This is a genomic window from Pararhizobium sp. P1_E7, from assembly GCF_056405855.1.
The window spans coordinates 1-57,671 of the sequence record NZ_JBFUBH010000024.1; the positions used below are offsets into that span (position 1 = coordinate 1).

At 61.3% G+C, this 57,671-nt stretch carries 53 protein-coding genes and 1 tRNA gene; 41 read left to right on the top strand and 13 right to left on the bottom strand.

The genetic code is table 11. The features are described 5' to 3' along the window. The 5 genes from AC1D17_RS19255 to AC1D17_RS19275 form a co-directional block, all read left to right on the top strand. A partial coding sequence (locus AC1D17_RS19255; RefSeq protein WP_477566940.1) for a GNAT family N-acetyltransferase occupies positions 1–402 on the top strand: 402 nt, incomplete at its 5' end. A gap of 102 nt (positions 403–504) precedes the next feature. After that, complete coding sequence (locus AC1D17_RS19260) at positions 505–771, top strand: hypothetical protein (RefSeq protein WP_477566941.1); 267 nt, start codon at positions 505–507, stop codon at positions 769–771. Positions 772–996: 225 nt separating this feature from the next. Then, complete coding sequence (locus AC1D17_RS19265) at positions 997–2,244, top strand: efflux RND transporter periplasmic adaptor subunit (RefSeq protein ID WP_477566942.1); 1,248 nt, start codon at positions 997–999, stop codon at positions 2,242–2,244. Between the two features lie 10 nt (positions 2,245–2,254). Continuing rightward, positions 2,255–4,201 carry a MacB family efflux pump subunit gene (locus AC1D17_RS19270; protein ID WP_477566943.1) on the top strand — a complete coding sequence of 649 codons (1,947 nt, stop codon included), beginning with the start codon at positions 2,255–2,257 and terminating at the stop codon, positions 4,199–4,201. Between the two features lie 99 nt (positions 4,202–4,300). After that, the gene (locus AC1D17_RS19275; protein ID WP_477566944.1) at positions 4,301–4,768 is read left to right on the top strand and encodes a nucleoside deaminase; all 468 of its coding nucleotides are present in this window, start codon (positions 4,301–4,303) and stop codon (positions 4,766–4,768) included. 68 nt (positions 4,769–4,836) lie between these two features. Here AC1D17_RS19275 and AC1D17_RS19280 read toward each other — a convergent pair whose 3' ends face one another. Then, on the bottom strand, positions 4,837–7,101 hold the full coding sequence (locus AC1D17_RS19280) for a heavy metal translocating P-type ATPase (RefSeq protein WP_477566945.1): 2,265 nt from the start codon (positions 7,099–7,101) through the stop codon (positions 4,837–4,839). Between the two features lie 83 nt (positions 7,102–7,184). On the opposite strand from AC1D17_RS19280, the gene AC1D17_RS19285 reads away from it, so the two are divergent. Both AC1D17_RS19285 and coaBC read left to right on the top strand, forming a co-directional pair. After that, positions 7,185–7,607 (top strand): MerR family transcriptional regulator, encoded by a 423-nt coding sequence (locus tag AC1D17_RS19285; protein WP_477566946.1) that lies wholly within the window; start codon positions 7,185–7,187, stop codon positions 7,605–7,607. Between the two features lie 138 nt (positions 7,608–7,745). Next, a complete protein-coding gene (gene coaBC, locus AC1D17_RS19290; protein WP_477566947.1) occupies positions 7,746–8,951 on the top strand; it encodes a bifunctional phosphopantothenoylcysteine decarboxylase/phosphopantothenate--cysteine ligase CoaBC in 1,206 nt (401 codons plus the stop codon). On the opposite strand, the gene AC1D17_RS19295 is transcribed toward coaBC, so the two are convergent. Next, on the bottom strand, positions 8,937–9,764 hold the full coding sequence (locus AC1D17_RS19295; RefSeq protein WP_477566948.1) for a class II glutamine amidotransferase: 828 nt from the start codon (positions 9,762–9,764) through the stop codon (positions 8,937–8,939). The two genes, coaBC and AC1D17_RS19295, sit on opposite strands and share 15 nt — an antisense overlap. Before the next feature lie 274 nt (positions 9,765–10,038). Between AC1D17_RS19295 and AC1D17_RS19300 the strand changes: the two genes are divergently transcribed. The 12 genes from AC1D17_RS19300 to AC1D17_RS19355 all read left to right on the top strand — a co-directional run bounded on the left by AC1D17_RS19300 (position 10,039) and on the right by AC1D17_RS19355 (position 22,586). Then, positions 10,039–11,175: a Gfo/Idh/MocA family protein gene (locus AC1D17_RS19300; RefSeq protein ID WP_477566949.1), complete on the top strand. Its 1,137-nt coding sequence runs from the start codon at positions 10,039–10,041 to the stop codon at positions 11,173–11,175. 113 nt (positions 11,176–11,288) lie between these two features. Beyond that, positions 11,289–12,146 carry a MurR/RpiR family transcriptional regulator gene (locus AC1D17_RS19305; protein ID WP_477566950.1) on the top strand — a complete coding sequence of 286 codons (858 nt, stop codon included), beginning with the start codon at positions 11,289–11,291 and terminating at the stop codon, positions 12,144–12,146. Between the two features lie 107 nt (positions 12,147–12,253). Further along, a complete protein-coding gene (locus tag AC1D17_RS19310; RefSeq protein WP_477566951.1) occupies positions 12,254–14,185 on the top strand; it encodes a bifunctional 5-dehydro-2-deoxygluconokinase/5-dehydro-2-deoxyphosphogluconate aldolase in 1,932 nt (643 codons plus the stop codon). 212 nt (positions 14,186–14,397) lie between these two features. Then, complete coding sequence (gene iolD, locus AC1D17_RS19315) at positions 14,398–16,248, top strand: 3D-(3,5/4)-trihydroxycyclohexane-1,2-dione acylhydrolase (decyclizing) (protein WP_477566952.1); 1,851 nt, start codon at positions 14,398–14,400, stop codon at positions 16,246–16,248. 155 nt (positions 16,249–16,403) lie between these two features. Then, the gene (gene iolE, locus AC1D17_RS19320; RefSeq protein WP_477566953.1) at positions 16,404–17,321 is read left to right on the top strand and encodes a myo-inosose-2 dehydratase; all 918 of its coding nucleotides are present in this window, start codon (positions 16,404–16,406) and stop codon (positions 17,319–17,321) included. Positions 17,322–17,355: 34 nt separating this feature from the next. After that, on the top strand, positions 17,356–18,156 hold the full coding sequence (iolB, locus tag AC1D17_RS19325) for a 5-deoxy-glucuronate isomerase (RefSeq protein ID WP_477566954.1): 801 nt from the start codon (positions 17,356–17,358) through the stop codon (positions 18,154–18,156). A gap of 34 nt (positions 18,157–18,190) precedes the next feature. Continuing rightward, a complete protein-coding gene (locus tag AC1D17_RS19330; RefSeq protein ID WP_477566955.1) occupies positions 18,191–18,595 on the top strand; it encodes a GFA family protein in 405 nt (134 codons plus the stop codon). 14 nt (positions 18,596–18,609) lie between these two features. After that, positions 18,610–19,404, top strand: a complete 795-nt coding sequence (locus AC1D17_RS19335) for an AraC family transcriptional regulator (RefSeq protein ID WP_477566956.1) — start codon at positions 18,610–18,612, stop codon at positions 19,402–19,404. Positions 19,405–19,481: 77 nt separating this feature from the next. Continuing rightward, positions 19,482–20,093, top strand: coding sequence for a LysE family translocator (locus tag AC1D17_RS19340; protein ID WP_477566957.1), 612 nt, complete (start codon positions 19,482–19,484; stop codon positions 20,091–20,093). A gap of 164 nt (positions 20,094–20,257) precedes the next feature. Next, positions 20,258–20,932 carry an HAD family hydrolase gene (locus tag AC1D17_RS19345; protein WP_264220870.1) on the top strand — a complete coding sequence of 225 codons (675 nt, stop codon included), beginning with the start codon at positions 20,258–20,260 and terminating at the stop codon, positions 20,930–20,932. A gap of 112 nt (positions 20,933–21,044) precedes the next feature. Further along, complete coding sequence (locus tag AC1D17_RS19350) at positions 21,045–21,680, top strand: DUF1326 domain-containing protein (RefSeq protein ID WP_477566958.1); 636 nt, start codon at positions 21,045–21,047, stop codon at positions 21,678–21,680. Between the two features lie 42 nt (positions 21,681–21,722). After that, the gene (locus AC1D17_RS19355; protein ID WP_477566959.1) at positions 21,723–22,586 is read left to right on the top strand and encodes a DUF2182 domain-containing protein; all 864 of its coding nucleotides are present in this window, start codon (positions 21,723–21,725) and stop codon (positions 22,584–22,586) included. 25 nt (positions 22,587–22,611) lie between these two features. Here the strand turns inward: AC1D17_RS19355 and AC1D17_RS19360 are convergent, their stop codons facing one another. After that, entirely contained in the window at positions 22,612–24,195 is a 1,584-nt protein-coding gene (locus tag AC1D17_RS19360; protein WP_477566960.1) for a peptide chain release factor 3, read from the bottom strand. Between the two features lie 96 nt (positions 24,196–24,291). Between AC1D17_RS19360 and dut the strand changes: the two genes are divergently transcribed. Together dut and AC1D17_RS19370 are read left to right on the top strand one after the other, a co-directional pair. Further along, positions 24,292–24,762, top strand: coding sequence for a dUTP diphosphatase (dut, locus tag AC1D17_RS19365; protein ID WP_477566961.1), 471 nt, complete (start codon positions 24,292–24,294; stop codon positions 24,760–24,762). Then, on the top strand, positions 24,763–25,662 hold the full coding sequence (locus AC1D17_RS19370) for a GNAT family N-acetyltransferase (RefSeq protein ID WP_477566962.1): 900 nt from the start codon (positions 24,763–24,765) through the stop codon (positions 25,660–25,662). It begins immediately after the preceding gene. A gap of 3 nt (positions 25,663–25,665) precedes the next feature. Here the strand turns inward: AC1D17_RS19370 and AC1D17_RS19375 are convergent, their stop codons facing one another. Further along, positions 25,666–26,112 (bottom strand): Lrp/AsnC family transcriptional regulator, encoded by a 447-nt coding sequence (locus tag AC1D17_RS19375; protein WP_264220864.1) that lies wholly within the window; start codon positions 26,110–26,112, stop codon positions 25,666–25,668. A gap of 134 nt (positions 26,113–26,246) precedes the next feature. Between AC1D17_RS19375 and AC1D17_RS19380 the strand changes: the two genes are divergently transcribed. Then, the gene (locus AC1D17_RS19380; RefSeq protein ID WP_477566963.1) at positions 26,247–27,143 is read left to right on the top strand and encodes a DMT family transporter; all 897 of its coding nucleotides are present in this window, start codon (positions 26,247–26,249) and stop codon (positions 27,141–27,143) included. A 20-nt stretch (positions 27,144–27,163) separates the two neighbouring features. Beyond that, on the top strand, positions 27,164–27,469 hold the full coding sequence (locus AC1D17_RS19385) for an NIPSNAP family protein (protein WP_477566964.1): 306 nt from the start codon (positions 27,164–27,166) through the stop codon (positions 27,467–27,469). Between the two features lie 2 nt (positions 27,470–27,471). On the opposite strand, the gene AC1D17_RS19390 is transcribed toward AC1D17_RS19385, so the two are convergent. Beyond that, a complete protein-coding gene (locus AC1D17_RS19390) occupies positions 27,472–28,029 on the bottom strand; it encodes a cysteine hydrolase family protein (protein ID WP_477566965.1) in 558 nt (185 codons plus the stop codon). A 36-nt stretch (positions 28,030–28,065) separates the two neighbouring features. Then, positions 28,066–28,698 carry a LysE family translocator gene (locus AC1D17_RS19395; protein WP_477566966.1) on the bottom strand — a complete coding sequence of 211 codons (633 nt, stop codon included), beginning with the start codon at positions 28,696–28,698 and terminating at the stop codon, positions 28,066–28,068. Positions 28,699–28,854: 156 nt separating this feature from the next. Here AC1D17_RS19395 and AC1D17_RS19400 point away from each other — a divergent pair, with 156 nt between their 5' ends. Beyond that, on the top strand, positions 28,855–29,472 hold the full coding sequence (locus AC1D17_RS19400) for a LysE family translocator (protein ID WP_477566967.1): 618 nt from the start codon (positions 28,855–28,857) through the stop codon (positions 29,470–29,472). Between the two features lie 132 nt (positions 29,473–29,604). Next, complete coding sequence (gene cysK, locus AC1D17_RS19405) at positions 29,605–30,573, top strand: cysteine synthase A (protein ID WP_477566968.1); 969 nt, start codon at positions 29,605–29,607, stop codon at positions 30,571–30,573. 67 nt (positions 30,574–30,640) lie between these two features. On the opposite strand, the gene AC1D17_RS19410 is transcribed toward cysK, so the two are convergent. The 4 genes from AC1D17_RS19410 to AC1D17_RS19425 all read right to left on the bottom strand — a co-directional run bounded on the left by AC1D17_RS19410 (position 30,641) and on the right by AC1D17_RS19425 (position 35,017). Further along, positions 30,641–32,173 carry a YifB family Mg chelatase-like AAA ATPase gene (locus tag AC1D17_RS19410; RefSeq protein ID WP_477566969.1) on the bottom strand — a complete coding sequence of 511 codons (1,533 nt, stop codon included), beginning with the start codon at positions 32,171–32,173 and terminating at the stop codon, positions 30,641–30,643. Positions 32,174–32,424: 251 nt separating this feature from the next. Further along, positions 32,425–33,372, bottom strand: a complete 948-nt coding sequence (gene gshB, locus AC1D17_RS19415) for a glutathione synthase (RefSeq protein WP_477566970.1) — start codon at positions 33,370–33,372, stop codon at positions 32,425–32,427. A gap of 600 nt (positions 33,373–33,972) precedes the next feature. Beyond that, positions 33,973–34,743, bottom strand: coding sequence for an SDR family oxidoreductase (locus AC1D17_RS19420; RefSeq protein ID WP_477566971.1), 771 nt, complete (start codon positions 34,741–34,743; stop codon positions 33,973–33,975). Between the two features lie 112 nt (positions 34,744–34,855). Further along, complete coding sequence (locus AC1D17_RS19425; protein WP_477566972.1) at positions 34,856–35,017, bottom strand: hypothetical protein; 162 nt, start codon at positions 35,015–35,017, stop codon at positions 34,856–34,858. A 257-nt stretch (positions 35,018–35,274) separates the two neighbouring features. Between AC1D17_RS19425 and AC1D17_RS19430 the strand changes: the two genes are divergently transcribed. From AC1D17_RS19430 to AC1D17_RS19440, 3 genes are all read left to right on the top strand, one after another. After that, on the top strand, positions 35,275–36,918 hold the full coding sequence (locus AC1D17_RS19430; RefSeq protein ID WP_477566973.1) for a phosphoethanolamine transferase: 1,644 nt from the start codon (positions 35,275–35,277) through the stop codon (positions 36,916–36,918). 145 nt (positions 36,919–37,063) lie between these two features. Continuing rightward, positions 37,064–37,726, top strand: a complete 663-nt coding sequence (locus AC1D17_RS19435) for a response regulator transcription factor (RefSeq protein WP_477566990.1) — start codon at positions 37,064–37,066, stop codon at positions 37,724–37,726. A 26-nt stretch (positions 37,727–37,752) separates the two neighbouring features. After that, positions 37,753–39,087, top strand: a complete 1,335-nt coding sequence (locus AC1D17_RS19440) for a sensor histidine kinase (protein WP_477566974.1) — start codon at positions 37,753–37,755, stop codon at positions 39,085–39,087. A 193-nt stretch (positions 39,088–39,280) separates the two neighbouring features. Here AC1D17_RS19440 and AC1D17_RS19445 read toward each other — a convergent pair whose 3' ends face one another. Then, complete coding sequence (locus tag AC1D17_RS19445; RefSeq protein ID WP_477566975.1) at positions 39,281–39,940, bottom strand: glutathione S-transferase family protein; 660 nt, start codon at positions 39,938–39,940, stop codon at positions 39,281–39,283. A 92-nt stretch (positions 39,941–40,032) separates the two neighbouring features. Between AC1D17_RS19445 and AC1D17_RS19450 the strand changes: the two genes are divergently transcribed. Then, complete coding sequence (locus tag AC1D17_RS19450; RefSeq protein ID WP_477566976.1) at positions 40,033–40,533, top strand: winged helix-turn-helix transcriptional regulator; 501 nt, start codon at positions 40,033–40,035, stop codon at positions 40,531–40,533. Between the two features lie 191 nt (positions 40,534–40,724). Here the strand turns inward: AC1D17_RS19450 and ppk2 are convergent, their stop codons facing one another. After that, positions 40,725–41,621 (bottom strand): polyphosphate kinase 2, encoded by an 897-nt coding sequence (gene ppk2 / locus AC1D17_RS19455; protein ID WP_477566977.1) that lies wholly within the window; start codon positions 41,619–41,621, stop codon positions 40,725–40,727. Positions 41,622–41,869: 248 nt separating this feature from the next. Here ppk2 and AC1D17_RS19460 point away from each other — a divergent pair, with 248 nt between their 5' ends. The 12 genes from AC1D17_RS19460 to clpB all read left to right on the top strand — a co-directional run bounded on the left by AC1D17_RS19460 (position 41,870) and on the right by clpB (position 57,074). Continuing rightward, positions 41,870–42,709, top strand: a complete 840-nt coding sequence (locus tag AC1D17_RS19460; RefSeq protein ID WP_477566978.1) for an RHS repeat-associated core domain-containing protein — start codon at positions 41,870–41,872, stop codon at positions 42,707–42,709. 10 nt (positions 42,710–42,719) lie between these two features. Continuing rightward, complete coding sequence (locus AC1D17_RS19465) at positions 42,720–43,223, top strand: SMI1/KNR4 family protein (protein WP_477566979.1); 504 nt, start codon at positions 42,720–42,722, stop codon at positions 43,221–43,223. Positions 43,224–43,520: 297 nt separating this feature from the next. Then, positions 43,521–44,741 carry a hypothetical protein gene (locus tag AC1D17_RS19470; RefSeq protein WP_477566980.1) on the top strand — a complete coding sequence of 407 codons (1,221 nt, stop codon included), beginning with the start codon at positions 43,521–43,523 and terminating at the stop codon, positions 44,739–44,741. Positions 44,742–44,823: 82 nt separating this feature from the next. Further along, positions 44,824–44,914, top strand: a tRNA-Arg gene (locus AC1D17_RS19475). Between the two features lie 194 nt (positions 44,915–45,108). After that, positions 45,109–46,362: an aspartate kinase gene (locus AC1D17_RS19480; RefSeq protein ID WP_477566981.1), complete on the top strand. Its 1,254-nt coding sequence runs from the start codon at positions 45,109–45,111 to the stop codon at positions 46,360–46,362. An 89-nt stretch (positions 46,363–46,451) separates the two neighbouring features. Then, positions 46,452–48,719, top strand: coding sequence for a phosphoenolpyruvate--protein phosphotransferase (ptsP, locus tag AC1D17_RS19485; RefSeq protein ID WP_477566982.1), 2,268 nt, complete (start codon positions 46,452–46,454; stop codon positions 48,717–48,719). 198 nt (positions 48,720–48,917) lie between these two features. Further along, on the top strand, positions 48,918–49,331 hold the full coding sequence (locus tag AC1D17_RS19490) for an endonuclease domain-containing protein (RefSeq protein ID WP_477566983.1): 414 nt from the start codon (positions 48,918–48,920) through the stop codon (positions 49,329–49,331). Positions 49,332–49,406: 75 nt separating this feature from the next. Continuing rightward, positions 49,407–50,489, top strand: coding sequence for a peptide chain release factor 1 (gene prfA / locus AC1D17_RS19495; protein ID WP_477566984.1), 1,083 nt, complete (start codon positions 49,407–49,409; stop codon positions 50,487–50,489). Beyond that, positions 50,486–51,367 carry a peptide chain release factor N(5)-glutamine methyltransferase gene (prmC, locus tag AC1D17_RS19500; RefSeq protein ID WP_477566985.1) on the top strand — a complete coding sequence of 294 codons (882 nt, stop codon included), beginning with the start codon at positions 50,486–50,488 and terminating at the stop codon, positions 51,365–51,367. The genes prfA and prmC overlap by 4 nt, the downstream gene beginning before the upstream one ends. A 353-nt stretch (positions 51,368–51,720) precedes the next feature. Further along, a complete protein-coding gene (locus AC1D17_RS19505) occupies positions 51,721–52,590 on the top strand; it encodes a DUF4167 domain-containing protein (protein ID WP_477566986.1) in 870 nt (289 codons plus the stop codon). 326 nt (positions 52,591–52,916) lie between these two features. Next, positions 52,917–54,317 carry an MATE family efflux transporter gene (locus AC1D17_RS19510; RefSeq protein WP_477566987.1) on the top strand — a complete coding sequence of 467 codons (1,401 nt, stop codon included), beginning with the start codon at positions 52,917–52,919 and terminating at the stop codon, positions 54,315–54,317. A gap of 150 nt (positions 54,318–54,467) precedes the next feature. Beyond that, positions 54,468–57,074, top strand: coding sequence for an ATP-dependent chaperone ClpB (gene clpB / locus AC1D17_RS19515; RefSeq protein ID WP_477566988.1), 2,607 nt, complete (start codon positions 54,468–54,470; stop codon positions 57,072–57,074). Positions 57,075–57,329: 255 nt separating this feature from the next. On the opposite strand, the gene AC1D17_RS19520 is transcribed toward clpB, so the two are convergent. Then, on the bottom strand, positions 57,330–57,527 hold the full coding sequence (locus tag AC1D17_RS19520) for a hypothetical protein (RefSeq protein ID WP_477564757.1): 198 nt from the start codon (positions 57,525–57,527) through the stop codon (positions 57,330–57,332). Positions 57,528–57,671: the final 144 nt, after the last annotated feature.

Genomic DNA, 57,671 nt, shown 5'->3' on the forward strand with positions numbered 1-57,671 from the left:
CCCCATACCAGTCCGGAACAGGTCCGATCCTTTCTGGAGACGCCGTCAGACGGAGGACTTCAACTCGTCGCCGAAAGGGATGGCATCATTGTCGGTGCCGCCGGTCTCCATCGCCAGAGCGGACGGCGTCATCACGCAGCGGTGCTCGGGATGAGTGTCCACGATGCCTACCATCGGCAAGGTATCGGCAAGGCCCTTTTGCTCGATCTCATGGATGCCGCGGACAATTGGCTGAACATCATCCGCATCGAGCTCACGGTCTTTACCGATAATGCAGCGGCCATCGCGCTTTACGAGACGGCCGGCTTTGAAGCCGAGGGCGTTCACAGGGCCTACGCGTTTCGCGATGGAACGTTTGCGGATGTGCTCGCCATGGCCAGGATCAAAAAATCGGACGGTTGACGCCGAGTTCCATCGGGAACTGCCGGGTTGTTGCCAGTGTGAGATTGTCGTTCTCAAGGATGAGGCGGGCTTATCCAGGCAACAATCTAAGGAGAGACCACCATGCGCAAACTGATCATCGCTTCCATCGTTGCCGCCGGTGCGGCGCTTTCCTTTGCGGCTCCGTCTGAGGCTGGCGGTTATTATGGCGGCGGTTATAATGACGGCAGTTATAATGACGGCGGCTACGGCCAGGTCGATCACGACTATGGCCACAAGCGCCATTACTACAAGACGCGCTATTACGAGCCCAATTGCTGGATCAAGAAAATCCGCAAGTATGATTATTACGGCAATCTGGTCATCAAGCGCATCAGGATCTGCGACTGATCCGGCGTCGCCGGCAGAGCGGAAACGGACGAAACCGGCGGTTCGCTCCGCCGGTTTTTGTGCGCAGGTTCCATCCGACAACCGATCTTGCGGAAACACTACGAAACGAAAAACGGAAAACATTACAAAGATTTCATGCCGTTGGACTTCATTAGGGCGTAGTTTCAGGCCAGCTGTTGCTGTGAATGACGACCCCGAACCCGAAGTAATCGGAAAGATATGCGAATGGCGGATGCCACCCGGAAAATTGCGCCTGTGATTGAAGAGGACGAGCGGCCTGCCACCCAGCCAGCACCGGTGCGCAGCAGGCGGGCGCGCTCGCGCAGGCGCTGGCTGATTCTTGCGGTCCTTTTGGCCGTTGCGGCCGGCTGGTACGGATGGTCGGTTTACGGCAACCAGGGCACGGCAGAGACGGTCGTCACCGAGATGCCGGTGCGCGGCGATATCGAAAACAGCGTGACGGCGTCCGGTCTCTTGAGCCCGATCAAGGATGTCGATGTCGGTGCACAGGTTTCCGGACAGCTAAAGAGCCTGAAGGTCGAAATCGGCGACAGCGTCAAGGAAGGCCAACTGATCGCAGAGATCGACAGTGCTTCCATCGAAACGCAGATCGAGATTGCCGAAGCCGAGCTTGCCAATCTTGAGGCCCAGATGATCGACAAGAATGCGCAGGTCGTGCTGTCCGCTGCCAATCTTACGCGCCAGCGGGCGCTTGTCGCCGGCAATAGCGCCGCGCAGTCGGCACTCGACGAGGCTGTGGCGGCACTTGCCACGGCCGAAGCCAATGTCGATGCACTGAAAGCCCAGGTCCGCAAGCAGCAGGCGACGCTAAAGGATGCCCGCATCAGCCTTGGCTATACCAAGATCTATGCGCCGCTGACCGGCACGATCGTCAATACATCGGCCAAGGAAGGCCAGACGCTGAATGCCAACCAGACGGCGCCGACCATCGTGATGATCGGCGATCTTTCGACCATGACGGTCGAGGCCGAAGTGTCGGAGGCCGATGTCGGCAAGCTGAAAGTCGGGATGGACGCCTACTTCACCCTGCTTGGCCAGCCCGGCAAGCGCTATCCCGGCACCTTGCGCCAGATCAAGCCGACGCCGTCGACCGAAAACAATGTCGTGCTCTACTACGCCCTGTTCGACGTCCCCAATCCCGAGGGTACGCTGATGATGAACATGACGGCGCAGGTCTTTTTCGTGCGATCGTCGGCGGAAAACGTGCTGACCGTTCCGGTCGCCGCCGTTCACTCCGGCAACGACGGAAAATCGGGCGAAGTCACCGTCGTCACGGCGTCTGGCGCCCACGAAACCCGCAAGGTCGAGACCGGCATCCGCAACCGGGTGCGGATCGAGGTCACCAAGGGCCTGGATGAAAACGATGCCGTCGTCGTCGGCACGGGCTCCGGCGACAAGGCTGCATCGTCGAGCCGGGTTAATGCGCGGCGCGGCATGCCGCCGATGTTCTGAGGCGCAGCCCATGACCCCGCTCATCTCGCTCAAGGATATCCGCAAGACCTTCGTCAACGGCGACGTGGCCGTCGAGGTGCTGCGCGGCGTTTCGATGGATATCCAGCCGGGCGAATTCGTTGCCATCGTCGGCGCGTCCGGCTCGGGCAAGTCGACGCTGATGAACCTTCTCGGCTGTCTCGATACGCCGACAGGCGGTCAATATCTGCTCGAAGGCGAGGACGTCTCGGGCCTGAATGCCGACGAACTGGCCGCAAGACGCCGCCAGATGTTCGGCTTCGTATTCCAGAGTTACAATCTGGTGCCGACGGCAACCGCACAGGAAAATGTCGAGATCCCCGCCATCTATGCCGGCATGCCGTCGCGGGAGCGCGAAGAGCGGGCCAGCATGCTCCTGCGCTCGCTGCGTCTCGGCGACCGGCTCGATCACCTGCCGAACCAGCTTTCCGGCGGTCAGCAGCAGCGTGTGTCGATCGCCCGGGCGCTGATGAACGGCGGTCAGATCATTCTCGCCGACGAACCGACCGGCGCACTCGATAGCCAGAGCGGCAAGGAAGTGATGGCGACGCTGCGGCAGATGAACGACGATGGCCATACCGTCATCATCATCACCCACGCCCCGGAACTGGCCGAATCCGCCGACCGCGTCATCGAGATCAGCGATGGCCTGATCGTCGCCGACCGTATTCCCGGCAATATCAGGCGGATCGGCCGCGCCAAGCCGGCGCTGGCAGCGAGAAGCGTTGGCAAGGCTGCCATCGTTACCGACGTTGCCGAGGCGGTGCGCATGTCGTTCCGGGCGCTCAGGGCCAATCTGTTTCGGACCATCCTCACACTGCTCGGCATCGTCATCGGCGTCAGTTCCGTCGTTGCCATGCTTGCCATCGGCACAGGCGCGCAGGACTCAGTGTTGAGCCGCATCGCCGCTATGGGGTCCGATCTTCTGGTCGTGCGGCCCAATATGTCCAATTTTCGCGGCGGCGAAGGGGGCAGCATCGTCTCCTTGATCCCATCGGATGCCAATGCCATCCTGGAACTGCCGAATATCAGCTTCGCTGTGCCGGAAATGTCGAGCACGCTCACCGTGCGCGCCGGCAATCTCGATACGCAGACAACGGTCAATGGTACGGTGCCGCAGTTCCCGCAGGCGAAGTCATGGACGGTCGAGGAGGGCGCCTTCCTCGAAACGGCGGATATGGACGCCTATGCGGGCGTCGCGGTGCTGGGCAGGACGGTGGCAGATACGCTGTTTCCCGATGGCGCCGATCCGCTCGGCCAGTATATTCTCATCAAGAACATCCCCTTCCAGGTGATCGGCGTGATGTCGAAGAAGGGCGCCAGCGCCGGCGGCAACGATCAGGACGACACCGTGCTGGTGCCGCTGTCCACGGGAAACCTGCGCCTCTTCGGGGCAAGGAACGTCCGGTCCATCACCGTGCAGGTGAAGGATGCCAGTGCCATCAACGTGACGCAGGACCAGATCCAGGCCTTGCTTGACGAACGCCACAAACGCCAGGACACGCAGATCATCAATATGGCGGCGATCCGCGAAACCTTCACTGAAACGTCGAATATCCTGAAAGTCTTCCTCGGCTCGATCGCGGCCATCTCGCTGGTTGTCGGCGGTATCGGGGTGATGAACATCATGCTGGTCTCGGTCACCGAGCGTACCCGCGAGATCGGCATCCGCATGGCGACCGGCGCCCGTGGCCGCGATATCCTCACCCAGTTCATCGTCGAGGCGCTGGTCGTCTCCGCGCTCGGCGGCCTGATCGGCGTGGGTCTGGGCCTGAGCATCGGCGCCGTGGCGCAGGCCTTCGGCATTGCCGTCAGCTTCGCCCCCGGTCCTGTCATTCTCGCCTTTGGCAGCGCCTTTCTCACCGGGTTGGTCTTCGGCTATTTGCCCGCCTACAATGCCTCCCGCCTGCAGCCGGCCGTGGCACTGGCGTCAACCTGATAGCCGTTCATGGCGGCGTCCACTGCGACGATTGACGCCGCTCCGCTCATCGTCTCCAATGGTGCAAGCGAAACAGGACGAACCAACAGGAGAAAGCCTATGTCGGATGCAGATCGCTTCATGACGGAGGCCATCGCGCTTGCCCGCGAGAATGTCCGCAGAGGCGGACGCCCGTTCGGCGCCGTGCTGGTCATGGACGGCGAGGTCGTCGCCCACGGCGTCAACGGTGTGGTGGAAACGCACGACCCGACGTCCCATGCCGAACTGATCGCCGTGCGCGCGGCGGCCATCAAGCGCCATTCGCCGATCCTCAAGGGCGCCACCATGTATGCCAGCGGCCATCCGTGTCCGATGTGTCTTGCTGCCATGCGTCTTGCCGGCATCACCGACATTTACTACGCCTATTCAAACGAGGACGGTGCGCCTTTCGGGCTGACCTCCGCTCCGCTTTATGCGGACCTCCAAAAGCCTCTCGCCGAACAGCAGATGAATTTTGCCTATCGTCCAGTCCGGCCCAAGGGCGAAGAGGATATCTACGAACTCTGGAGGAAGATGCAGGAGGGTTAGGCGGCTGTATTTCACCTGCTGTCCGCGATTGCGGTTCCGGCGGCAGACAGGCCGCCGGAAATCAGATGTCAGATGCTGCGCACGGGTGCCAGAAGCCTCAGCGCATTGATCGTCACCAGCACGGTCGCGCCCGTATCGGCAAGGATCGCCGGCCACAGCCCGGTAATGCCGGCGATGGTGGTGATCAGGAACACAGCCTTCAGGCCCAGAGCGATGGTGATGTTCTGGCGGATATTGCCCATCGTGCGTTTCGACAGGTCGATCATTTCGGCGACATCGCCCACCCGGCCGTGAAGCACGGCGGCATCGGCCGTTTCAAGCGCCACATCGGTGCCGCCGCCCATGGCGATGCCGATATCGGCCGCTGCCAGCGCCGGTGCATCGTTGATCCCATCGCCGACCTTGGCAACGATAAGGCCTTGTTGCTTCAGTTCACCAACGATCCGCTGCTTGTCTTCGGGCATCAGTTCGGCGCGCACCTCGATCCCGAGCTCACTGCCGATCGCGGTTGCCGTGCGCTTGTTGTCGCCAGTCAGCATGACGATCTTTACGCCCTTATCCGTCAGTGCTTTCAGCCCGGATCTTGCATCGGTGCGCGGCTCGTCGCGCATGGCGATCGCACCGGCCAGCGTGTCACCGATGATCAGCACGGAGACGGTCTTGCCCTCGTCGTTGAGCGCGGTGATTTGCGCCGTCTGTCTAGCCGACAGCGCAACGCGATCACCGGCTGCCTGCGGCGAACCGAAGAAGACCGCCTTGCCGTCGACCGTCGCCGTTACGCCCTTGCCGCCCAGCGCCTTGGCGTCGGGTACGGCTGGAATGACGACCTTGCCGGCTGCGGCACGATCAAGGATCGCCTTGGCCAGCGGGTGGCTCGAGCCGGTTTCAAGAGCTGCGGCGAACGTCAGTACGTCGGCTTCGGAATGGCCGAAGGCGACGATATCCGTGACCTTGGGCTTGCCTTCGGTCAGCGTACCGGTCTTGTCCAGCGCGACGGCCGTGATTGAGCCCAGCGTCTCCAGCACTGCGCCGCCCTTCAACAGCAGGCCGCGCCGGGCACCGGCGGAAAGCGAGGCGGCAATGGCAGCCGGCGTCGAGATCACCAGGGCGCAGGGGCAGCCGATGAGCAGGATGGCGAGGCCCTTGTAGACCCATTCCCCCCAAACGCCGCCCAGAAACAGCGGCGGAATGATTGCCACCAGCGCGGCAACGACCACGACACCGGGCGTGTAGTAACGTGAAAAACGGTCGATGAAACGCTCGGTCGGCGCCTTGGATTCCTGGGCTTCTTCGACCAGCTTGACGACGCGGGCAATGGTGTTGTCGGCGGCGGTGGCCGTTACCCGGACGCGCAGCGCCGCGTCACCATTGATCGTGCCGGCAAAGACCTTGTCGTCGACGCTCTTGCGCACCGGCGTGCTTTCGCCGGTCACCGGCGCCTCGTCGATGGCGCTTTCGCCCGACAGGATCAGGCCATCCGCAGAGATACGGTCGCCGGGGCGAACGAGAATGGTCGCACCGACGGTAAGGCTTTCGGCCGGAACCGCGCGCGTCTGGCCGTTGACCTCCAGCAGCGCTTCCTTCGGCACGAGTGCTGTCAGCGACTGGATGCTCTGGCGGGCCTTGCCCGCCGCCACGCCTTCCAGGAGTTCGCCGACAAGGAACAGAAAGACCACTGCGGCGGCCTCTTCGCCGGCATTGATGATAACCGCGCCGACGGCAGCGATGGTCATCAGCATTTCGATCGAAAACGGTGTCCCTGCCATCGCCGCCATGACGGCGCGCCGGGCAATCGGGATAAGTCCGATCAGCATGGCGGCGATAAAGGCGTAAGGCGCGATCGACGGCACGAGGTGGCCGACGGCATAGGCAACGACCAGCGCGGCACCCGAAAGGATCGTCAGTCTGCCCTTTTTGCTTGCCCACCAGGGACCGGCGGTCGGGCGATGGTCATGCCCGTGCAAGCTTTCGGCCGCATCTCCGGCCGCGGGTTTCGAATGGTCGTGTCCCGCATGGTCACTATGGTCTGCGTGATCGTGGGGGGCATGGCTGTGATCGCCGTGATCATGGCCGCAGCATGCTTGCTTGGGCTCGGTAACCGGCGCGGTCTTGCCGGCGAGCTGCGAGACCGAAAAGCCAAGCCCCGTGACCTTCCTGGCGATAGCCGTGAGGTCGCTAACCGCTTCGTGGTTCACGGTCATGGTTCCCGCCGTCACCGAAACCGAAACGTCTGTGACGCCCGGCATGCGCCGGACTGCTGTGTCGATTTTGGCCGCGCAAGAGGCGCAATCCATGCCCTCTACCCGGTATCGCGTCTGTACCGCCTCTGCCATTGTCCGCTTCCTGTGTCGGTGCTTGTCAAACTCTGGCAACTTACCTACATCCTCTAGTGGCTAGAGGTGCAAGGGGAAAAATCATGAAAAAGATCACCATTGGCGAGGCCGCCCGAAAAAGCGGCGTCAAGGTGCCGACCATCCGCTATTACGAGGGCATCGGGCTGCTGCGGGAGCCGAGCCGCAGCGAGGGCAACCAGCGTTCCTATGAGCAGCCTGACCTCGACCGCCTCACCTTTATCCGCCATGCGCGCGAACTCGGCTTCGAGGTGGAGGCGATCCGCACGCTTCTCAGCCTGCAGGATAATCCACTCCAGCCTTGCGCGACCGCCGATGCGATTGCCAAGGCCCGGCTCATCGAGGTGGAGCAGCGGATACGCAGCCTGATGGCGTTGAAGGCCGAACTGGAAATGATGGTCGAGGGCTGCGGCCACGGTCGGGTCGATCAATGCCGGGTGATTGAGGTGCTTGCCGATCATGCCCAGTGCACGCATCATGGCCACTGATCCGTGCGTCATGTGGCCAGTCTCGATAGCTGGCGGTGGCCTTGCGGATAGCGGCGGGCTGATTGCCTCCCAACGGCCCGTCGAGTAGGGTCAGCCGAAAGGGCAGGGCGCAACGGCCCGCCGAAACCGGAATTCGCCATGACGCTTCAGGGAAAACGCATTCTTCTCATCATTTCCGGCGGCATCGCGGCCTATAAGAGCCTCGATCTGATCCGCCGGCTGCGCGAGCGCGGTGCGTCCGTGCGGCCGGTGATGACGGCGGGCGCGCAGGCTTTCGTGACGCCGCTTGCCGTCGGTGCGCTTTCGGCGGACAAGGTGTTCACCGAGCTGTTTTCCCGCGAGGACGAGCAGGATGTTGGCCACATCCGCCTTGCCCGCGATTGCGATCTGATCGTCGTCGCTCCTGCCACCGCCGACCTGATGGCGAAGATGGCGCACGGTCTGGCCGACGATCTGGCCTCGACCGTCCTTTTGGCCACGGACAAGCCGGTACTCGTCGCCCCGGCGATGAACCCGAAGATGTGGTCGCATCCCGCCACTCGCCGCAACCATGCGACGCTTCTGGCCGATGGCCTCCGCTTTATCGGTCCGGCCGCCGGCGAAATGGCCGAAAGCGGCGAAAAGGGCGAGGGCCGGATGGCCGAACCACTGCAGATCGCCGCTGCTGCCGAGGCGCTGCTCGATGCTGGCCCGAAACCTCTGGCAGGCAAGAAAGCGATCGTTACCTCCGGCCCAACGCATGAGCCGATCGATCCGGTGCGCTATATCGCCAATCGCTCATCCGGAAAGCAGGGCCACGCCATTGCCGCCGAACTCGCCCGGCTGGGGGCGGACGTGACGCTGGTCTCCGGTCCGGTCACGATCCCCGAACCGAAGGGGGTGAAGGTCGTTCATGTCGAGCGGGCCGAGGAAATGCGCGACGCCGTGATTGCGGCACTGCCGGCCGATATCGCCGTGATGGTCGCCGCCGTTGCCGACTGGCGCGTGGCTGCTGCTTCCGGAAACAAGATCAAGAAACAGCCCGGCGAAGCGCCGCCGCCGCTGCTGCTGACAGAAAACCCGGATATTCTGAAAACCATTGGCCACCACGCCAAACGACCGAAACTGGTCGTCGGCTTTGCCGCGGAAACGCAGAATGTCGCCGAAAACGGCCGCTCGAAGCTGGAACGCAAGGGGGCGGATTATATCGTCGCCAACGACGTCTCGCCCCATACCGGCATTATGGGTGGTGACCGCAACACCGTGAAGGTGATTGGCAAATCGGGCGACGAGGACTGGCCGGACATGGACAAGCAGGCCGTTGCCGAACGGCTTGGCCGGCTCATCGCCTCACATTTTTCCTGACGCTACCCGCCCCATCCGCGAAATGTCCGGGGTAGCACCCTGCGTCCCGAACAGGCGGACGTCGACGCCGTTTTCCCCGACGATGACAGCCGTGCCGTCGGGAATTTCCACCCAGGCATTGTCGTCGTCGTTGAGCGGTTCGGAGACCAGGCAATAGCCGCCGCTCGGCCCCATCGGCGCCGCATAGAGCGTCGGGGCTTTCCAGTCCGACGCATAGCGCACGGCATAGAGATCGTGGCCGTCGGAAAGTGCTGCGGTAAATCGCACCAGAACCTTGCGCTCCAGATGTTCGGCCAGGCGTTCGACGAAAGCCAGCGTTTCGGCGATAGCGCCAAGCGGATCCTGCTCGAGGCCGAATTGCAGCGCCAGCAGAAACAGAAGCTCGCTATCGGTCGAGCCGGTGCGGGCGGTGTACAGGTCGTTGTCGAGCATCGCCTCCATCGGCCGGCGCAGATGCTCGAAGTCGCCGATCTGGCCGTTGTGCATGAAGGACCAGCGGCCGTGCACGAAGGGGTGGCAATTGTCGCGCCGCGTGCCGCCGCCGGTCGCTGCCCGCACGTGGGCAAGAAACAGCGGTGAGCGGATCTGCCGGGCGATGCTCTTCAGATTGCAGTCCGACCAGGCAGGCAGGATGTCGCGGTAGCGGCCGGGCTCCGGATGGTCGCCATACCAGGCAATGCCGAAGCCATCGCCGTTTGTCGCTGTCTTGGCCCGGGTGGCGCAGTGAGATTGCTCGATCAGCGAATGGGCCGGCGACGATACCAGTTCTTCCAGATAAAGCGGCTCTCCGCGATAGGCTGCCCAGCGGCACATTCACACTACTCCAGATCGCGGGGATGGCCCGCCTTGATGGTTCGTTAACCATGATATGAACCGATCATCCGGCCGAACATGGTAAAAATGCGTTAACGAACAGGATCATTTCCACATCTTGCCGTTCAATCTACCGTTTTCTCCCCGTTGATATGTTTCCAAGGGAACCATGCAGCGGCGATATTCGAATAAACATTCCATCTTGACAGTGTTTGCTCGTATCATTTCATGATGTCTCATAAGCTGCGCAGCGCGGCGAGGGGAGTACGCAGGCATGAATGGCAAGCGCAGGATCGGCGTGGGTTTGATCGGAACGGGTTTCATGGGCAAGGCCCATGCACTCGGCTTTACGATCGCGGCACGGGTCTTCGACCAGCCGTTCGACCTCGACCTGGTCTCGGTTGCCGATGTCTCGCTGGACGGCGCGGAAAAGGCACGCCGCAATCTGGGCTTCCGCAAGGCGACGGCCGACTGGCGCGCGCTTCTGACCGATCCGGATATCGACATCATCGACATCACCACGCCCAATCTTCTCCACAAGGAGATGGCGCTCGCCGCCATCGCCCACGGCAAGCATGTCTATTGCGAGAAGCCGCTGGCCCCCACCGTTACCGATTGTGCAGAAATGGTCGCCGCCGCCGAGAAAGCCGGCGTGATGACCCAGGTCGGATTCAACTATCTGAAGAATCCGATGATTTTCCTTGCCAAGGACCTGATCGAAAGCGGTGAGATCGGCGAGATTCGCTCGGTGCGCGGCATCCATGCCGAGGATTTCATGATGGACGCATCTGCCCCCTGGGGCTGGCGGCTTGATCCGAAAAGCGGCGGAGGCGCGCTCGCAGATATCGGTAGCCATATTATTGCATCGCTGCGCCATCTGGTCGGGCCGATTGCCTCGGTCCTCGCTGAAACCATCATCCAGGTGCCGGAGCGTCCGGTGGCGCGCGGATCAAGCGAGATGCGCGCCGTTGAGGTGGACGATATCACCCGCGCCTTCGTGCGGTTCGAAGGCGGCGCGACCGGCAGCTTCGAGGCCAATTGGAGCGCCACCGGCCGCAAGATGCAGCATGATTTCGAAATCTACGGGTCGAAAGGCAGCATCGTCTTCACGCAGGAACGGATGAACGAACTCAAAGTCTGGTTTGCCGGCGACGGCATCCGCACCCGAGGTTACCGTACGATCTGGGCAGGCCCGGAGCATCCACCTTACGGTGCCTTCTGTGTCGCTCCCGGTCACCAGATTGGCTTCAACGATTTGAAAGCCATCGAAGCCAACGAGTTCCTGTCAGCGATCGCGACGGGCACCACGCCAGGCACCGATTTCCGCGAAGGGTTTGAAGTGCAGAAAGTCGTCTCTGCTAGCTACCAGTCCGCGAAAACCAATGAATGGGTGAGCATCGGCAAAGGCTAGCAATTCGTGAAGCGGTGGGAAAAATGGAACTGTAGAATGAATGTTCTATTCCTTGCCCCATTCCTCGCATAAGGTTTTGACGGCAGCGCAAACGCAGAAAGAGACCCGGATAGATGGCCGAAACGGAAAACAGCATCGCTATTCCGCAGGATTTTGACGGTCTCAAAGCGATGATTCTGGAGCGCAAGGCGCAATTGCCGAAGCGGTTGCGCCAGGTCGCCGCCTACGCCCTCGACAACCCCRACGAGATCGCCTTCGGCACAGCCGCCAGTATCGCCACGTCGGCCGATGTGCAGCCCTCGACGCTGGTCCGCTTCGCCCAGCATTTCGGCTTCGAGGGTTTTTCCAGTCTGCAGCAGATTTTTCGGGCAAGGTTGCGTGAGCGCACGCCGGGGTATGACGAGCGCCTGAAAGCACTGAGCGGCAATGATCACAGCAAGCTGGAAAGCGGCTCGATCTTCAACGGCTTCGTCGCCGCCGCGCATCGTTCGCTCGATAACATCGCCTCCTCCGTCGAGCCGGAAGCCTTCGAGCGGGCCGTCAATATCCTCGCCGGGGCCGAGACGATCTATCTGGTTGCCAAGCGCCGCTCCTATCCGATCTCCGGCTATATGGCCTATGCCTTCGGCAAGTTGAAGGTCAGATACCAGATGGTTGGTACGGCGGCCGGGATCGATGACGATATTCTGGCCATGGCAGGGTCGAAGGATGCTGCCTTCGCCGTCAGTTTCTCGCCCTATGCCTCGGAAAGCGTCAATCAGGCAAAAATGCTCGCCAATCAAAAGGTGCCGGTCGTCTCGCTGACGGACTCGGCCTTTTCGCCGCTGGCGGAATCGTCCAAGGTCTGGTTCGAGCTTGTCGAGGCCGATCATGCCGGGTTCCGTTCGCTCTCGGCCAGCATGGCCTTCGCCATGGCGCTGACGGTGGCGGTTGCCGAAAAGCGGCGGCGGAACGGCAAAGAACGAGAATAGAATGAAAATTCCATATTGACTAGATGTCGGAACCTATGTTTCATAAGGCGATCACCTACAGACATTAAAGATGTCGGCGCGACGCAGGCGCCCGCCGGGAGGAAGCAGTGAGTCAGACCAACAGGACGCAGGCAGACAAGCCGCTCGACCTCATCACCATCGGCCGTGCCTCGGTCGATCTTTACGGCCAGCAGATCGGCACGCGGCTGGAAGATGTCGCCAGTTTCGCCAAGTCCGTCGGCGGCTGCCCCACCAATATTTCCGTCGGAACCGCCCGCCTCGGCCTGAAGTCGGCGCTTCTCACCCGCGTCGGCAAGGAGCAGATGGGCCGCTTCATCCAGGAACAGCTGGAGCGTGAAGGCGTCGAGACCAGGGGCATCGTCACCGATCCGGAACGGCTGACGGCGCTTGCCATTCTGGCTGTCGAAAGCGATCATTCCTTCCCGCTTCTGTTTTACCGCGACAACTGCGCCGACAGCGCGCTTTGCGAAGACGACGTTTCGGAAGACTTCATCCGTTCCGCCCGGGCAATTCTTGTCACCGGGACGCATTTCGCCAAGCCGCATACCGATGCCGCCCAGCGCAAGGCGATCCGCATCGCCAAGGAAAGCGGCGCCAAGGTGGTCTTCGATATCGATTACCGCCCCAACCTCTGGGGCCTTGCCGGTCATGACGCCGGCGACAACCGTTATATCGCATCGGACAAAGTCTCTGCGCATCTGAAGACGGTGCTTGCCGATTGCGATCTGATCGTCGGCACCGAAGAGGAAGTGCTGATCGCATCCGGCGACAGCGATCTGCTGGCGGCACTCAAGACCATCCGCGCCAATTCCAAGGCGACGATCGTGCTCAAGCGCGGCCCGATGGGCTGCATCGTCTATGACGGCCCGATCTCCGGTGACCTGGAAGACGGCATCGTCGGCAAGGGTTTCCCGATCGAGGTCTACAATGTTCTCGGTGCCGGCGACGCGTTCATGTCCGGTTTCCTGCGCGGCTGGCTGAAGGGGGAGCCGCATGCGACATCCGCCACCTGGGCCAATGCCTGCGGTGCCTTTGCCGTTTCGCGCCTTCTCTGTGCGCCGGAAATCCCGACCTGGACCGAGCTGCAATTCTTCCTGGAGAATGGCAGCAAGGAAAAGGCGCTGCGCAAGGACGAGGCGATCAACCACGTGCACTGGGCAACCACCCGCCGCCGCGAAATCCCGCAACTGATGGCGCTTGCCATCGATCACCGCAGCCAGCTGGAAGATCTGGCCGGCGGCAATGCCGAGCTTCTGGCGCGCATCCCGGCATTCAAAGTCCTTGCCGTGAAGGCTGCCGAGCGCATTGCCAACGGCCGCCCCGGCTTCGGCATGCTGATCGACGACAAGTATGGCCGTGACGCGCTCTATGCGGTCAACAAGAACTTCTGGATCGGCAAGCCGATCGAGCTTCCCGGTTCGCGTCCGCTGCAATTCGAATTCAGCCAGGATCTCGGTAGCCGGCTGATCGAATGGCCAGTCGATCACTGCATCAAGGTCCTGAGTTTCTTTAATCCGGATGATCCCGCCGAGATGAAGACCGCCCAGATCGCCAAGTTGCGCTCGGCTTTCGAGGCTGCGCGAAAAGTCGGCCGCGAAATCCTGATCGAGATCATCGCCGGCAAGCATGGCACGCTCGATGACGACACGATCCCGCGTGCGCTGAGCGAACTCTACGATGCCGGCCTGAAGCCGGACTGGTGGAAGCTCGAGCCGCAGGCAAGCCGTGCCGCCTGGGCTGCGATCGATGCCGTCATCGAAAAACGCGACCCGCTCTGCCGCGGCGTCGTCCTGCTCGGGCTGGAAGCACCGTATGAAGCGCTGAAGGAAGGTTTTGCCGCGGCGCGGACATCGAAGACCGTCAAGGGTTTTGCCGTCGGCCGGACGATCTTTGCCGAAGCCAGCAAGGCCTGGCTTGCGGGCGAGATCAACGACGAACAGGCGATCGCCGACATGGCGGGCAAATTCGAGGCGCTGGTCAATCTCTGGCTTGGTCTGGCGGAAACAAAAGTGGCGTGAGCGGTCGGTGCGGCATTTGTGACTGCACCCCTCTGTCGGCGACGCCGACATCTCCCCCACAAGGGGGGAGATCATCGTGAGCCTCGCGATCGACAAGGGAAAAGAATAGTCTCCCCCCTTGTGGGGGAGATGTCACGAAGTGACAGAGGGGGGTAAACCTCCACATGTGCAGAATTCAATGCGAGGCGATGTCCTCGTTCGAGGAGGAAACAATGAGCCAGAAGACTGTTCGCCTGACCATGGCGCAGGCCGTCGCGCGGTTTCTCACCAGGCAGATGACCGTGATCGAGGGCGAGAAGACGCCGATCTTCGGCGGTGTCTTCGCCATTTTCGGCCATGGCAATGTCGCCGGTATCGGCGAGGCGCTGCATGGCATCAAGGATACGCTGCCGACCTATCGCGCCCAGAACGAGCAGGGCATGGCGAATGCGGCGATTGCCTTTGCCAAGGCAAGCTTCCGCCGCCGCTTCATGGCCTGCACCACCTCGATAGGCCCCGGCGCGCTCAACATGGTGACGTCGGCGGCCTTGGCGCACGTCAACCGCCTGCCGGTGCTGCTTCTGCCCGGCGATGTCTTTGCCAATCGCCGCCCGGATCCGGTTTTGCAGCAGATCGAGGATTTCGGCGACGGCACCATGACCGTCAACGACTGCTTCCGTCCCGTTTCGCGTTACTTCGACCGGATCACCCGTCCGGAACAGATCATCCCGGCGCTGCGCCGTGCCATGCAGGTGCTGACCGACCCCGCCGATTGCGGCCCGGTCACGCTGTCGCTTTGCCAGGATGTGCAGGCGGAAGCCTATGATTATCCGGAGAGCTTCTTCGACGAAAAGGTCTGGACGACCCGCCGCCTGCATCCGGATGCAGACGAACTTGCACATGCGATTACGGTACTGAAAGCTGCCCGGAAACCGGTGATCATTTCCGGCGGCGGCGTGCTTTATTCCGAGGCCAGCAAGACGCTCGCCGCCTTTGCTGAGAGACACGGCATCCCTGTCGTCGAAACCCAGGCCGGCAAATCATCGCTGCCGCACAGCCATCCGCTAAACATGGGCTCGGTCGGCGTCACCGGCACATCGGCGTCCAATCAGGTGGCCGAGGATGCCGATGTCGTTCTTGCCGTCGGCTCGCGAATGCAGGATTTCACCACCGGCTCCTGGGCGCTGTTCAAGAACGACGACCTGAAGATCATCGGCCTCAACACCCAGGCCTTCGACGCCGCCAAGCATGAGGCCCTGCCGCTGGTGTCCGACGCCCGCGTCGGTCTCGATGCCCTAAGCGCCGGCCTCGGCTCGCACAAGGTCGATGCCGCCTGGACGAACAAGGCGACCGACGGCAAGGCCGAATGGCTGAAGGCTGCCGGAAAAGCGACCGCCACCACCAACGCGGCTCTGCCGTCCGACGCCCAGGTCATCGGCGCCGTCCAGCGTGCCCGCAAAGAAAATACGACGCTGGTCTGCGCCGCCGGTGGTCTGCCTGGCGAATTGCACAAGCTGTGGCAGGCGGATGCGCCCGGCAGCTATCACATGGAATACGGCTTCTCGACCATGGGCTACGAAGTGGCCGGCGGTCTTGGCGTCAAGCTTGCCAAGCCCGAGAGCGACGTCATCGTCATGGTCGGCGACGGCAGCTACATGATGCTCAATTCCGAGATTGCCTCGTCGATCATGCTCGGCGCCAAGATCACCATCGTGCTACTCGACAATGCCGGTTACGGCTGCATCAACCGGCTGCAGATGGCAACCGGCGGCGCCAACTTCAACAACCTCTTGCGCGATACCTATCACGTCACGCTGCCGGCCATCGACTTCGCCGGACATGCCGCCGCGATGGGGGCGATCACCCGCAAGGTCGCCTCGATCAACGAATTGGAAATCGCACTGAAGGAAACCGCCGGCGAGAACCGCACCACCGTCATCGTCATCGATACCGACCCGCTGATCACCACCGACGAGGGTGGTCACTGGTGGGATGTGGCGGTGCCGGAAGTCTCCGAGCGCTCGAAGGTCGTTGAGGCCCGCAAGGGCTATGAAAAAGCGCTCGCCGCCCAGCGTATCGGCTAGGATAAGCAATCACAAACTCCGTCATCCTCGGGCTTGACCCGAGGATCCAACCGTGAGGCGTCGCCGGGAGCCATGGATCCTCGGGTCAAGCCCGAGGATGACGGGAATACAGGATGACAGGGAGGGCCGATTGCCTTCCTCCAAGGAGAATTTTCATGAAAGCCAAACTCGGCATGTCGCCCATCGCTTGGTGGAACGACGACCTTCCCGAACTCAGCGACGACGTGTCGCTCGAAGAATGCCTGCGCCAGTCGCGCAGTGCGGGCTTCACCGGCATGGAGCAAGGCCGCCGCTTTCCCAACAATCCGAGTGAAATGCTGCCGATCCTGCGCACGGCCGACGTGACGCTCTGCGGCGGCTGGTTCTCCGGCACGCTGGTCAATGAGGAACTCTCGGCCAACAAGGACCGCATCGCGCCGATGATCGAACTGTTCAAGGCCGTCAATGCGCCCTGCATCGTCTATGGTGAAGTCGGCCGGTCTATCCAGGGCGACCGCTCCAAGCCGCTCGCCACCAAGCCGCGCCTTGGCGATGACGAGATGAAGGCCTATGCGCGCCGCGTCACAGAATTCGGCGAATGGTGCGCCGATCAGGGCATGCCGCTCTCCTACCATCATCACATGGCGGCCGTCGTGGAAACCGAAGCGGAACTCGACGCATTCATGAAGAATTCGGGCGAAGGCATTCCGCTGCTGCTGGACGCCGGCCATTTGGCTTTCGCCGGCGGTGATGTGCTGCGCGCCATCGACAACCACCATGCCCGCATCAACCATGTGCACGTAAAGGATATCCGCCAAGTCGTCATCGACGGCCTGGATCGCAGCAAGCAATCCTTCCTCGACGCCGTGGCGCTCGGGGCCTTTACCGTACCGGGCGACGGCTCGCTCGATTTCGGCGCCATCGTCAAGCGTTTCGCCGACTATGGCTATGAAGGTTGGTTCGTGGTCGAGGCCGAGCAGGATCCGCGCAAGTCGCCGCCGCAGAAAATGGCGGAGATAGGGTATGCCGAACTGATGCGTGTCATGACCGCTGCAGGCTATACTGTGGAAACGGAAGGCTTCCCCAAGGGGTGATCCCAGCCAGATGAAAATCAATAGGAGCCACACCATGCCAAACCTTCTCGTCAAACCAAAAGGCACTTCCGGCCTCGTCCATGACATCACGCCTCAGTCAGCCGGCTGGACCTATGTCGGTTTCGGCCTCAATCGCCTGTCGGCAGGCGAGAAGACGGCAGGCGAAAGTGCTGACCGCGAAACCTGCCTCGTGCTTGTCTCGGGCAAGGCGAAGATTTCCGTCGATGGCGAGGATTTCGGCGAGCTGGGTGAACGCATGACGCCGTTCGAGGGGCAGCCCTATGCGGTTTACGTGCCGAAAGGCAGCCGCTGGGAAGCCACGGCGACGACGGCGCTTGATCTTGCCGTCTGCTCCGCTCCGGGCGGTGAGGGCTACAAGGCGCAGGTGATCGCACCCGGCCGCCATCCGCAGATGACCCGCGGCAAGAATACCAATACGCGCTACGTCACCAACATCATGCCGGAAGACGACAATGCGGCGCATTCGCTGCTGGTCGTCGAAGTCATTACGCCGGGCGGCCACACCTCGTCCTATCCGCCGCACAAGCATGACGAGGACAATCTGCCAGCCGAAAGCTTTCTTGAGGAAACTTATTATCACCGCCTCAACCCATCACAGGGTTTCGCCATGCAGCGCGTCTATACCGACGACCGCTCGCTGGACGAGACGATGGCGGTGGAGGATGGTGATGTGACGCTGGTGCCGAAGGGCTATCATCCGGTCGCGGCAATCCATGGCTACGATCTCTATTACCTCAATGTCATGGCCGGCTCGTCGCGGGTCTGGAAATTCAACAACGCCAAGGAACATGCGTGGCTGTTTACCGGCGTCTGATACGCTAGGTTCGTCCTGTACAGGAGGAGCGGACATGCACATTGATGGATACTGCCATTGCGGCGCGATCCGGTATGAGGCGGAGATCGATCCCGACAAGGTCGGTATTTGCCACTGCACCGATTGCCAGCACATGACAGGTTCGGTTTATCGGGTCACGGTGTCCGTTCCGAAAGCCGATTTCCGCATCACGGCGGGTGAGCCGAAAACCTATACGAAGACCGGCGACAACGGCCGGACGCGTTTCCAGATGTTCTGTGGTGATTGCGGCTCGCCGATCTATACGACCGGGACCGATGAGGACGCCGAAGAGATCGGTATCCGTTGGGGCAATATCCGCCAGCGCCGCGCGCTTGCGCCGAGCCACCAGATCTGGTGTTCGTCGGCGGTAAACTGGTTTGGCGAGCGCGATGCGCTGCCGGGCCGGGAACGGGACTGAGGAGCGTTTGACGGATGAAGACCGGCCAGTTCCGGATGCGGCAATGCGCAATCGAGGGTGTCGAGGCCGTTGAGGCGGACACGGCGCACAGTTTCGGCCGCCATACCCATGACCAGTTCGGCATCGGCGTGATCATCCGTGGGGCGCAGAAATCCGCAAGCGGCCGCGGTCCGGTCGAGGCCGGTCCCGGCGACATGATCACGGTCAATCCCGGCGAAGTGCACGACGGCCATCCGATTGGCGGGGAGGGGCGCTCCTGGCGGATGCTCTATTTCGATCCAGGCCTGATTGCGCGCGCGGTTCTGGACATCGGCGAAGGCAGGCCGGACGACTTTGTGTTCTCACAGCCGGTGATGAGTGACAGCCATGCTGCCCGACGTCTCCTGGCGGTCTACACGGCGATGACGCAGATGCGCGAAACGCTGGCGCCGGAAACCGGCTTCCTGCAGCTGGTGGCATCGCTGATGGACCGCCCAAAGGCCTTCCGTTTCGTGCCAGCGTCCATCACCCGGGCGAAAACCCTGCTGGATGACGATCCGGCCGCCGCCACGACCCTGGCCGACCTTGCCGCCGCAAGCGGGCTCAGCCGCTTTCAGGTGGTGCGCGCCTTCTCGGAGGCGACCGGCATGACACCGCATGCCTATCTGATCCAGCGCCGCATCGGCGCCGTTCGCCGGATGATCGCCAAGGGGGCGCCGCTCGCCGACGCCGCTTTTGCCAGCGGGTTTGCCGATCAGAGCCACATGACCCGGGCTTTCGTTCGCGCCTACGGCATCACGCCGGGCGCCTACGCGCGCGCTCATAACTGAAGCGCTGCAATTTCGTTCAAGACCGAAGGGCCGGTGATCCGCTTTTCTCCGGTTTTCCCTGTCGAACGGAGTGCGTCGTGACCCTCGAATATCTGCTGACATCCATTGTCGTCATCCTTCTGCCCGGCACCGGCGTGCTCTATACGCTGGCAACGGGCCTCAATTCCGGCGGCCGGGCCAGCGTTCTCGCCGCATTCGGCTGCACGCTTGGCATCCTTCCGCATATCGTTGCCAGTGTTGCCGGGCTGGCGGCCCTTTTGCACACCAGCGCCATGGCTTTTCAAGTGATCAAATATCTCGGCGCCGCCTATCTGCTCTACATGGCCTGGAGCGTGCTGCGCGACGCCGGCAGTCTGCAGGTTGCACAAGAAGCCCGACCCATGCGGGCAGGCAAGATTATCGGCACGGCCATCCTGCTCAACAGCCTCAACCCGAAGCTGTCGCTGTTCTTCCTGGCTTTCCTGCCGCAATTCGTGCCGGATGGCACGCCGTCGCCGACCCTGTCCATGCTATGGCTCGCCGCGGTTTTCATGGTGCTGACTTTCATCGTCTTCGTGTTCTATGGCGTCTTTGCCGCAGCGGCGCGGCGCTACGTCATCTCACGGCCGGGCGTGACCACATGGCTGCGGCGCGGCTTTGCCGGCGCCTTCGGGCTGATGGGGCTGCGGCTGGCGCTGTCGGCACGGTGAGGCCGGCATGGCGTAGCCGGACAGGAAAGCGCATCCGCGACACGGCAAGGGCGATATCTGTTTGATCTCAGGGGAAAATCCCCCTATTCGAACGGGGTATTCCGCGCGGTCGAAAGACATGCGGATCGCCAGACCTTCACCAGACCTTCAAAGGAGCCTGCCTCGTGTCTTCAGCGTCCTCGCCGGTATTCGGCAAGAAATACTCCGCCTTCCTGTTCGATATGGACGGAACGCTCCTGAGTTCCATCGAGGCCGCCGAACGGGTGTGGGGAAAATGGGCTGAAAGCCACGGCCTCGATGTCGCGACCTTCCTGCCGACCATGCATGGCAAGCGCGGCGTCGATACGATCCGCCAGCTCGGCCTGCCGGGCGTCGATCCTGAAGCGGAATCGGCACTGATCTGCCAGGGCGAGATCGAGGATGTCGACGGCGTGAAGCCGCTGCCGGGCGCCATCGAATTCCTGAAAAGCCTGCCGCCGGAGCGCTGGGCGATCGTCACGTCGTCGCCGCGCGAGCTGGCCAAGGTCCGCATCGCCGCTGCCGGCCTGCCGGAACCGAAATTCATCGTCATCGCCGAGGACGTCTCGCGCGGCAAGCCGAGCCCGGAATGCTACCTGCTCGGCGCCAAGCGGGTCGGCTTCGATGCCAAGGATTGCCTCGTCTTCGAAGACGTTGCGGCTGGCGTGATCGCCGGGGAATCGGCAGGCTCGGACGTGATGGTCATTACCGCCACCCACACCCATCCGTTTGAAACATCGCATCCGACGATCCCGGGCTATATCGGCATCGAAGTCTCGGTCGATGAAAACGGCGATCTCACGCTGACGGATCGCCGCTGATCAACCGTGCCGAAACGGCGGGGCCGCTGGACAAGCCAGAGGTGCAGGTATTTAATTAGCGCTACATGAAATTCCGGCGACAGACGCATTCCACCGTTCAATGGAGGATGAAATGAACAGCGTCAGATGGAAGCTTCAGGGGCGTGAATTCATACATTGCAACTGCGCCTATGGGTGTCCCTGCCAATTCAATGCACTTCCCACCCAGGGCAAATGCCACGCGATCGGCGTCATCGAGGTCGAGGACGGTTTTCACGGTGAGACGCGGCTCGACGGGTTGCGCATCGGCATGATCGTGTCATGGCCGGGCCCCATCCATGAAGGCCATGGCCAGTGCGTTCCGATCGTCGACGAACGGGCAACGCCAGCACAGCGCGATGCCTTGCTGCGCATTATGAGCGGACTGGACACCGAGCCGGGCGCGACCTTCTTCGCCGTGTTCGCCACCACATTCGATACGGTGCATGAGCCGGTCTTCACACGGATCGATTTCGATTGGGATATGGACGGGCGCACGGCCAAGATCGACATTCCCGGCTGGATCGAAGCGCGCGGCGAACCGATCCGCAATCCCGTTACCGGCGAAGAACACCGAGCTCGCATCAACCTGCCGCATGGGTTCGAGTATGATGTGTGCGAGGCCGGACGTGGATGGGCAGAGACCAAAGGGCCGATTGCTCTCTCCACCAAGGATTCGCACGCCCATTTTGCCCGCCTGCACATGACCGGGACCGGTGTCGTCCACTAGCGGCCCCGACACTTTTCGGCATCATGTTCAAGGATCGAGGCTATGGCCGGCATCACGCTCGACACCCTGCTCAGGCGGGACCGGATCATCATAACCGTTAGCCTGGCAGTCATCACCCTGCTTGCCTGGCTCTATCTATTGTCGCTGGGCGGCATGACGGCAGCCGGCAAACAGCCGATGGAAGGCATGGACGGCATGTCTGCGATGAACATGCCCGGAATGGACATGCCCGGGCCGGAAATGCCAGGCATGACCGAGGCCGTGCTTTCCCCGCACGCGTGGAGCCCCGGCGAGGCATTTCTCGTTTTTACGATGTGGTCGGTGATGATGGTCGGCATGATGCTTCCGTCGGCCGCGCCGATGATCCTGCTCTACGCGCGGGTCGGCCGGCACGCCGCAAGCCAGGGCGCACCGTTTGCGGCCACCGGTATCTTTGGCAGCGGCTATGTCGCAGCCTGGCTGCTGTTTTCGCTGACGGCAACCTTCGGGCAATGGCTGCTCGAACGCACCCTGTTGCTGACACCGATGCTGGAAAGTGTAAACAACCTGTTCAGCGGGTTGCTGCTCCTGTTTGCCGGCGTCTATCAGTGGACGCCGCTCAAGCAGGCTTGCCTCAGCAAATGCCGCGCACCGCTTGCCTTTATCCAGAGCGAGGGCGGATTTCGCCGCGATCCCTGGGGCGCTTTCAGGATGGGGCTGCGCCACGGCCTGTATTGCATCGGTTGCTGCTGGCCGCTGATGGCGCTTCTGTTCGTCGGCGGGATCATGAACATTCTTTGGATCGCCGCGCTCGCGATCTTCGTCCTTGCCGAGAAAGTCATGCCCGGCGGGCAACGGCTCTCGCAAGCCGCCGGCGTCATCCTCGTTGCGGCGGGCGTGTGGCTGGCCGTCCGCGGCCTTGTCTGATGGAAGGGGACGAAGGCAGTAAATATCACGCCGCCTTGGCGACGTGATACTCCTTGATGGCGATCATCTTGATAGCCGGATACCGTTCGGCTTCATAACGCAGCGAGAACGAGTCCTGCGCCAAAAACACCGGGTCGCCGTCGAGATCGCGGGCGATGTCGCCGCGCCGTGCCGTGATGAACTTATCGAGGTCCGCCGGCAGGTCGGCTGAAATCCAGCGGCAAACGGAAAAGCGGGCGACATCGAACGAAACCGGAAGGCCGTATTCCGATTGCAGCCGTTCCTTCAGAACGTCGAGCTGCAGTGCGCCGACGACACCGACGATGGCGGGCGAGCCGTCTTCGGGCGAGAACAGCTGCACGACGCCTTCTTCGGCCATCTGCTGCAGGGCTTCCTTCAGCTTCTTCGCCTTCATGGCATCTTCCAGGCGCACGCGGCGCAGGATTTCCGGCGAGAAGTTCGGCACGCCCTGGAACACCAGCTGTTCACCTTCGGTCAGCGTGTCGCCGATCCTGAGCGTGCCATGGTTGGGGATACCGACCACGTCGCCTGCATAGGCCGTATCGGCCAGCTGACGCTGCGAGGCAAAGAAGAACTGCGGCGCCGTCAACCCAAGCTGCTTGCCGGTGCGCGCCAGCCGCGCCTTCATGCCGCGCTCCAGCTTGCCGGAGCAGACGCGGGCAAAGGCGATGCGGTCGCGATGGTTCGGGTCCATGTTGGCCTGGATCTTGAAGACGAAGGCCGTCATCTTGTCGTCGGTCGCCTGCACGGTGCGGATATCGGCCACCTGGTCGCGCGGCGGCGGCGCGATGTCGCCGAGCGCGTTGATCAGGTCGCGCACGCCGAAATTCCTGAGCGCCGAACCGAAGAAGACGGGCGTCAGATGGCCTTCGAGGAAAGCCTTCCTGTCGAAAGGCTTGCAGGCCTCGATGGCGAGCGAGGTTTCGTCGATAAAGGCGTCGCGCTCGTTTTCAGGCAAACGGTGTGCCGCCATTTCGGGGCCGTTGACCTTGGTGAGGATTTCCTGCGTATCGGCGCCGCGCACGGTGTTGTCGGCGAGGTGATAGGAACCGCAGAACGTCTTTGACCGGCCGATCGGCCAGGTCACCGGCGCACAATCGAGCGCCAGCTTTTCCTCGACCTCATCGAGGATTTCGAATGGGTCGCGGCTTTCGCGGTCCATCTTGTTGATGAAGGTGATGATCGGAATGTCGCGCATGCGGCAGACTTCGAACAGCTTCAGCGTCCGCGGCTCGATACCCTTGGCGGCATCGATGACCATGACGGCCGCATCGACGGCGGTCAGCGTGCGATAGGTATCGTCGGCGAAGTCTTCGTGACCGGGCGTGTCGAGAATGTTGAAGACATTGCCGTGGTATTCGAAGGTCATCACCGAGGTGACGACGGAGATGCCGCGTTCGCGCTCGATCTTCATCCAGTCGGAGCGCGTCTGGATACGGTCCTTTTTCGCCTTGACTTCACCGGCGAGCTGGATGGCGCCGCCGAACAGCAGCAGCTTTTCCGTCAGCGTCGTTTTACCGGCGTCCGGGTGTGCGATAATAGCAAAGGTGCGGCGGCGGGAAACCGCCTCGGCGATACTTTCGGCCATGATGTGAATCCTGTGAATTGCCGCGTATGTAGCGGAGCCGTGGATAACTTGCAATTCGCATTGACTGCGCCGCGGCCGGAATTGCTAAGGAGGAGCATGACCCAACAATCGCAGACACTCCCAAACCTCAGCCTCGTTCGCCTGCCAAACGGCGAAGGCATCGATTTGCCGTCCTATGAGACCGCAGGTGCGGCCGGTATGGACCTTCGCGCCGCCGTCGAGGCGGACCGACCATTGTTCCTTGGCCCGGGCAAGCGGGCGCTGGTGCCGACCGGGTTCATCTTCGAGGTTCCCGTGGGTTACGAAGCGCAGATCCGCCCGCGTTCCGGCCTTGCCTTCAAGCACGGCATCACCTGCCTCAATACGCCCGGCACGATCGACAGCGACTATCGCGGCGAAGTGAAAGTCTTGCTGATCAACCTCGGCGACGAGGATTTCGTCATCGAGCGCGGCATGCGCATCGCCCAGATGGTGATCGCCCCGGTCACGCAGGTTTCCATCCGCGAATCCTTAGATGCCAGCGAAACGGCACGCGGTGCCGGCGGCTTCGGTTCCACCGGCGTTTAAGTGGCCGCCGCTGCCGACAGCCACGGGCTGACATTCCGTCAGAATTATTTTGGCGATCCGGCAGCCTGGGCGGCGCTGGTGGCGTTGCTTGAGGATACCTTCGGTATCGATGTCGGCATTCAGGATCGCTTCGGCGGGCCGGATCCGACGAGCATGCCGTTTGGCTATTTCGATGAAAACGGCGTTTGCGCCGCCAATTTCAGCGCCTTCTCCATGCCGATGATGATCGATGGCCGCTTGGTAAGGGCGGCCGGTTTCCAGTCGGGCGCGGTGCGCCCGCAATGGCGGGGCCGTGGGCTTTATCGGGATCTGATGAACCGCGCGTTCGGCTGGTGTGACGAACAGGGATTTGACCTCGGTATTCTCCTGACGGACAAGCCGGCAATGTATGAGCCCTATGGTTTTAAGATCCTGCCGCAGCAGCGGTTCCTCGGGCCTCCACCGCCGGTGGAAACGACGCATGCCGGAGCAGCGCACGTATTGTCGGTGGAAAATGCGGCTGACATCGCTCTGATCCGGCAGATTTTGCGTGAGAGAACGCCTGTTTCCTCTGTTTTCGCGGTCGCAGCGCAGGCGGAAATGTTCTTGCTCAACAGTTTCTTTGATCCTGACATCGAGCTCGCCTATCTCGATCGGTTCGAGGCGGTGGTTGCGTGGAAGAGCGACGAAGCATCCTTTCAGCTTCTCGATATTGCCGGCAAATCGATCCCGCCGCTCGCCGCCATTCTCCCTGTACTCGATCAACGCCCTGATCGCGTCGAGGTTTGCTTTCCGCCGGATAAATTGGGCTGGCAGGGCACCCCTGAATCATTTGAGTCCGATATCTGCCTGATGGTTCAGGGAGACGCTGCCTCTCGTTTGTCCGGTCCCGTGATGCTGTCGCCACTGGCCGAGTTCTGACGCTTATTTTCCACTATCAAGTGGCGGCAGCCGGCGCTTCACCGGCGACGATTTGACGATCGACGTATTGGTCTGGGATCGTTCGGCAATGCGGTCGAGGATCGCGTCCAGCTGCTCCATGTCGCGGACCAGAAGCTTGGCGATGAAACAGTCGTCACCCGTCACCTTGTCGCATTCGACGAATTCCGGGGTCTCCTGGATCATCTTTTCGACGATATGCAGCATCCCGGGCATCGGGCGAACGCGCACGATCGCCTGCAGCGCATAGCCCAGTGCGACCGGATTGATCGAAACGGTAAAGCCGGTGATCACGCCACGATCCTCCAGCCGCCGCAGCCGGTCGGCCGTGCTGGGCGAGGACAGGCCCGCCTCCTGCGCCAGTTCCTTCAGCGAGATACGCGCGTTGAGGGAGAGGATGTCGAGCAGGCGCCGGTCGAGATCGTCAAGCATCGGAAACTCCTGTAAGGCGAAATTGAGAGTACGCCTCTTATGATAAGGCATTATGCGGGAAACGCCTTCTGAAATCCATATATTCCGCCGCCGCCGCATCATAATCTTCCGCTTCGTTCAACGGAGTGGATGCGATGGAAAAGGATATCAGAACCGGCAGTATCGAAATGACTGCGGCGATGCTGATTTCGGGCACGATCGGCTGGTTCGTGCTGATGTCCGGCCAGCCGGTGATCGATGTGGTGCTCTGGCGCTGCCTGTTCGGCGCGCTGACGCTGCTGGCGATCTGCGCCATGCTCGGCCATTTCCGTACCAGCATCCTGACATGGCGCCTGTTCGGACTTGCCGTCCTCGGTGGTGTCGCCATCGTCGTCAATTGGCTGCTTTTGTTCGGCGCCTATTCGCGTTCGTCGATCTCGATCGCCACCATGGTCTACAACACCCAGCCCTTCATGCTTCTGGCAATCGGCGGCCTGGTTTTCAGGGAAAAGATCACCGCCACAAAGCTCGGCTGGCTCGCGGTTGCGTTTGCCGGCATGGTGGCGATCGTCCAGGCAAAGCCTTCCGGCGGTTTTGCAGGCAGCGACTACCTGACGGGGATTGCCATGGCTTTGGCAGCTGCGTTCTTTTACGCACTGGCCGCGCTGGTGGCCAAGCGGCTGAAGGGAACCCCGCCGCATCTGATCGCGCTCATCCAGGTCATAGCCGGCCTCATCATGCTTACACCGTTTGCCGCAACCTCCGGCCTGCCGAACGAGCCGTATCAATGGGCGCTGCTGGTTGCGATGGGCGTGATCCACACGGGGCTGATGTACATTCTGCTCTACAGTGCGATCCAGAAGCTGCCCACCCATCTGACCGGCGCGCTCTCCTTCATCTATCCGGTTGCCGCACTTGCCGTTGACCGCATCGCCTTCGGGCATCAGCTGCAGCCTGTGCAGCTTCTCGGTTCGGCTGCGATCCTGATTGCGGCTGCCGGCATGACATTCGGCTGGACATGGCCCCGCCTTGTGCGGCATCAGGCGGGCTGAGTTCGTCCATGGAGGCTTAAATGATCACCTGTTATCTTCGCTATACGATCGATCCCTACAAGCTTGCCGAATTCGAGGAATACGCCAAGCTCTGGATTCCGCTGGTCAACCGCCTGGGCGGCACGCATCACGGCTACTTCATGCCGCATGAGGGGACGAACAATATCGCGCTTGCCCTCTTCAGCTTTCCAAGCCTGGCGGCCTATGAAGAGTACCGCGTGAAAATGGCTGAGGATGCCGAATGCCTCGCCGCCTTTGCGCTTGCTGAGAAGACCCGCTGCATTGTGAGCTACGAGCGCAGCTTCATGCGGCCGGTCTTCGAATAAATTCAGAACGTGATTTCGTCCGACCGGCGCAGTTCGATCGCGTGTCCACCGGCATTGAAACCRCCAAGCACGCGATTGTGGTGGGCGATGATCTGCGGAAAGGTCAGCTCGCCCATGTCGCCGGTGGTGTGTCCGTCGGACAAAAGGGTGACATCGTAGCCCAAGGAGACCGCGCGGCGCGCCGTGGTATCGACGCAGAATTGCGTTTGACAGCCGCCAATGACCAGATGAGTGATCGACAGTTTCGCAAGTTCTTCCTCAAGGTTGGTCTGAAAGAAGCTGTCGCAGCTCGACTTATGGATGACCGTCTCGCCAAGAACCGGCGCGATCTCGTGGCGCAGGCCCCAGCCATGGGAAGAGCGCGCCAGCGGATCGCCGGGGCCGCCGTCGTGCTGCACGAAAATGACTGGAACATGCGCGGCACGGGCGCGGGCCTGGATCGACTGCAGGCGGCCGGCAGTCTCGGTGAGTGCGGCATCGATGGCCGGTTGGCGTTCCGGCGTGCCTTCGCCGTCGAGGACGGCGTTCTGGACGTCGATGATAAGAAGTGCTGTGGTCATGGTATGCTCTGTTGTGGTTTCGAAGAAGAAAGGGCCTCAGCGCCGGCTTTCCATGGCCATGCGCAGGGCAAGCGCGCCGAGCACGCCGCCCATCAGCCAGCGTTGCGTGGAAAGCCAGGCCGGACGGCCCGCGAGGAAGGTGGCGATGGAGCCGGCCGTCAGCACGATAAGCGCATTGACGGAGACACTGGTGACAACCTGGATCGTCCCGAAAATGAGCGACTGCGCAAAGACATGGCCCAGTGCCGGGTCGATGAACTGCGGCAGCAGTGACAGATAGAGCACGGCGATCTTCGGATTGAGCACGCTGGTGGCAAAGCCCATCAGGAAGAGGCGCTTGGGCGCATCCTTTGGCAGATTGCGGACTTCGAAGGCCGATCGCCCACCGGGACGCACCGCCTGCCAGGCGAGGTAGAGAAGGTATGCGGCGCCGGCGATCCGCAGGGCATCATAGGCATAAGGCACGGCAAACAAGAGGGCCGTGATGCCGAAGGCCGCCGACAGCATGTAGACGAGAAAGCCGAGCGCAACGCCGATCAGCGAGATCAATCCCGCCAGCGGCCCCTGACAGAGCGAGCGGGAAATCAGGTAGATCATGTTCGGACCGGGCGTCAGCACCATGCCGAGCGCAACAAGGGCGAAGGCTGCAAGGCTTGCTGTTTCGGGCATGAACGGCATCTCCGTTTAGGGGCGCGCGAGGCGGCAGTTTCGATATGTGCTGCGGCACTGCATTAGCGGCAACATCCTTTTCGATCAATGCCGCACAAATTGCCAGCCTTGGGAAAACCGGCTAGAGACTGCCTTCGCACGTCTACGGAGCCGATGATGAGCCTCGCCACGCTTTTTGCCTACTGCACCGCTCTTTTCATCGCTGCTGCGATCCCCGGACCCGGTATGACGGCGATCGTGGCGCGTGCGCTTGGTTCCGGCTTCCGCGAGACCTTCTTCATGGGGCTTGGCCTTGCGCTTGGCGATATCGTCTACCTGACGGGGGTAATCCTGGGGCTCGCTTTTATCGCCCAGACGTTCACCACGACTTTCATGGTCATCAAGATTTCGGGCGCACTGTACCTCGTTTACATCGCCTACAAGCTGTGGACAGCCGGGCTGTTGCCGCAGAACATCCAGGCCAAGAAAAGCACCAGCTTGGGCATGTCTTTCCTGTCCGGCCTACTGGTGACCTTTGGCAACCCGAAGACCATGTTGTTCTACGTGGCGCTGGTGCCGACGCTGATCGATGTGCACATGATCGGGCTCGACGAATATGCCGTGCTCGTTGTCGCCACTTTTGCGGTGCTGATGGCGGTGCTCGTGCCCTATATCCTGCTGGCTTCACGTGCCCGGCTGCTTCTCAAGCAGCCGCGGGCGTTGAAGTCGTTGAACAGGATCGCGGCCGGTATTATTGGAACGACCGCCGCCTATATCGCCACCCGTGCCGTCTGAAAAAATCGTTCTGTAACAGGCGGTTCCGCAACAGTTTTTTCCAGCCGAGACAGGGCGCTGGAGAATGACACTCTGGCAAGCCGATGGCTTTGCCCCTATTCTCCCTGCAACTGATGAAAAAGGGAGAGCACCATGTCAGAACAGCGTAAGCCCGGCCGCGGCCGCGTCTATTCCTCGATCACCGAGACCATCGGCGATACGCCGATCGTGCGCCTCGACAAACTGGCCAAGGAAAAGGGCGTCAAGGCTAACCTTCTGGCGAAGCTCGAATTCTTCAATCCGATCGCCTCCGTCAAGGACCGCATCGGCGTCGCGATGATCGAAACGCTGGAAGCCCAGGGCAAGATCGCTCCCGGCAGGACAACCCTGATCGAGCCGACATCGGGCAACACCGGCATTGCGCTCGCCTTTGCCGCCGCCGCCAAGGGTTACAAGCTCATCCTCACCATGCCGGAAACCATGTCGGTCGAGCGCCGCAAGATGCTGGYGCTGCTCGGTGCCGAACTGGTCCTGACGGAGGGCCCGAAGGGCATGAAGGGCGCGATTGCCAAGGCGGAGGAACTCGCCGCCACGCTGCCCGACGCCATCATCCCGCAGCAGTTCGAAAATCCGGCCAACCCGGAAATCCACCGCAAGACGACGGCCGAGGAAATCTGGAACGATACCGACGGCAGCGTCGATATCCTCGTTTCCGGCATCGGTACCGGCGGCACGATCACCGGCGCCGGCCAGGTGCTGAAGGGCAGGAAGCCCTCGATCAAGGTCATTGCCGTCGAGCCGGCCGAATCCCCCGTGCTCTCCGGCGGCGCTCCCGGCCCGCACAAGATTCAAGGGATCGGTGCCGGCTTTGCGCCTGCCATCCTCGATACGACGATCTACGACGAGGTCGTCACCGTTTCGAGCGCCGAGGCGATCGAGACCGCCCGTCACGTGGCACGCCTCGAAGGCGTACCGGTCGGCATCTCCTCGGGGGCGGCGCTGACGGCTGCCATCAAGGTCGGCCAGCGTCCGGAAAACGAAGGCAAGACCATCGTCGTGATCATCCCGTCCTTTGCCGAACGCTATCTGTCGACGGCCCTGTTCGAGGGGCTGGGCGGCTGATTGCCGTTGCGGGCCTGTTGAACTTTGAACGGCCGCCTCCGAAAGGGGCGGCCTTGTCAGTTCATACCTATGCGGCAGCCGTCAGCCGCTCGCCCGCGATCCGGTAGGAAATCGCTTCGGCCAGATGGATGCGCCCGACAGTCGCCTTCTCATCGAGATCGGCGAGCGTGCGCGCAACCTTCAGCACCCGGTGATAGCCGCGCGCCGAAAACTTCATCTTTTCCGCCGCATCGCGCAGCAATTGCAGTCCTCCAGCATCCGGCTCGGCCATCTTCTCGATCATCGACGTGGAGCAGCGGGCATTGGAGGAGATGTGCGGCATGCCGAAGGCGATGAAGCGGTCCACCTGGATTTCGCGGGCGCGTGCCACCCGGCGGGCGACAGCGGCGCTCGGCTCGGCCGGGGCCGGGCGGATCAGGTCGGCGGCGGTGACCGAAGGGACATCGATGCGGATGTCGATCCGGTCCATCAGCGGGCCAGAAATGCGGCCCTGATAATCGGAGACGCAGCGCGGACCGCGCACACAGCTATGGCCGGGCTCTCCCGCCATGCCACAACGGCAGGGGTTCATGGCGGCAACCAGCTGGATCGCCGCCGGATAGCTGACACGGTGGTTGGCGCGGGCAATGATGCATTCGGCTGTCTCCAGCGGTTGGCGCAGCGCATCGAGCACCTGCGGCGTGAATTCCGGAAACTCGTCGAGGAACAGCACGCCATTATGCGCCAGAGAGGCCTCGCCCGGCTTGGCGCGCAGGCCCCCGCCGATCATCGCCGCCATGGTGGCGGAATGGTGTGGCGTGCGAAACGGCCGCCGGTCCGACAGCTTGCCGCCCGCCAGCTGTCCGGCGATCGAGTGGATCATCGAGACTTCGAGCAGTTCGGGTGGTGACAGCGGCGGCAGGATCGAAGGCAGGCGGGCGGCCAGCATCGACTTGCCGGAGCCGGGAGGGCCGACCATCAGCAGATTGTGGTTGCCGGCTGCCGCCACTTCCAGCGCCCGCTTGGCGCTTTCCTGGCCCTTGATATCGGCAAGATCCGGCATGTTGGCGGGGCTGGCGCGCACGGCCGGTTCGGGCCGGGACAGCACCTGCGTGCCGCGAAAATGATTGGCAAGCGCAATCAGGCTGCGCGGCGCCAGAATGTCGATCTGTGAGCCCGCCCAGGCGGCCTCGGCGCCGCTATCGGAGGGGCAGATCAGGCCCTTGCCGAGCCCGTTGGCCCCAATGGCGGCCGGAAGCGCGCCGGAAACGGCGGCGATCGTTCCATCGAGATTGAGTTCGCCGATCACCACATAGCCATCCAGCGCATCACCGGGAATGGCGCCAAGTGCGGCCATGAGGCCGAGCGCAATCGGGAGGTCGAAATGCGAGCCTTCCTTGGGAAGGTCGGCCGGGGCAAGATTGACGGTGACCTTTTTGGCGGGAAGCGACAGGCCGGATGCATGCAACGCCGCCTGGACCCGCTCGCGGCTTTCGGCCACAGCCTTGTCGGGAAGGCCGACGATATGCATGCCGACCTTGMCCGGTGCAACCATCACCTGAACATCGACAGGCAGCCCTTCTATACCCTGGAATGCAACCGTACTGACACGCGCGACCATGACTGTCCCTCTTGCCGCGAGACAGGTCGATAGCCCGCCATCACAACTTCTTGGTTGTGGTGGAAAATCTTGCATGAATAACGGAATAAAACAAGAACAATTATCGAACGGATACGATAGTCACAATCGGAAAGGTTGCGGGTGGCTGCAATTTGCGAACGGACTGGAACAACGGTGAACATCAGTAAGGTGAAAACGGTTGTAGCCGGTGCGCCGGGGCGTGTGACCGCCCCGGTCTACTCAAGCCGTCATCAGGCGCGCTTGCGTTCGATCGCGTCCCAGAGCAGGGCGGCGACGTCGGCGCCGCCGAATTTCTTCACTTCGCGGATGCCGGTCGGAGAGGTGACGTTGATCTCGGTCATCACGTCGCCGATCACGTCAATGCCGACGAAGAGGAAACCGCGTTCCTTCAGCGCCGGGCCGATGCGGGCGCAGATTTCGCGTTCGCGCGCCGTCAGTTCCGTCGGCATCGGTGTGCCGCCGGCATGCATGTTGGAGCGGGCGTCGTGTTCGGCAGGTACCCGGTTGATCGCGCCGACGGGCTCGCCATCGACCAGGAGAATGCGCTTGTCGCCCTTGCGCACCGCCGGCAGATATTCCTGCGCGATAAACGGTTCGCGGAACATCTGGCCGAACATTTCCAAGAGCGACGACAGGTTGCGGTCGTCGCGGGTCGAATGGAAAACGCCGGCGCCGCCATTGCCGTAAAGCGGCTTCAGGATGATGTCGCCCATCTCGGCGCGGAAGCTGGCGATCTCGGCCGGGTCGCGGGTGATCAGCGTCTTCGGCATCAGGTCGGGAAATTCGGTGACGAAGATCTTTTCCGGCGAGTTTCGCACCCAGGCAGGATCATTGACGACGAGCGTTTTCGGGTGGATGCGCTCGAGCAGATGTGTCGAGGTGATATAGGCCATGTCGAAGGGCGGGTCCTGGCGGAGAAGCACGACATCCATGGTCGAAAGATCAATGCGTTCGGCATCGCCCAGCGTGTAGTGGTCGCCCTTGACGTCGCGCAGGGTCATCGGCTGGACAGTGGCGATCACCTTGCCGTCGCGCAGCGAAAGCTGGTGCGGCGTATAGTGGAAGAGCTTGTAGCCGCGCGCCTGCGCCTCAAGGCTCATGGCGAAGGTGCTATCGCCAGCGATATTGATCCCAGAGACATGATCCATCTGGATCGCGACGTTCTTGATGTTCGCCATGCGTCGATTCCTGTTGAAAAGCCCAGCCACATGTAGTTGGCAGCGGAGGCTTAGACAAGGTGGGCAGGCCTACTCCAAGCGCTCAAGTACACGGTTGATGCGATTGCCTTCCCCGCTTGCCGGCGCGACAAAACGTTCACGCGGCGCGTTGCGCCCGTGGCATACGGTCTGCGGTGATCTTTTTGCGCCGGGGCGCGGGCAGGATCGGCCGGGGCACATCGTGTGCCGAAGYGTTTGGTAGTAAATGACACGCGATGTGCCCCGTCTCGGTGGTTTTTACCTGCAACTGCGGTCTCTCTGCGCGGATGATCGGCGCCTTTTCCAGGGTGGCGCTRCCGGAATTWCCGGGGCGCCACGAAAGGCCTGTCTTTCGGCAGGCCAGTCGCCGGTCCTCATGTGTGCCTCACAGGCACGCCCCGCCATTTTGCAGRCGAGAGGGAAACCATTTTCTGCAGGCCCCAACGGCCGCGCCTGCGTTTCAAACACAGACCGAAGGCACCGGCCCCGCCTCGCCGGCAACGCTTTCCGGTGTATCCGATGGCAGGACGGGATGAGTGTGGCACGGTTTTGAGGGGCGGGGATTTGCGGGCATGATTTTTTTCAGGTCCGGTTGATCGAGACGCCGCCGTCGACCARCATGGCGGTGCCGGTGGTGAAGCTCGACGCATCCGATGCGAGGTAAAGCACGGAGCGGGCAATCTCCTCCGGCCTGGCTATCCGCTTCAGTGCATGCAGGCCTTCGACGAAGGCAAGGACCTCCGGTCCAGCGCCCGGCGCATTGGTGACGCTGGCCGGCGTATCAGTGCCGCCGGGCAGGATGGCGTTGACCCGGATACCCCCGGGGCCGAGTTCGGCAGCGAGGGCTTGGGTGAAGCCGATCAAACCCGCCTTGGCGGCGGCATAGGCACTCATGCCCGGCATGCCGGCAGTGTGCCCAACGAAGCTGGAGGTGAAGATCAGCGAGCCGCCGCCGCGTTCAGCCATGGCAGGCACCTGATACTTGGCGCCGAAGAAGGCGCTGGTGAGATTGGTTTCAATCGTCTCCCGCCAGCCGGCTGTCGAAAGACCGGCGATCGGGGCCATTTCCCCGGTGGTGCCGGCATTGTTGAAGGCGATGTCGAGGCCGCCGAATTTTTCCGTCGCAGCTTTAACAAGAGACCGGGCGTGGGTCTCGTCGCGGACGTCGCCTTCGATGGCGAAGGCCCTGCCGCCTTCGGCCTCGATTTCGGCGACCAATTCGTCAAGGGCGGTTCGGCGGCGGCTTGAAACGATCAGGTTTGCACCTTCCCGGGCGAACAGTTTTGCCGTTGCCCGGCCGATGCCGGAACTGGCGCCGGTGATGATAGCGGTCTTGTTGGAAAGGGTGTCCATGATCGAAGCTCCTCTTTGTGTTGCGGGAGGTTCAATCGCAGCAAGGGCAGGGCGCCGCCACCCGTTTCCTGCACGCAAGACAGTCACCGGTAGGGAGTGACGGGACTTGGTATCAGAGCTTCATCTGGTCTATCCGCAGCGCCGTTGCAGATGATTGCCGGTGCATCAGCGTCGAGGACTGGGAGCTGGAGATCTGGATCAACGGGATCATCACGACCATCAGGATGAGGGCGGCGATATAAAGCAATCCAACAGGAATCCGGCGCGCTTTCAAACAGTATTCTCCAATGTAGCCCGGACTGTGGGGAACAAAGCTGACAAGTGGCTGAACGCGCCGGAAAACCGCCTTAGGCTGGCATGCGGGCATTGACCTCCGTTCCACGTTCAGGTTCCTGTCAGAAAACCGGACCAGACATCCGGGATGGAGGCGGCTGCGGGCGCTGCTGCAACGGCTTGCGGCTCGCAATCCGGGTCTGCGCGTTTATGGCCTGTGGCCGTCTCCATCGACCGATATTCCGCAGGAGACCACCGGTGTCACTCGATGCCTTTTCCACGATCGCCGCGCGCCTGAAGCGTCCCGTCATCGGCAGCGCCTGGCTGAGCGTGATCGTGGCATTTTACCTCGTTTTCGTGACCAACCGGACATTCTGGAGCAAGGCCATCGACTATCTCGGCGCGCCGAGTTTCGCGCTGGTTCTGCTTGGTATCGGCCTTTTTGCCCTGTTTTCGGCAATCTGCGTTGCCGTTTCGGTGAAATATCTCACCAAGCCGTTGTTCATTCTCTTGATAATGTGCGCTGCCGCGACTTCCCGGTTCATGGATTACTTCGGCACGATCATCGACGTCGACATGATCCGCAATGCCGCCGAGACGACCGGCTCCGAGGCCGGGCATCTCCTGACTTCAGGCTTCCTCACACATATGGCCGTGTTTGGCGTTGTACCGTCCTTGCTGATTGCGCTGGTGCGCATCGAGCACCGGCCGTTTCCCCAGAAGTTCAAGTGGAATACCGCGCTGGTTCTGTCGTGCCTTGCGGTTTTCATTTCGGTGGGCGTTGCCAATGTTCGCACCCTTGCGGCGACAACCCGCGGCCATCGCGATCTCATGGCAACGCTGAACCCCGTCGCGCCGATCGTCAACGCGGTGCGCTATGCCATGGCCAGCGGGGCTGAGAAGGACCTTGTTGTCCAGCCACTCGGAACGGATGCGCATGTCGCCGCGCCGACGGTATCCGGTAAGCCGCGTGTTACAATCATCGTTGCGGGGGAGACGGCGCGGGCGGAAAATTTCTCGCTGAATGGCTATGGCCGCGACACCAACCCGCAGCTTGCCGCCCGCGATGTCGACTATTTCACCGACACATCGAGCTGCGGTACGGCCACCGCGGTTTCGCTGCCGTGCATGTTCTCGGTCTATACCCGCAGCAGCTACACGCATGAGAAGGGCCTGGCGACCGAGAATGTCCTCGATGTGATGAGCCATGCCGGCATCAAGTCGGAGTGGTGGGACAACAATACCGGCAGCAAGGGGATTGCCAGCCGCATCGGCTACACCTCGTTTTCGGATATCAACGATCCCCGTTTCTGCATCAACCACGAATGCCAGGACGACATCCACCTCGACCGGCTGGGTGCGTGGCTCGATGCCGTCAAGGGCGACAGCGTGCTGGTGCTGCATCAGATCGGCAGTCATGGGCCGGCCTATTTCCTGCGTTATCCCGATGCCTTCCGGCGCTTCACGCCGGACTGCCGGACGCCCGACCTGGGCAACTGTTCGCGCGAGGAGATTGTCAACGCCTATGACAACACCGTGCTGTACACCGACTATATGCTGTCGGCGGTGATCGACATGCTGAAGGCCCGCGAGGACAGGATGGCGGGGTCGATGATCTACATGTCCGATCATGGCGAATCTCTGGGCGAGCACGGGCTGTACCTGCACGGCGCCCCCTATTTCATCGCGCCGTCGCAGCAGACCCATATTCCCTTCCTGCTCTGGCTGGGCAGCGAGGCCAAGGCCGGCATCGACCAGGCCTGTCTTGCCGGCAAGACAGGCGAGCCGAAATCGCACGATAACCTGTTTCATACGGTGCTCGGCATGATGAACGTCTCCACCAAGGTTTACGATCCGGCGCTCGACGTCCTGTCGGACTGCCGGACCCGCGCAGCTTCCTGAAGCCGCCGGGCGGAGCCCTGAATTCTACGCCTGCTGCCCGTTGCCGGCAGCGGGCCCGTTGCCGTGCCATCAAAGCCGTTTGACGGCGCAGTCCAAAGAGGGAATAAGAATGCCGGTAGAGCTGACCGATAAAAGGACCAGCGGCTTGCGCGTTCTGCTCGTCGAGGACAATGACATTCTGGGAGAGGCCGTTCGCGATCACATCGCGGCCGCCGATCATGCCGTCGACTGGATGCAGACGCTCGACGATGCGCGGATGTCGCTGCGCACCGTCTCCTACGGTCTGATCCTGCTTGATCTTCGCCTGCCTGATGGCAGYGGCATCAGCCTTCTGAAGGAATTGCGGGCAGGCGGCAACGCGACGCCGGTGATCATTCTCACCGCTCATGACCAGATTTCAGACCGGATCGAGGGATTGAACAGTGGCGCMGACGACTATCTCGTCAAGCCGTTCGACCTCGGCGAACTCTCGGCGCGCATGCTCGCCGTCATCCGCCGCTATGGCGGCAATATTTCACCGGTGATCCGTTTCGGCGAGCTGAAGATCAGCCCGGTCGACCGGCGGGTGTTTGCCGGTGAAACGGAAGTCGGCCTTTCGGGCCGTGAATGGGCGGTTCTCGACACGCTGCTTTCGCGGCCTGGCGCGATCATTTCCAAGGCGCAGATCGAGGAGGCGCTGTATGCGTTCGGTTCGGAGATCGAGAGCAATACCGTCGAGGTCTATGTGAGCCGGTTGCGCAAGAAGCTCGGGCGGGATCACGTCGTCACCGTGCGCGGCGTCGGCTACAAGATCGGGGCCCAGGCGTGAGGCGGGCAAAGCCTGCAGGGCAAAGCATGACGCGGCGGCTGATCCTCTGGCTGACGGGGGCAGCGACGGCCTTCTGGCTGATCGCCGCCGGCCTTGGCGTTTCCGTCATGCACGATGAGTTCGGCGAAATCTTCGACGGCTCGCTGCAGGAAACGGCCGAGCGTCTCGTGCCTCTGGTCGCCGTCGATCTTAATCAGCGGACAGGCGCTTCTGCCTATCCTCATCAGCTGCGCGAGGGGGTAGATGTCGGCGACGAGGAATATCTCGTCTATCAGGTGCGCAATGCCAAAGGCGAGATCCTGTTCCGGTCCCACGACGCGCCGGAGGTGCCTTTCGATGCACCGCTGAAACGCGGGTACTGGACGGACAACACCTACCGCTTTTTCACGGCCGCGACGCAGCACAACACGATTTTTGTGCAGGTGGCCGATGCCCTGGCAAACCGGGCGGAGGCGCTGACAGAAGGCGGCATGGCGCTGTTCCTGCCTGTGCTCGTGCTGATCCCCGTCAGCGTGCTTCTGATACGGCTGATCGTGCGCCGGACGCTTACGCCGGTCGATGACCTGCGCCGGGCGATCGAGGAAAAGGACGGCGGCAACATGGCGCCGGTGCCATCCCGCATGCTGCCGCGTGAGCTCTTGCCGATCGCCCGCTCGGTCAACCATCTGCTGACGCGGCTGCAATCGGCTTTCGATGCGGAGCGCGAATTCACCGCCAACAGCGCCCACGAACTGCGCACCCCGATTGCCGGCGCGCTGGCGCAGACGCAGATGCTGATTGCCGAACTGGATGGCCCGGGGAAGCGGCGGGCGCAGCAGATCGAAACCTCGCTGATCAATCTTGGCCACACGGCGGAAAAACTGCTGCAGCTGGCACGGGCCGAAGCCGGGATCGGTGCCGGCTCTGGAAATGCCGATCTCGCCCGTGTTCTGGAATTGGTGGTGGCCGATTTTGAGCGGAGCGATCCGGTATCCCGGCGGCTGCGCTTTCACCGGGAAGCGGGCGCGAGCCTGAACGGCAGCTATAACGAAGACGCGTTTGCGATCGTTCTGCGCAACCTGATCGAGAATGCCCTGTTGCATGGCAGCAGACAGGAGCCGGTGAATGTCCGGCTGGAAACGGGCGGCGTGGTGCGCATCGTCAACGGCGCGGCGGCTCTTTCCCCGGATGAACTGGCGGCGATCCGCAAGCGCTTCGGGCGGGGTGCGACGGCGTCCCCGGGCTCCGGGCTCGGCCTGTCGATCGCCGAGCGGCTGTTGCAGCAGATGAATGCCGGATTCGAGGTCTTGTCCCCGGCGACGGGGCGCCACGACGGGTTCGAGGTGGTGCTGCGGTTCGGCCAGGTGGATGCAGCCGGGTGAAGGGTGAGGCGCGATTTTTCTTGCCCGACGGGGAGAAAAGGGAGCCGTCGCTACAGGCCTCTCATCCGTCCTGTCGGGCACCTGCTCCCCGACTGCGGGGAGAAGGGACGAGCGGCAAACTCTGGCGTTCCCTCACCCCGCGTGCGGGGAGAGGGTGAGGGGCCGGGCGTAGCGAGGGACAACCCGCGAACTCTCAATCCCTGTCCGGTGCTCCCAGCGGAAAGAATGAGCGGTACGGGCGGCCTTCGTCGACGGCGCGGGCGAAGGACGGGCGGGCGAGAAGGCGGGCGCGGTAGGCGCGGACATTGGGGAAGGTTTCTGCGATCGGGTGCACCCAGTCGGCATAGAACAATGACGGGCAGGCCGCGCAATCGGCAAGGCTGAACGTGTCGCCGGCGGCCCATTCGGTCTTAGCCACCACGCCGTCGAGCCAGGCATAGGCATCGTCCAGCATCGCTTTCGCCTCGGTGACGCCATAGGGATCGCGATCAGCTTCCGGGCGGATCTGGTTGAACACCACCTTCTGCATCGGCGTCATGACATAATTGTCGAAGAAGCGGTCCATCATCCGGGTGCGCAGCGCAGCCTGCGGATCGTCAGGGATCAGGCGGACGCTGCCGGGGTAGTTCAGCATCAGATATTCGATGATGATGGTTGCCTCCATCACCGCGGTTTCGCCGTCCTTCAGCACCGGCATGCGTTTCATCGGCCAGAGCGCGCACCACTCCGTGACGATCTCCGGCGTGTCTTGTCCGAGCATGCGCAGTTCGAACGGCGTGCCGTTTTCGTAGATCGCGACGAGCACCTTCTGGCAGTAGGACGAAAACGGGTGGGCGAAGAGTTGCGGTTTCATCATATCCTCCAAAAACTGATTTCGATCTGCAACTGGTTGCGTTGTAAAGTAACCGATCCTATATTGCAAGCGGTTTTGAAGAGGGACGTGCCGTGGATACTGTGCAGCGATCGGGATGCCCGATCAATCTTACACTGGAAATGCTCGGCGATCGCTGGAGCCTGATCATCATCCGCGACCTGATGTTCGGCAACCGGCGGCATTTTCGCGAGCTGTTGACGCAGTCGGAAGAGGGGATCGCCTCGAATATCCTGGCCGACCGGCTGCGGCGGCTGACCGAAAGCGGGCTGCTTTCCCGCCGTGACGATCCGAGCCACAAGCAGAAGGGCATCTACAGCCTGACCGAACCGTCAATCCAGCTGGTGCCGCTTCTGGCGCAGATGGGGGCGTGGGGCAGGCGGCATACACAGGCATCCGAGGAACTGTCGATCCGGGCCGAACTTTTGGAAGAAGGCGGGCCTGCGATGTGGGCGGCGTTCATGGGGGAATTGCGGGCGTTGCATCTGGGTGCGCCGGTGCCGGAGCGCTCGGTGTTTGCGGAACTGCAGGCGGCGTATCTGGCGGTGGTGGCGAAGAACTCGACAGCCGAATGATCTGGCGGCCGAATGACGATCCAGACGCCACATTGTCCTAACCGCCCCTCACCCTAACCCCGCTTGCGGGGAGAGGGGACTGCCTCGGAGTTTGCCGCTTATTCCTTCTCCCCGTGGCAACGGGGAGAAGGTGCCCGATAGGGCGGATGAGGGCCTTTAGGCCCTGCAGTTTTGCCGGAAGCTCGCTGTGATCAATACACTTCCGGCACGTACATTTCCGGCGGGACCGGGTGACGCGTGTAGTCGTCGTTGCGAACGCGCTCGGGCAGGACGAGTTCGGGTTTGGGTACATCCTCGTAGGGGATCTGGGCCAAGAGGTGGGCGATGCAGTTCAGCCGCGCCTTCTTCTTGTCGACCGCCTGCACGACCCACCACGGGGCTTCCGCGATATGGGTCCGGGCAAGCATCTCTTCCTTGGCCTTGGTGTAATCCTCCCAGTGAACGCGGCTTTCCATGTCCATCGGCGACAGCTTCCACTGCTTCAGCGGATCGTGGATGCGCATCTGGAAGCGGAATTCCTGTTCCTCGTCGGTGATCGAGAACCAGTATTTGACCAGGATGATGCCGGAGCGCACCAGCATGCGTTCGAATTCCGGCACGGTGCGGAAGAATTCGTCGAGCTCTTCCGGCGAGCAGAAGCCCATGACGCGCTCGACGCCGGCGCGGTTGTACCAGGAGCGGTCGAACAGCACCATTTCGCCTGCCGTCGGCAGATGCGGCACGTAGCGCTGGAAATACCATTGATTGCGCTCGCGCTCGGTCGGTGCGGGAAGCGCGACCGTGCGGCAGACACGCGGATTGAGCCTTTGGGTGACGCGCTTGATGGCACCGCCCTTGCCGGCACTGTCGCGGCCTTCGAACAGAACGACCACCTTGAGCTTCTTGTGCTGCACCCAGTCCTGCAGCCGCACCAGCTCATGCTGCAGCCGGAACAGCTCGCGGAAATAGGTCTTGCGTTCGAGCGTTGGTTCGGCCGACATGCCTTCGGCTACCAGCTCGTCGAGCCGGTCCTCCTCCATCTGCATTTCCAGCTCTTCGTCAAAGCTGTCGGCAATTTCCGCCTTGATGCGGTCGAGCTGGTCAATCATTGGTCACATCCCCGTTGGTCGAGCGCACAGGAGCAGGGTTTGATGACAGGTATGTGACGGGGCGGTGGGGCGCTGCCTATAGCCGGGAATTGCGAGATTTCACGGTGAACGCAATTCGGAATCCAGCTTGGAAATGCCGCATAAAACCCATGGAAGCCGTCTCCGTACATTGACTGCAACCCAAGATGAACTTATGGTTGAAATTCCGGTCGGCGCAATGGCGGTCTGCTTCAAGTGGGGGCTTGTTCATGAAATGCTTTTCCGGGTTTTCGACCCGCATTCTCAGTCTGCTGCTCATTTGCAACATGCTGTCTGTGTCCTTTGGCTCGGCGGCCAATGCCCGGTTCATCCAGCCCGACACCATGGACCCAACGGTACAGGGCGTGGGCACCAACCGGTATGCCTATTCCGGCAATGATCCGGTCAATAAGAGTGATCCGAACGGTCATCAGATGGGGCATAATGGCGGCCCGCCTCTCGATCCTACAGACCGAGACGGGGACAATATCCCTGACTTTTTGGACTCACACCTCGGCATAAATGATCAAGACATACAAATTCATGAGGCCAGTCCGAACTTAGGCGACCCCGGCATTGGAGGGTTGGCAGCTACCGCGGCTGGAGCGGCCATAATGGGCCATCCTCTCGGTCCTATTCGCGGATATCTAAATGACCTAGAGCAAAAAAGTGGAATTGCGATCGGTTCCGAGCAGCGGCAATATCTGGCCCAGGATCTTCGAGATAATACGACGGTTAAAGGGAGTGTGACTGGCAAAGAACTGCTGACCCGCAGGAATGCATGGGATCAAAAGCTCCCCGCCCTGAGAGTCGAGTGGGAGCGACGAACAGGGAGAAAATGGCCAACGTACACTGAAGAAGATATTAGAAGCGGACGTGGGCGGATACATGCCAGAATTGGTTCTCCCTATGAAGCCCACCAGATCCGTCAACTCAGCGACGGTGGTAAGAATACATGGTGGAATATGACACCTCTTTCAGCACTTGATCATCAAGGGGGAGTTCATAGAGCAGGCAGCTCATTGAATGCACTGCGCGATTTTTTCAGTGGGCTTTTCGGCGGAAAATGAGGGAATCCAAATGGAAGACCAGATAGATGATGATGTGCTGCAATGGTATCGCCAGTTTACACGTGAACCATCAGAAGCCCGCGATCACACGACGCCGAACCTTTTCTATCCCGTTGAGGAAAATAGTATAATGGAGTTTGAGAAGGAATTCGGGAACATAATTCCGAATTCTTACAAAAATTTCTTGAAATCGGTTGGGGAAGGCCGGTTAACGGAGGACATGAATGGCGGTCAAAGCCAAGGTTATGAAAATTCATTTCAAGATCCTGCGGAAATGGCGGATTTAATTGGTAAAAAAACTGTCGAATGGGACATTTATCCCGACTTTATCGCCGACAACGAGGTTCCATTCTTTTATATCGGAAACCATTCTGTATTTGTTTTTAGAAAAAATGAAGGAAGCAAAGTATATTTTCCATATCTGGATGATGTTTATGCAGAGAGTTTTGGGGAATTTATTAAGAAGCTTATGGAGAATATCAATTTTTATAATGAAATTCATATTGTCGAATAGTCTGATTGTCCTCCATCTGCATTTCCAGCTCTTCGTCAAAGCTGTCGGCATTTTCCGCCTTGATGCGGTCGAGCTGGTCGATCATTGGTCACATCCCCGTTGGTCGAGCGCACAGGAGCAGGGTTTGATGACAGGTATGTGACGAGTATGTGACGGGCGGACGAAAGAGGTGCCGATCGTAGGCGGGGGTTGTCGGCCGTGCGGCTGGACGATTGACTGCGGCTTTGCGCCGATCGGCGCGACAGCTCCTCGCGTTTCAGCGGCATCCGAACTATTGTGGGGAGAGGGGCCACACAAATGCACAACGAATACATCAACCTAGCGAAGATCAAAAAATTTCTAAGATCAGGAGACCAGATACCGCATCATCTAATGCTTGCAGCCTTGAATGAAGTTACGGGCACGCTGTTCACTGATAGAGAAAGAGCAACTGCCGAAAGCCTGTCCCAAGATGCCGGAAAGTACTTAGAAAATTGGGCGCTCCTAGACTTCATCAGCGCGAAACTCAGCGACGAGGAGGTCGCCGAAATCATTGCTATACGGAAAACCCTTATCTCGAGGCTTTCTGTGCTTCTTCCATCTATCGTGGCTTTGTTCAATATTAATGATTTGGTAGACATCGCCTCAGCCATTCAACAAATATATACCTGCTGCGGCGACTACCCTGTGATCGAGAAGTCGCAATACTCGGCGCAGCAGCGGAAAAAAATTGTCGGAGAAATCAGTTCACTCATCAGCCTTGCAGAGCAGTTGGACGAGGCACTGGATCGAGCGAGCCGTCATGTCGACATCGAGTTTGCGCATCACAAAGATGCAGTAATGAGAATGAGAACGACATCGCAACCTCTGCGCGACGTCGACCAATTTCGTTCTGAGCTGGGAATGCTGCGGTTCGCTGCACAACTGACGCTTTATCGTGATGAGGCTGGTGAACGCTCTTTCTATGTAGGTGACAACAGGGCGCGTACTCACATTGTAGAATACGCGTACCGAATGACGCTACAGTTCGGTGCTCCTAATTTGAAGACTACGCCTGGATCAGACTTTTCAAGTCTCTGCAGTTTAATGTTTGAGCTTGCAACAGGCGCTGCCGATGAGAGCCTAGCGGGCGCTATCAACAAGTTCGCGCGAAGTGAACTGAGACGTGAAATAGATCAAGAAGAAGAAGATAACCGCCACGAAAATAGCGATGAATACATGGCCGAATACGAGGCGGATAATTTCGCAAGCGTCAAGCAAGGGATTCAAAAACTTGAGGCCGAAGAGGCGTTCTGGCTACGGATGCTCGCTGATCGAGTATGGGACGAGAAATCGGAAAACCAAATATTGCTTCGAATTTGGGATGTCCATGCGGAGAAAGAAAAAGCACTGAAGGGCCATGGCCCATTCATAGTTTGGGCAAGTCAGATGAGCAGGAAAACAGGCGAGGAATGGAGAGCAAGAGCCGAACGTTACGAGACTGAGATATTGGAGCTTGCTATCGAACTTGGGCGAAAAACTCGTGCTCGACGCGATTGACCAGCCTTGCGTCGATTTGCCAAAAGCTGATCAACAATCGATCGTCGGCGCAAGCTACAAGAATGCCATGCGGTCCAAACGCAGCGGTGTAGCTTAAAGGACAAAGCCCTTACTTTCGACGGTTGAGACTTCAGCCGGGTAAGGAGATGCGGGTTCGACTCCCGCTACCGCGACCGCTCGCATAGCAGACACCACTGCCGCGTTGGAACGCCTGATCATTCAATGCGAGAAGAAGCGGCCTCGGCCCCGACACGCCAAACCCCACTTCCTTCTCCATTGCACGTCGCCCTCATTTTCGCTAAGAGACCGCCAACTTCTAAAAGCAGGCGTGAACCCCAAGCGCAGCATTTTCGACCGGTAGAGGCACATGGCACGCATCGTGATGAAATTCGGCGGCACGTCCGTCGCGGATATGGATCGCATCAGGAATGTGGCCCGCCATGTGAAACGTGAAGTCGATGCCGGCCACGAGGTTGCCGTCGTTGTGTCGGCGATGTCGGGCAAGACCAACGAGCTGGTTTCCTGGACGCGCGACGCCTCGCCGATGCATGACGCGCGCGAATACGACGCCGTCGTTGCTTCCGGCGAGCAGGTGACCTCGGGCCTTCTGGCGATTGCCCTGCAGAACATCGGCATCAACGCCCGCTCCTGGCAGGGCTGGCAGATCCCGATCAAGACCGACAATGCCCATGGCGCGGCGCGTATCCTGGATATTGACGGTACCGAACTGATCCGCCGCTTCGGCGAAGGCCAGGTGGCCGTCATCGCCGGTTTCCAGGGGCTTGGACCCGACAACCGGATCGCCACGCTTGGCCGCGGCGGCTCGGACACGTCGGCAGTCGCGATCGCCGCTGCCGTCAAGGCTGACCGCTGCGATATCTATACCGATGTCGACGGCGTCTACACCACCGACCCGCGCATCGAGCCGAAGGCCAAGCGGCTGAAGAAGATCGCGTTCGAGGAAATGCTGGAAATGGCATCGCTCGGCGCCAAGGTCCTGCAGGTTCGCTCGGTCGAGCTTGCCATGGTATTCAAGGTTCGCACCTTCGTGCGCTCCAGTTTCGTAGACCCCGACGCGCCGGGCATGGGCGATTTCCTGAACCCGCCCGGTACGCTGATTTGTGATGAGGATGAGATCGTGGAACAGGAAGTCGTCACCGGCATCGCCTATGCCAAGGATGAAGCGCAGATTTCGCTCCGGCGCGTGGCCGACCGGCCGGGCGTTTCGGCTGCGATCTTCGGACCGCTCGCCGAATCCCATATCAATGTCGACATGATCGTCCAGAACATTTCGGAAGACGGATCGAAGACCGACATGACGTTTACGGTGCCGTCCAGCGATGTCGACAAGGCATTGAAGGTGCTGGGCGAAGCCAGGGATAAAATCGGCTTCGACGTCATCCAGAACGAATCAGGCCTGGTGAAAGTCTCGGTCATCGGCATCGGCATGCGCAGCCATGCGGGCGTGGCCGCGTCCGCTTTCCGCGCACTTGCCGAAAAAGGCATCAACATCAAGGCGATCACCACCTCGGAAATCAAGATTTCCATTCTGATTGACGGTGCTTACGCCGAATTGGCCGTTCGCACTTTGCATTCCGTCTACGGTCTGGATAAGAGTTAAGGTAGCGGCGGCAACGGTGCTTTGGCGCAAGTGTGCCGGAACAAATTGCCGCCTGCAGTTGTTGACTTTTATTCGGGAGACGTTGCGCGATGAGAGACCTCTCAGCGGGCCCACGCGTCCTCCTCAAGCGGTTGCGCGAACTGATGGCGGAACCGCTCGAGCCGCAGGAGCGCCTTGACCAGATTGTTCGCCAGATTGCGCAGAACATGGTCGCGGAAGTGTGCTCGGTCTATGTGCTGCGCTCCGACGGCGTGCTCGAACTCTACGCCACCGAAGGTCTGAACCCAGGCGCCGTCCACCTGGCACAGCTGCAGATGGGGCAGGGCCTCGTCGGTACCATTGCGGCGAGCGCCCGGCCGCTCAATCTGTCCGACGCGCAGGCGCATCCGGCCTTCACCTATCTGCCGGAGACCGGCGAAGAAATCTATCATTCCTTCCTCGGCGTGCCGATCCTCAGGACCGGCCGCTCGCTCGGCGTTCTCGTCGTACAGAACAAGGCCAGCCGCACCTATCGCGACGACGAGGTCGAGGCGATGGAAACGACGGCGATGGTTCTGGCCGAAATGGTCGCAACCGGCGAGCTGAAGAAGATCACCCGGCCGGGCCTGGAACTCGATCTGTCGCGGCCGGTGACAATCGACGGCTCAAGCTTCAATGACGGCATCGGGCTCGGCTACGTCGTGCTGCACGAGCCGCGCATCGTCGTCACCAATCTCTTGAACGAGGATACCGATCATGAGCTTGGCCGGCTGGCCGAAGCGCTGGGTTCCTTGCGCATCTCGATCGACGACATGCTGTCGCGCCGCGACGTTTCCATGGAAGGCGAACATCGCGCCGTACTGGAAGCCTACCGGATGTTCGCGCATGACCGTGGCTGGGTCAGGAAGCTCGAAGAGGCGATCCGCAACGGCCTGACGGCGGAAGCGGCGGTCGAGCGGGTTCAGAGCGAGACCAAGGCGCGGATGATCCGGCTGACGGACCCCTATCTGCGCGAGCGCATGCACGATTTCGACGACCTCGCCAACCGGCTGCTGAGGCAGCTGACCGGCTACGGCGCGAAAATGTCGGCCACGGATTTCCCCAACGACGCGATCGTCGTCGCCCGCGCCATGGGGGCTGCCGAACTGCTCGATTATCCGCGCGAAAACGTTCGCGGCCTCGTGCTCGAGGATGGCGCGGTGACCAGCCATGTGGTGATCGTCGCTCGCGCCATGGGCATTTCGGTGGTTGGCCAGGCGGCGGGCGTGGTGGCGCTGGCTGAAAATGGCGACGCGATCATCGTCGATGGCGACGATGCGAAGGTGCATCTGCGGCCGATGGCCGATCTGCAGCGGGCGTATGAGGAAAAGGTCCGGCTGAGGGCCCGCCGCCAGGAGCAGTTCAAGGCACTGCGCAACGTCGAACCCGTGACCAAGGACGGCAAGCGGATCAAGCTGCAGATGAATGCCGGCCTTCTGGTCGACCTGCCGCAACTGTCGGAATCCGGGGCCGAAGGCATCGGCCTGTTCCGCACCGAGCTGCAGTTCATGATCGCCTCGACCATGCCGAAGATGGAAGAGCAGGAGCTGTTCTACCGCAACGTCATGAAGCAGGCGGCAGGCAAGCCGGTGACGTTCCGCACGCTCGATATCGGCGGCGACAAGGTGGTGCCCTATTTCCGCGCGGCGGAAGAGGAAAACCCGGCGCTCGGCTGGCGGGCGATCCGCCTGTCGCTCGACAGGCCTGGCCTTTTGCGCACGCAGTTGCGCGCCATGCTCAGGGCGTCGGCGGGCGAGGAGCTGCGCATCATGCTGCCGATGGTGACGGAAGTGTCCGAACTGCGCACCGTGCGCGAGCTGTTGCAGAAGGAAATCCAGCGGCAATCGAAGGTCGGCGAGCAATTGCCGCGCAAGCTGCAGTTCGGCGCCATGCTGGAAGTACCAGCACTCCTGTGGCAGATGGACGAGCTGATGGACGAGGTCGATTTCGTCTCGGTCGGATCGAACGACCTGTTCCAGTTCTCGATGGCGGTCGATCGCGGCAATGCGCGGGTGTCCGACCGGTTCGACGTGCTCGGACGGCCATTCCTGCGCATCCTGCGCGATATCGTCCGGGCCGGCGACCGCAACGCCACGTCGGTGACGCTGTGCGGCGAGATGGCGAGCAAGCCGTTGTCGGCGATGGCGTTGCTCGGCATCGGCTACCGTTCCGTCTCGATGTCGCCGACGGCCGTCGGGCCGGTCAAGGCGATGCTCCTGGCGCTCGATATCGACAAGCTGTCGGCCATGCTGCATGCGGCGCTGGACGACAGGCGGAGCGAGACACCGGTGCGCGAAATGCTGGTGGCGTTCGCTGCGGAGAATGGGATTCCGGTTTAGAGAAAGCTGCCCCTCATCCGCCCTGTCGGGCACCTTCTCCCCGTAAGACGGGGAGAAGGGACAAGCGGCGAACTCTTTGTTCCTCTCAACCTGAAAACGATGCTGACGGTGATGGAGGGGCGGCAAACTCGGTCATCCCCTCTCCCCGCCTGCGGGGAGAGGGCTAGGGTGAGGGGCAGGCCCATATGGATGTAGGAGATGAGAGGTCCGGACAAACAAAAGACGGAGCGCGCCCGCGGTTTGCGGAAGGTCGAGAACGATGCGGAGGAGGCCCTCTGGTTCGAGCTTCGCGCGCGCCGGCTAAACGGCTTCAAATTTGTCCGGCAATTGCCGATCGGCCCATATTTCGCAGATTTCGCGTGCAGGCAGGCTGGCCTTGTCGTTGAAGTTGACGGCAGTCAGCATGCGAATAGCCGCCATGATGCAAGGCGGGACGCGTACATGGTGACGAGCGGCTGGAGTGTTGTTCGTTTTTGGAATGGGTGTGTTCTTCAAGACCGCGAACGGGTATTGGAGACCATCGTGGAAATCGTTGAAAATCGGCTGGTCGAGGAGGTCAGGTCATTTGCTCTCACTTTTGTCCCTGCCCGAAGGTCAAACGACGACCAGTAATCGGATCAGGCTTGTTCAATTCTCGAATTGCAAGAAACATAACCGTTCCTCGGAACGGTACCACTGGAGTACACATTGGCAACCTTACCTGTTGAAAAGATGCGCGAGCTGGAGCGCCGGTTTTCCGAGATCGAGGCGCGCATGGCCGAGGGGCCGGCGGCGGATGTCTATGTGAAGCTGGCATCGGAATATTCCGAGCTGCAGCCAGTGGTGACGAAGATCAGGCTGTACGAGAAGGCGCAAGCCGAGCTGGCCGACGTCAACACACTTCTGACCGCCAGGGATACCGACCGCGAGATGCGGGATCTGGCCGAAATGGAAAAGCCGGAGATCGAGGAGCGCATCGAAAAGCTGGAACAGGACATGCAGATCCTGCTTCTGCCGAAGGATGCGGCTGATGAGAAGAGCGCCATCCTTGAAATCCGCGCCGGCACCGGCGGCTCCGAGGCAGCTCTTTTCGCCGGCGATCTCTTCCGGATGTACGAGCGCTATGCGGCCGGCAAGGGCTGGAAGGTCGAGGTACTGTCGGCCAGCGACGGCGATGCCGGCGGCTTCAAGGAAATCATTGCGACGGTGACAGGGCGCGGGGTGTTTTCCAAGCTGAAATTCGAATCCGGCGTGCACCGGGTGCAGCGCGTTCCCGACACGGAAACGCAAGGGCGCATTCATACCTCGGCGGCAACCGTTGCCGTTCTGCCGGAGGCGGAAGACATCGATATCGAGATCCGCAACGAAGACATCCGCATCGATACGATGCGCTCGTCGGGAGCCGGCGGCCAGCACGTCAACACGACGGACTCGGCGGTGCGCATTACCCATATGCCGTCCGGCATCGTCGTCACGTCGTCGGAAAAATCGCAGCACCAGAACCGCGCCAAGGCGATGCAGGTGCTGCGCTCGCGGCTCTACGACATGGAGCGGCAGAAGGCCGACAGCGAACGCTCGGCCTCGCGCAAGAGCCAGGTCGGGTCGGGTGACCGCTCCGAGCGCATCCGCACCTACAATTTTCCGCAAGGGCGGGTCACCGACCACCGCATCAACCTGACGCTCTACAAGATCGACCGGATGATGATGGGCGAGATCGACGAGGTGGTCGATGCGCTTCTGGCCGACTACCAGGCCGATCAGCTGGCGCAGCTGGGCGAGGTCAAGGGATGACCGATACGCTCGACAGCCTGTTTGCCGAGGCACGGGAACAGTTTCTCAAAGCCCATATCGGCGAGGCGGCACTGGATGCGCGCGTCCTGATTTGCGGCCTGCTCGACCTGCCGGCRGTGGCGTTCATGACGCGCGGCGGCGAGATCGTTTCGGAAAAGGACGCCGCGCGCATTCGCGCGGCGATCGCGCGGCGGGCGGCGCACGAGCCGGTTCACCGCATTCTCGGCCAACGCGAGTTCTACGGCCTGACGCTTGGAATGTCGGAAGCTACGCTGGAGCCGCGGCCGGATTCGGAGATGATCGTCGAGGGACTCATTCCCTTCGCGCAAAAATTCGTTGCGGAGAAGGGAAGCTGTCATCTCATCGATCTCGGCACCGGCACCGGGGCGATCTGCCTGGCGCTCTTAAGCGCCGTGCCGGAGGCAACCGGTGTCGGGTCCGATCTATCTGCCGGCGCCGTCGAGATGGCRCATGCCAATGCCGTGCGCAACGGGCTCGGTGAGCGGTTCGCGGCGATAGAAAGCGACTGGTTTGGCGCAATTGTCGGCAAGTTCGACATAATCGTGTCAAATCCACCCTATATACGCACCGACGTGGTGGCGTCGCTGGCGCCTGAGGTGCGCGATCATGATCCGGCATTGGCGCTGGATGGCGGCGCCGACGGACTGGACGCCTACCGCACCATCGCCGCCCATGCAGCAGCCCATCTAGCCGATGGCGGCATCGTCGGTGTCGAAATCGGCTACGACCAGATGCAGGTGGTCGGGCAACTTTTCGAAGACGAGGGGTTTTGCGTGCTGGACCGGGTGAAGGACCTTGGCGGAAATGACCGCGCCATTCTGTTCTCGTTTGGCAACCAGAGCCCTTCACGGCTCTAAGCCCTGCAAACAGGCGGATATTAGGCTGTTCTTTTCGAATGCGTGAAGAAAAGGCTTGGAATCACATGGGAAGCGGGCTAGGTTGCCGCTTACGCACTGGGCAAAAGGTCACGTACCAAAGATTCGTTCCGGTCAGATCTTGCCGCAGAATTGCTCTCACAAAAGAGTTGCTAAGGTTGGACAGTGCCTGGTGCGGGTACCTGTTAATTTGACTTTAACCAGCGACGGTACCGTCGAGAGGCGGTTGGGTCGCGGCGCGTGTCTGCCTGATCCGGGTTCCGTTAAACGGGATGTCCGGCAAGCGGCGAAGCCACAAGATCATCAATATCAAAGAGAATCCAGGTGAGTGAACGATGAGGCCAGGACAGCAGAACAAGCGCGGCCGTGGGCGTAACAACAATAATACCAGCAGCAACAACAGTGGCGGCGGCGGTAACAACAATCATAACCGGAAGGGTTCCAACCCGCTCACCCGGACCTATGACAGCTCCGGCCCGGACGTAAAAATTCGCGGTACCGCCCAGCACATTGCCGAGAAATATTCGACGCTCGCGCGCGACGCGCAGAGCTCCGGCGACCGTGTCGTGGCTGAAAACTATCTGCAGCACGCCGAGCATTACAACCGCATCATTGCAGCCGCCCAGGCGCAGATGCAGGAACGTTTCCAGCGTGACGATCGCAGCGACTACAACGATCGCAACGACTTTCTCGACCGCGACGGCAACGAGCGCGACGACGATATCGATACGAGCGACAACGACGAGAATGCCGCCGGCCAGGACCAGCAGCCCGAGCAGGAGCGTCAGCAGCGCCAGCCGGAACAGCAGGACCGCCAGCGCCAGCCCGACCAGGAGCGTCCGCGGCAGGATCGCCAGCGCCAGCAGGACCGCCAGCGTCAGCCCCGCGCCGAACAGCCGCGTTCCGAGCAGGCACGCCCCGAACAGCCACGTTCCGAGCAGGCAAACGCGCGTCTTGACCTTGCTCCGCAGCCTGTCATCGACGGCTCCGGTCCGCAGCCGGTGATCGAAGGCACGCCAGTCGAGGTTGCGCTGGAAGAAGAGGCTCCGACCGGCCGCGCTCCGACGCGCCGCCGCACGGCTCCGCGTCCCCGCCGTCAGCCGCGCCGCGGTGAAGCCGGTGGTGACGAAGCCGCCGCAGAGGCAGGGGCCGATGGCGAAAAGGGTGGCGACAAGCCGGCTCTGGAGCCTGTCGCGACRGAATAGATCGGTAAAGGGTGCCGAAAGGCGGCCTTTGCAGGGATGCATTTTGAAGAACCCGGTTCGCTTGCGGCCGGGTTTTTTCGTGGGGTAGGGCGGTGAGGCATTTCTGGCGGGCTCTACCAAGGCGCAGAGCTGATTGCCCAAGCCTTGACCGCCGCGCCGCTTATCTGTACGTCCTCGTCATGGTTTTCAGATGCCAGCCGCTCGCGGACGTTTCGTCTCGGTGAAAGTCTGACTTCGACGATCCTTCTCACCCCTCGATGCATTTCGCGCGGTGGGCAATGCGAGCCCCCTCCTTCAGTTCGAAATGCAATGTTGAGGAGAGCGGGATGTCGTCAGACACGTCCAGCCAGAACGCCTATTTGACTGCCCCTCTCGGTGTAATTTTCACCAGGACGGCACTTCCCATCATCTTCGTGATGAGCATGAACGGCCTTTTGACCGTCGCTGATGCCGTCTTCCTCGGTATCTATGTCGGTCCTGATGCCGTCGGCGCTGTCACGATCGTCTTCCCGGTCTTCATGCTGCTGATCGCACTTTCGACACTTGTCGCCAGCGGCATGGCCAGTGTTCTGGCCCGTCATCTCGGGGCAGGACGCTTTATCGAGGCACGCTGTGCGTTCTCGGCCGCTCATGTCCTTGCGCTCGCAATCGGCGTCGCTGCCGTCGTCCTTTTTGCCGGGTTCGGCGAAAAGCTGATCCAGGTCGTCGCCAACGGCAACGGTGCCTTGGCTGGAATGGCCTATGTCTACACCGCCATCATCGTGTTCGCCTGCCCCCTACAGTTTCTGCTTTCGGTCAACGCGGACGCATTGCGCTGTGAAGGCCGGGCTGGAATGATGGCGATCCTCAGCCTCGCTGTTTCGCTTGCGAACATGGCCTTCAACTATGCCCTTATCGTCGGCATGGAATTGGGCGTTGCTGGTTCTGCCTTCGGAACCGTGCTTGCCCAGGCGTTGGCGCTCGTGCTGCTTCTCGCTTTCCGGTCGTTTGGCCGTACGACGCTGCGCTTTACCCTGTTGCGTCGCCGCGACCTGCTGAAGGACTGGGGCGGAATCGTCGCGCTGGGCGCGCCGCAGAGCCTCGGCTTCGTCGGTCTGGCTCTCGTCTCGGCCACGATCATCGCGTCGCTGCAGATGGTGGCGGGCGCACGATATGATGTGGTCGTATCCGCCTACGGGATCATCACCCGCGTCATGACCTTCGCATTCCTGCCGCTTTTGGGCATGAGCCAGGCCATGCAGGCCATTGCCGGAATTAGCGTCGGAGCGGGGCTTTGGCACCGTTCACGCAAGAGCCTGCGTCTTGGCGTTGTGGTCACATTCTTCTACTGTCTTGCTGTCGAGATTCTGCTGATCGGCCTTGCGCGGCCGGTTGGTTCGCTCTTCGTCAATGACGATGCTGTCACCGCCGATGTTGCGCAAATCATGCCGGTGATGGTGGCAATGTACTTCGTTTCAGGGCCGCTGATCATGGTCGGCAGTTATTTCCAGGCGATCGGTGATGCCGGGCGGGCTGCGATTCTCGGCTTGTCGAAGCCATATCTCTTCACGATGCCGCTGATTATCTTTCTGGCCATGACCTTCGGTGAGCGCGGTATCTGGTTTGCCACGCCGATCGCGGAAGTCTTGCTTCTCGGTGTAACGGGTTTTGTCCTTTGGAAGACCAAAAAGCCGCACGGGATGGATGTTGCTCGTCAGTTGGAAAGAGAGGCGAACAAGCCCCTTTAATTTCGAAAATCCCGGCCCCATATTCACTCCAGACGGCCGGTCCCGTGCAATGCGGGGTTCCGGCCGGTGACGGGCTTGCCTTTTCAGGGAGCCTTATTCCAACTGTCGGCAGTGCCAGGACTGGGCTGACCGATTACCGGAGGTAGATGCATGAATATCGAAAAATACTCGGAGCGCGTGCGCGGTTTTCTGCAATCGGCTCAGACCTATGCGCTGGCCGAGGGCCATCCGCAATTCGTTCCCGAACATGTGCTGAAGGTCCTGCTCGACGACGACCAGGGCATGGCGGCATCGCTGATCGAGCGGGCCGGCGGCAGCGCCAAGGATGCCAAGCTTGCCAATAACGGCGCGATTGCCAAGCTGCCGAAAGTCTCGGGCGGCAATGGCTCGATCTCGCTTTCGCAGCCGCTTGCCAAGGTCTTCACCACGGCGGAAGAGGCGGCCAAGAAGGCCGGCGACAGCTTTGTCACCGTCGAACGGCTGTTGCAGGCATTGATCATCGAGACCTCGGCTGCCACGTCCGGCATCCTGTCGAAGGCAGGGCTGACGGCTTCCAAGCTCAACCAGGTGATCAACGACATCCGCAAGGGCCGCACCGCCGATGGCGCCAATGCCGAAGCGGGTTTCGACGCCTTGAAGAAATATGCGCGTGACCTCACGGCAGATGCCCGCGACGGCAAGCTCGACCCGGTGATCGGCCGCGACGATGAAATTCGCCGCACGATCCAGGTCCTGTCGCGCCGCACCAAGAACAACCCGGTGCTGATCGGTGAACCCGGCGTCGGCAAGACGGCGATCGCCGAGGGCCTGGCTGCGCGCATCGTCAATGGCGACGTGCCGGAAAGCCTCAAAGACAAGAAGCTGATGGCACTCGACATGGGTGCGCTGATCGCCGGCGCGAAATTCCGCGGTGAATTCGAAGAGCGGCTGAAGGCCATTCTCTCGGAAGTCCAGGCGGAAGCCGGCGAAATCATCCTGTTCATCGACGAGATGCACACGCTGGTCGGTGCCGGCAAGGCGGATGGGGCGATGGACGCCTCCAACCTGTTGAAGCCTGCGCTTGCACGCGGCGAGCTGCATTGCGTCGGTGCGACCACGCTCGATGAATACCGCAAGCATGTGGAAAAGGACGCCGCCCTTGCCCGCCGGTTCCAGCCTGTCATGGTCAACGAGCCGAATGTCGAGGACACGATCTCGATCCTGCGCGGCTTGAAGGAAAAGTACGAACAGCATCACAAGGTGCGGATCTCGGATTCGGCGCTGGTGGCGGCTGCAACACTTTCCAACCGCTATATCACCGACCGGTTCCTGCCCGACAAGGCGATCGACCTGATGGACGAAGCCGCGTCGCGGCTGCGCATGCAGGTGGATTCAAAACCCGAGGAGCTGGACGAACTCGACCGGCGCATCATGCAGCTGAAGATCGAGCGCGAGGCCCTGAAGAAGGAAACCGACCGGGCGTCGAAGGACCGGCTGGAAAAGCTGGAACTGGACCTGACCGGGCTCGAGGAGCAGGCCGATGCGCTGACGGCGCGCTGGCAGGCGGAAAAATCGAAGCTTGGCCTGGCTGCCGACCTGAAGAGGCAGCTCGACGAAGCCCGCAACGAACTGGCCGCCGCACAGCGCAAGGGCGAATTCCAGCGGGCAGGCGAGCTTGCCTATGGAGTGATCCCGAAGCTCGAAAAGGAGCTGGAGGTTTCCGAAAGCAAGGATGGCTCCGATCTCGACCCGATGGTGCAGGAAGTCGTGACGCCCGACAACATCGCCCATGTCGTTTCCCGCTGGACCGGTATTCCGGTGGAAAAGATGCTCGAAGGCCAGCGCGACAAGCTGTTGCGCATGGAAGACGAGCTGTCGCAATGGGTGGTCGGTCAGGGTGATGCCGTTCAGGCCGTTTCGCGCGCGGTTCGCCGTTCGCGTGCCGGTTTGCAGGATCCAAACCGTCCGATTGGTTCGTTTATCTTCCTCGGCCCGACCGGCGTCGGCAAGACGGAGCTGACCAAGGCTTTGGCGCGCTTCCTGTTCGACGACGAGACAGCGCTGGTGCGCATGGATATGTCGGAATATATGGAGAAACACTCCGTGGCCCGGCTGATCGGTGCACCTCCAGGCTATGTCGGCTACGAGGAAGGCGGCGCTCTGACAGAAGCGGTGCGGCGCAAGCCTTACCAGGTCGTGCTGTTCGACGAGATCGAAAAGGCGCATCCGGACGTGTTCAACGTGCTGTTGCAGGTTCTCGATGACGGCCGCCTGACCGATGGCCAGGGCCGCACCGTCGATTTCCGCAACACGATGATCATCATGACCTCCAATCTCGGCGCGGAATATCTGGTCGGGCTTGGCGAGAATGATGACAGCGACATGGTGCGCGATCAGGTGATGGATGTGGTGCGCGGGCATTTCCGCCCCGAATTCCTCAACCGGGTCGACGAGATCATCCTGTTCCACCGCCTGAAGCGCGGCGAGATGGGGGCGATCGTCGATATCCAGCTGTCGCGCCTGCGCCAGTTGCTGGCCGATCGCAAGATCACGCTCGAACTCGACGACGAGGCCCGCGCCTTCCTCGCCGACAAGGGCTATGATCCGGCCTATGGCGCGCGTCCGTTGAAGCGGGCGGTGCAGAAATATGTCCAGGACCCGCTCGCCGAGCAGATCCTCCAGGGCAATTTCCCGGATGGTTCGACGATCAAGGCCTTCGCCGGCTCGGATCGGTTGAACTTCAAGCTGAGGGGCGGGGCCGAGAAGGCTGCTGCTTGATCATAGTGGTGTTTGAGACAGACCTCTCCGGGGAAACCCGGGGAGGTTTTTCGTTTTGGGGACGAATGCCAACGGGTTGGTCTTGGTGGCAGGAGCATGGCGGCTTTGCGCCATATGCGGACGGCTCCGGGTTGGCAAGTTTCGGCTGAAAGCTTCGCTATCATCTGGCACTGCTATGGGTATCGCGGCGGCTTCTGGCACTAAAAAACCCGGCTGGTGAGGCCGGGTTCTCGACGTAACCGGGATTTCATCCCGCTAGTGCGTGGTGCTGTTGATGAGTGCGTCGATGAGTTTGATCTGCGAGCGATTGCCGCGCTTATATTCGTTGATCAAAATCTTTGCTTCTGCAGTCGCGTCCTTGCGAAGAATGCGATGCTGAGTACACCAAGCGTCAAGAACCGTCTGGAGCAAATCGAGGTCTTTTGGGGGTATTGCGATATCGGATATATGCATCATTTTCCTCCCAAGGATTGACATCTTTTTTTGTGAGAAGCCGCCTCCTCGCGACCTCCCGCACGTGCATCCTTAGCCTAAAGTAGCAGGGGCACAAGATGAAAATGTGACCGTGTGCGTGAGGTACGTGCCCGTTTTCGAGAG

Bases quoted from the DNA above. Each gene is read 5' to 3' on its own strand.
- AC1D17_RS19260 (WP_477566941.1), top strand. From the start codon at position 505: ATGCGCAAACTGATCATCGCTTCCATCGTTGCCGCCGGTGCGGCGCTT.
- AC1D17_RS19265 (WP_477566942.1), top strand. From the start codon at position 997: ATGGCGGATGCCACCCGGAAAATTGCGCCTGTGATTGAAGAGGACGAG.
- AC1D17_RS19270 (WP_477566943.1), top strand. From the start codon at position 2,255: ATGACCCCGCTCATCTCGCTCAAGGATATCCGCAAGACCTTCGTCAAC.
- AC1D17_RS19275 (WP_477566944.1), top strand. From the start codon at position 4,301: ATGTCGGATGCAGATCGCTTCATGACGGAGGCCATCGCGCTTGCCCGC.
- AC1D17_RS19280 (WP_477566945.1), bottom strand. From the start codon at position 7,101: ATGGCAGAGGCGGTACAGACGCGATACCGGGTAGAGGGCATGGATTGC.
- AC1D17_RS19285 (WP_477566946.1), top strand. From the start codon at position 7,185: ATGAAAAAGATCACCATTGGCGAGGCCGCCCGAAAAAGCGGCGTCAAG.
- coaBC (WP_477566947.1), top strand. From the start codon at position 7,746: ATGACGCTTCAGGGAAAACGCATTCTTCTCATCATTTCCGGCGGCATC.
- AC1D17_RS19295 (WP_477566948.1), bottom strand. From the start codon at position 9,764: ATGTGCCGCTGGGCAGCCTATCGCGGAGAGCCGCTTTATCTGGAAGAA.
- AC1D17_RS19300 (WP_477566949.1), top strand. From the start codon at position 10,039: ATGAATGGCAAGCGCAGGATCGGCGTGGGTTTGATCGGAACGGGTTTC.
- iolD (WP_477566952.1), top strand. From the start codon at position 14,398: ATGAGCCAGAAGACTGTTCGCCTGACCATGGCGCAGGCCGTCGCGCGG.
- iolE (WP_477566953.1), top strand. From the start codon at position 16,404: ATGAAAGCCAAACTCGGCATGTCGCCCATCGCTTGGTGGAACGACGAC.
- iolB (WP_477566954.1), top strand. From the start codon at position 17,356: ATGCCAAACCTTCTCGTCAAACCAAAAGGCACTTCCGGCCTCGTCCAT.
- AC1D17_RS19330 (WP_477566955.1), top strand. From the start codon at position 18,191: ATGCACATTGATGGATACTGCCATTGCGGCGCGATCCGGTATGAGGCG.
- AC1D17_RS19335 (WP_477566956.1), top strand. From the start codon at position 18,610: ATGAAGACCGGCCAGTTCCGGATGCGGCAATGCGCAATCGAGGGTGTC.
- AC1D17_RS19350 (WP_477566958.1), top strand. From the start codon at position 21,045: ATGAACAGCGTCAGATGGAAGCTTCAGGGGCGTGAATTCATACATTGC.
- AC1D17_RS19355 (WP_477566959.1), top strand. From the start codon at position 21,723: ATGGCCGGCATCACGCTCGACACCCTGCTCAGGCGGGACCGGATCATC.
- AC1D17_RS19360 (WP_477566960.1), bottom strand. From the start codon at position 24,195: ATGGCCGAAAGTATCGCCGAGGCGGTTTCCCGCCGCCGCACCTTTGCT.
- dut (WP_477566961.1), top strand. From the start codon at position 24,292: ATGACCCAACAATCGCAGACACTCCCAAACCTCAGCCTCGTTCGCCTG.
- AC1D17_RS19375 (WP_264220864.1), bottom strand. From the start codon at position 26,112: ATGCTTGACGATCTCGACCGGCGCCTGCTCGACATCCTCTCCCTCAAC.
- AC1D17_RS19380 (WP_477566963.1), top strand. From the start codon at position 26,247: ATGGAAAAGGATATCAGAACCGGCAGTATCGAAATGACTGCGGCGATG.
- AC1D17_RS19385 (WP_477566964.1), top strand. From the start codon at position 27,164: ATGATCACCTGTTATCTTCGCTATACGATCGATCCCTACAAGCTTGCC.
- AC1D17_RS19395 (WP_477566966.1), bottom strand. From the start codon at position 28,698: ATGCCCGAAACAGCAAGCCTTGCAGCCTTCGCCCTTGTTGCGCTCGGC.
- AC1D17_RS19400 (WP_477566967.1), top strand. From the start codon at position 28,855: ATGAGCCTCGCCACGCTTTTTGCCTACTGCACCGCTCTTTTCATCGCT.
- gshB (WP_477566970.1), bottom strand. From the start codon at position 33,372: ATGGCGAACATCAAGAACGTCGCGATCCAGATGGATCATGTCTCTGGG.
- AC1D17_RS19440 (WP_477566974.1), top strand. From the start codon at position 37,753: ATGACGCGGCGGCTGATCCTCTGGCTGACGGGGGCAGCGACGGCCTTC.
- AC1D17_RS19445 (WP_477566975.1), bottom strand. From the start codon at position 39,940: ATGAAACCGCAACTCTTCGCCCACCCGTTTTCGTCCTACTGCCAGAAG.
- ppk2 (WP_477566977.1), bottom strand. From the start codon at position 41,621: ATGATTGACCAGCTCGACCGCATCAAGGCGGAAATTGCCGACAGCTTT.
- AC1D17_RS19460 (WP_477566978.1), top strand. From the start codon at position 41,870: ATGAAATGCTTTTCCGGGTTTTCGACCCGCATTCTCAGTCTGCTGCTC.
- AC1D17_RS19465 (WP_477566979.1), top strand. From the start codon at position 42,720: ATGGAAGACCAGATAGATGATGATGTGCTGCAATGGTATCGCCAGTTT.
- AC1D17_RS19470 (WP_477566980.1), top strand. From the start codon at position 43,521: ATGCACAACGAATACATCAACCTAGCGAAGATCAAAAAATTTCTAAGA.
- AC1D17_RS19480 (WP_477566981.1), top strand. From the start codon at position 45,109: ATGGCACGCATCGTGATGAAATTCGGCGGCACGTCCGTCGCGGATATG.
- ptsP (WP_477566982.1), top strand. From the start codon at position 46,452: ATGAGAGACCTCTCAGCGGGCCCACGCGTCCTCCTCAAGCGGTTGCGC.
- AC1D17_RS19490 (WP_477566983.1), top strand. From the start codon at position 48,918: ATGAGAGGTCCGGACAAACAAAAGACGGAGCGCGCCCGCGGTTTGCGG.
- AC1D17_RS19510 (WP_477566987.1), top strand. From the start codon at position 52,917: ATGTCGTCAGACACGTCCAGCCAGAACGCCTATTTGACTGCCCCTCTC.
- clpB (WP_477566988.1), top strand. From the start codon at position 54,468: ATGAATATCGAAAAATACTCGGAGCGCGTGCGCGGTTTTCTGCAATCG.
- AC1D17_RS19520 (WP_477564757.1), bottom strand. From the start codon at position 57,527: ATGCATATATCCGATATCGCAATACCCCCAAAAGACCTCGATTTGCTC.